Source organism: Butyricimonas sp. Marseille-P3923 (assembly GCF_900184685.1).
GTDB lineage: Bacteria > Bacteroidota > Bacteroidia > Bacteroidales > Marinifilaceae > Butyricimonas > Butyricimonas muris.
Genome location: NZ_FXXL01000007.1, coordinates 1,326,442 through 1,384,112, shown reverse-complemented (window position 1 = coordinate 1,384,112; position 57,671 = coordinate 1,326,442). Strand labels below are relative to the sequence as shown.

Annotated in this window: 36 protein-coding genes (2 of these 36 only partly in view); 26 read left to right on the top strand and 10 right to left on the bottom strand. The window is 43.3% G+C overall.

Going from position 1 to position 57,671, the window contains the following annotated elements; all coding sequences use genetic code 11:
- The 18 genes from argS to CS948_RS17165 form a co-directional block, all read left to right on the top strand.
- Positions 1-1,326, top strand: partial view of an arginine--tRNA ligase gene (argS, locus tag CS948_RS17250; protein ID WP_099293089.1) — the 3' portion only. It extends 462 nt beyond the left edge of the window; only the last 1,326 of its 1,788 coding nucleotides appear in the window; its start codon lies beyond the left edge, outside the window; its stop codon occupies positions 1,324-1,326.
- 49 nt (positions 1,327-1,375) lie between these two features.
- Positions 1,376-1,879 carry a flavin reductase family protein gene (locus CS948_RS17245; RefSeq protein ID WP_099293087.1) on the top strand — a complete coding sequence of 168 codons (504 nt, stop codon included), beginning with the start codon at positions 1,376-1,378 and terminating at the stop codon, positions 1,877-1,879.
- Positions 1,880-1,882: 3 nt separating this feature from the next.
- Positions 1,883-2,734, top strand: a complete 852-nt coding sequence (locus CS948_RS17240; protein ID WP_099293085.1) for a histidinol-phosphatase — start codon at positions 1,883-1,885, stop codon at positions 2,732-2,734.
- A 3-nt stretch (positions 2,735-2,737) separates the two neighbouring features.
- The gene (locus tag CS948_RS17235) at positions 2,738-3,745 is read left to right on the top strand and encodes a hypothetical protein (protein WP_099293083.1); all 1,008 of its coding nucleotides are present in this window, start codon (positions 2,738-2,740) and stop codon (positions 3,743-3,745) included.
- A 31-nt stretch (positions 3,746-3,776) separates the two neighbouring features.
- Positions 3,777-4,775: an FKBP-type peptidyl-prolyl cis-trans isomerase gene (locus CS948_RS17230; RefSeq protein ID WP_099293081.1), complete on the top strand. Its 999-nt coding sequence runs from the start codon at positions 3,777-3,779 to the stop codon at positions 4,773-4,775.
- 10 nt (positions 4,776-4,785) lie between these two features.
- Positions 4,786-5,559, top strand: a complete 774-nt coding sequence (locus CS948_RS17225; protein WP_099293079.1) for an inositol monophosphatase family protein — start codon at positions 4,786-4,788, stop codon at positions 5,557-5,559.
- Between the two features lie 130 nt (positions 5,560-5,689).
- A complete protein-coding gene (locus CS948_RS17220) occupies positions 5,690-6,259 on the top strand; it encodes an RNA polymerase sigma factor (protein ID WP_099293077.1) in 570 nt (189 codons plus the stop codon).
- 89 nt (positions 6,260-6,348) lie between these two features.
- On the top strand, positions 6,349-7,479 hold the full coding sequence (locus CS948_RS17215; protein ID WP_099293075.1) for a FecR family protein: 1,131 nt from the start codon (positions 6,349-6,351) through the stop codon (positions 7,477-7,479).
- A gap of 141 nt (positions 7,480-7,620) precedes the next feature.
- Positions 7,621-11,202: a SusC/RagA family TonB-linked outer membrane protein gene (locus tag CS948_RS17210; protein ID WP_255302060.1), complete on the top strand. Its 3,582-nt coding sequence runs from the start codon at positions 7,621-7,623 to the stop codon at positions 11,200-11,202.
- 12 nt (positions 11,203-11,214) lie between these two features.
- Positions 11,215-12,834, top strand: coding sequence for a RagB/SusD family nutrient uptake outer membrane protein (locus tag CS948_RS17205; RefSeq protein ID WP_099293073.1), 1,620 nt, complete (start codon positions 11,215-11,217; stop codon positions 12,832-12,834).
- A 15-nt stretch (positions 12,835-12,849) separates the two neighbouring features.
- Complete coding sequence (locus CS948_RS17200; protein WP_099293071.1) at positions 12,850-13,797, top strand: hypothetical protein; 948 nt, start codon at positions 12,850-12,852, stop codon at positions 13,795-13,797.
- A gap of 136 nt (positions 13,798-13,933) precedes the next feature.
- Positions 13,934-16,453: a zinc-dependent metalloprotease gene (locus tag CS948_RS17195; protein ID WP_099293069.1), complete on the top strand. Its 2,520-nt coding sequence runs from the start codon at positions 13,934-13,936 to the stop codon at positions 16,451-16,453.
- A gap of 25 nt (positions 16,454-16,478) precedes the next feature.
- The gene (locus CS948_RS17190) at positions 16,479-18,869 is read left to right on the top strand and encodes a zinc-dependent metalloprotease (protein ID WP_176555102.1); all 2,391 of its coding nucleotides are present in this window, start codon (positions 16,479-16,481) and stop codon (positions 18,867-18,869) included.
- A gap of 27 nt (positions 18,870-18,896) precedes the next feature.
- Positions 18,897-20,219: a TlpA disulfide reductase family protein gene (locus tag CS948_RS17185; protein WP_099293065.1), complete on the top strand. Its 1,323-nt coding sequence runs from the start codon at positions 18,897-18,899 to the stop codon at positions 20,217-20,219.
- 19 nt (positions 20,220-20,238) lie between these two features.
- Complete coding sequence (locus CS948_RS17180) at positions 20,239-21,408, top strand: thioredoxin family protein (protein WP_099294646.1); 1,170 nt, start codon at positions 20,239-20,241, stop codon at positions 21,406-21,408.
- A gap of 18 nt (positions 21,409-21,426) precedes the next feature.
- Entirely contained in the window at positions 21,427-23,751 is a 2,325-nt protein-coding gene (locus CS948_RS17175; RefSeq protein ID WP_099293063.1) for a DPP IV N-terminal domain-containing protein, read from the top strand.
- 12 nt (positions 23,752-23,763) lie between these two features.
- Positions 23,764-25,080, top strand: coding sequence for a thioredoxin-like domain-containing protein (locus CS948_RS17170; protein ID WP_099293061.1), 1,317 nt, complete (start codon positions 23,764-23,766; stop codon positions 25,078-25,080).
- A gap of 57 nt (positions 25,081-25,137) precedes the next feature.
- Positions 25,138-25,878 carry a Fic family protein gene (locus CS948_RS17165; RefSeq protein WP_099293059.1) on the top strand — a complete coding sequence of 247 codons (741 nt, stop codon included), beginning with the start codon at positions 25,138-25,140 and terminating at the stop codon, positions 25,876-25,878.
- A gap of 335 nt (positions 25,879-26,213) precedes the next feature.
- On the opposite strand, the gene CS948_RS17160 is transcribed toward CS948_RS17165, so the two are convergent.
- The 5 genes from CS948_RS17160 to CS948_RS17140 all read right to left on the bottom strand — a co-directional run bounded on the left by CS948_RS17160 (position 26,214) and on the right by CS948_RS17140 (position 33,125).
- Complete coding sequence (locus CS948_RS17160; RefSeq protein ID WP_099293057.1) at positions 26,214-27,524, bottom strand: DEAD/DEAH box helicase; 1,311 nt, start codon at positions 27,522-27,524, stop codon at positions 26,214-26,216.
- A 10-nt stretch (positions 27,525-27,534) separates the two neighbouring features.
- Positions 27,535-28,326 carry a patatin-like phospholipase family protein gene (locus tag CS948_RS17155; RefSeq protein ID WP_176555101.1) on the bottom strand — a complete coding sequence of 264 codons (792 nt, stop codon included), beginning with the start codon at positions 28,324-28,326 and terminating at the stop codon, positions 27,535-27,537.
- Positions 28,327-28,448: 122 nt separating this feature from the next.
- Positions 28,449-29,453 carry a type I glyceraldehyde-3-phosphate dehydrogenase gene (gene gap, locus CS948_RS17150; protein WP_099293053.1) on the bottom strand — a complete coding sequence of 335 codons (1,005 nt, stop codon included), beginning with the start codon at positions 29,451-29,453 and terminating at the stop codon, positions 28,449-28,451.
- Between the two features lie 395 nt (positions 29,454-29,848).
- Complete coding sequence (gene tilS / locus CS948_RS17145) at positions 29,849-31,258, bottom strand: tRNA lysidine(34) synthetase TilS (RefSeq protein WP_255302059.1); 1,410 nt, start codon at positions 31,256-31,258, stop codon at positions 29,849-29,851.
- A gap of 10 nt (positions 31,259-31,268) precedes the next feature.
- Positions 31,269-33,125 carry a hypothetical protein gene (locus CS948_RS17140; RefSeq protein WP_099293051.1) on the bottom strand — a complete coding sequence of 619 codons (1,857 nt, stop codon included), beginning with the start codon at positions 33,123-33,125 and terminating at the stop codon, positions 31,269-31,271.
- 279 nt (positions 33,126-33,404) lie between these two features.
- On the opposite strand from CS948_RS17140, the gene CS948_RS17135 reads away from it, so the two are divergent.
- From CS948_RS17135 to CS948_RS17100, 8 genes are all read left to right on the top strand, one after another.
- Positions 33,405-33,875, top strand: coding sequence for an RNA polymerase sigma factor (locus CS948_RS17135; protein ID WP_099293049.1), 471 nt, complete (start codon positions 33,405-33,407; stop codon positions 33,873-33,875).
- 93 nt (positions 33,876-33,968) lie between these two features.
- Positions 33,969-36,755, top strand: a complete 2,787-nt coding sequence (locus CS948_RS17130) for an ATP-binding protein (protein WP_099293047.1) — start codon at positions 33,969-33,971, stop codon at positions 36,753-36,755.
- 231 nt (positions 36,756-36,986) lie between these two features.
- A complete protein-coding gene (locus tag CS948_RS17125; protein ID WP_099293045.1) occupies positions 36,987-38,093 on the top strand; it encodes a FecR family protein in 1,107 nt (368 codons plus the stop codon).
- Positions 38,094-38,173: 80 nt separating this feature from the next.
- Positions 38,174-41,779 (top strand): SusC/RagA family TonB-linked outer membrane protein, encoded by a 3,606-nt coding sequence (locus CS948_RS17120; protein ID WP_099293043.1) that lies wholly within the window; start codon positions 38,174-38,176, stop codon positions 41,777-41,779.
- Positions 41,780-41,790: 11 nt separating this feature from the next.
- Positions 41,791-43,230 (top strand): RagB/SusD family nutrient uptake outer membrane protein, encoded by a 1,440-nt coding sequence (locus CS948_RS17115; protein WP_099293041.1) that lies wholly within the window; start codon positions 41,791-41,793, stop codon positions 43,228-43,230.
- Between the two features lie 10 nt (positions 43,231-43,240).
- On the top strand, positions 43,241-44,146 hold the full coding sequence (locus CS948_RS17110) for a hypothetical protein (RefSeq protein ID WP_099293039.1): 906 nt from the start codon (positions 43,241-43,243) through the stop codon (positions 44,144-44,146).
- A gap of 117 nt (positions 44,147-44,263) precedes the next feature.
- On the top strand, positions 44,264-45,856 hold the full coding sequence (locus CS948_RS17105; protein WP_141560979.1) for a hypothetical protein: 1,593 nt from the start codon (positions 44,264-44,266) through the stop codon (positions 45,854-45,856).
- Positions 45,857-45,872: 16 nt separating this feature from the next.
- Positions 45,873-48,428: a zinc-dependent metalloprotease gene (locus CS948_RS17100; protein ID WP_099293035.1), complete on the top strand. Its 2,556-nt coding sequence runs from the start codon at positions 45,873-45,875 to the stop codon at positions 48,426-48,428.
- Positions 48,429-48,488: 60 nt separating this feature from the next.
- On the opposite strand, the gene CS948_RS17095 is transcribed toward CS948_RS17100, so the two are convergent.
- From CS948_RS17095 to CS948_RS17075, 5 genes are all read right to left on the bottom strand, one after another.
- Positions 48,489-51,152, bottom strand: coding sequence for a zinc-dependent metalloprotease (locus tag CS948_RS17095; RefSeq protein ID WP_099293033.1), 2,664 nt, complete (start codon positions 51,150-51,152; stop codon positions 48,489-48,491).
- A gap of 40 nt (positions 51,153-51,192) precedes the next feature.
- Positions 51,193-52,077: a hypothetical protein gene (locus CS948_RS17090; RefSeq protein ID WP_099293031.1), complete on the bottom strand. Its 885-nt coding sequence runs from the start codon at positions 52,075-52,077 to the stop codon at positions 51,193-51,195.
- Between the two features lie 15 nt (positions 52,078-52,092).
- Positions 52,093-53,550 (bottom strand): RagB/SusD family nutrient uptake outer membrane protein, encoded by a 1,458-nt coding sequence (locus CS948_RS17085; protein WP_099293029.1) that lies wholly within the window; start codon positions 53,548-53,550, stop codon positions 52,093-52,095.
- An 11-nt stretch (positions 53,551-53,561) separates the two neighbouring features.
- A complete protein-coding gene (locus CS948_RS17080) occupies positions 53,562-57,179 on the bottom strand; it encodes a SusC/RagA family TonB-linked outer membrane protein (protein WP_141560978.1) in 3,618 nt (1,205 codons plus the stop codon).
- 113 nt (positions 57,180-57,292) lie between these two features.
- Positions 57,293-57,671: the end of a FecR family protein gene (locus tag CS948_RS17075; RefSeq protein ID WP_099293025.1), read on the bottom strand. It continues 689 nt past the right edge of the window; 379 of the gene's 1,068 nt are visible here — the last part of the coding sequence; its start codon lies beyond the right edge, outside the window; it ends in the stop codon at positions 57,293-57,295.

The following is a 57,671-nucleotide window of genomic DNA, read 5'->3' as shown; positions in this document are numbered from 1 at the left end:
GTGATTATGGTGAATCTGGTGAACGACCGCGGTATCCATATCTGCAAGAGTATGATTGCTTGGGAGAAGTTCGCCAATGGTGCTACCCCGGAAAGCACGGGAACGAAAGGCGACCATTTCGTGGGGGATTATTACGTGCGTTTTGATAAAGAATATAAAGCCCAGACGAAGGAATTGATGGAGAAGGGCATGACGGAGGAAGAGGCAAAGAAGCAAGCCCCGATATTGCTGGAAGCGCAGGAGATGTTGCGTAAATGGGAAGCCGGGGACGAGAAAACGGTTGCCTTGTGGCGGAAGATGAATGACTGGGTGCTGAAAGGATTCGAGGAAACTTACAAGATGATGGGTATCACGTTCGATAAGGTGTATTTTGAATCGGAGACCTACAAGAAAGGGCGTGATCTCGTGTTGAAAGGGCTTGCCGACGGCGTGCTTTACCGGAAGGACACGGGTAGCGTGTGGGCGGACTTGACGGGTGACGGGTTGGACCATAAACTGTTGTTGCGTGACGACGGGACTTCCGTGTACATGACTCAAGATATCGGTACGGCTTACGACCGCTTCAACGAGTTTAACATGGACCAAGAGATATACGTGGTGGGTAACGAGCAGAACTATCATTTTCAAGTGTTATCGTTGGTTTGCAAGAAACTCGGTTTCGACTGGGCGGATAAGATTAAGCATCTCTCTTACGGTATGGTGGAACTGCCGGAAGGTAAGATGAAATCACGCGAGGGAACGGTGGTGGATGCCGATGACCTGATTGCCGAAATGATTCACACGGCACGGACGACTTCCGAGGAACTGGGAAAATTGGACGGCTACTCGGAAGAGGAGGCGGAAGACGTGTACCGTAAAGTGGCTCTCGGGGCGTTGAAATATTTTATCTTGAAAGTAGACCCGAAAAAGACCATGATGTTTAACCCGAAGGAATCTATAGATTTTAACGGGAACACGGGACCTTTTATCCAATATACTTATACGCGTATCCGGTCGGTATTGCGCAAGGCGGAGGAAGCCGGAATACAAATCGTACCGGGTGATATACATACCGGGTTGACGGAGAAGGAACAGAACTTGATTCGGTTTATCGCCAAGTTGCCCGCTGTGGTGAAAGAGGCGGGAGATAATTACAGTCCGGCTTTGCTTGGAAATTACGCTTACGATTTGGCGAAAGAATTTAATCAGTTCTACCACGATTATTCTATACTGAAAGAAGAGAACGAGCAGGTGCGGAACTTGCGTTTGTTGTTGGCTCAGCAGTGTAGCGTGGCTATCCGTAGCGCGATGGGAATGTTGGGGATTGAGATGCCGGAGAGGATGTAGACGGATTTTAGATTTACGATTTATGATTTAAGATTTACGATTTAAGATAATGGAGAAAATTGAGCCTAAAGATATAAACGAGAATGTAATCCGGTTAATCGGGGACGAGTGGATGCTGGTAACGGCAGGTGACCGGGAGAAGTTCAATATGATGACGGCGAGTTGGGGAAGCATGGGCTTTCTTTGGAATAAACCGGTGGTGATGGTGTTCGTGCGACCGCAGCGGTACACGTTCGAGTTCACGGAGAAACGCGATACATTCACGTTGTCGTTTTTTGACGAGAGGTATCGTCGGGCATTGAACGTGTGCGGTTCTGTTTCCGGTCGGGACACGGATAAGGTGAAGGAAAGCGGGTTGACACCTTATTTCACGGAAGCGGGGAATCCTGCTTTCGAGGAAGCATCTCTCGTGCTGGAGTGCCGGAAGTTGTATGCCGATTTCTTGAAGGAAGAGGCTTTCACGGAACGGAAGATCGCGGATGCCCAATACGGGCAAAAGGATTTCCACAAGATGTACGTGGCTGAAATTATTAATGCTTGGGTGAGGAAATAACGAATGGATTTATGTACATATCATAGTCATTGCACCTTTTGTGACGGTAAGGCTCCGGCGGAAGAGTTCGTGAAAGCGGCTATCGAAGCCGGGTTTCATAGTTATGGGGTATCTTCACATTCCCCGCTTCCGTTCGATACCCGGTGGTCGTTGAGTAAAGGAGATGTTGAGGCGTATTTGCAGGAAATGGAACGCTTGAAGAAACAATATGCCGGGCACATCGAATTGTACGTGGGGTTGGAGATTGATTACCTGAATGACGGCTGGGGACCCGCGAATGATTATTTCCAGCGGATGCCATTGGATTACCGTATCGGTTCCGTGCATTTGGTGACGAATGGGGAAACCGGTGAGATGATGGATATGGACGGTAGTTTCGATGATTTCCGGGAGAATTTCCGGAACGTCTATCACGATGACCTGAAACATCTCGTGCGGGATTATTTTCGTTCTTCAGCCCGTATGGTTGAACTGGGAGGTTTTGATTTCGTGGCGCACTTGGATAAGATTTCCATGAACGGTTTGTTGGTGGAGCCGATGCTCACGGAACAGGCGTGGTATAATGAATTGTTGAGGGAGTATTTGCAACTGATAGCCGAGAAAGGCGTTATGGTGGAAGTGAACACGAAAGCGTACACGAAAAAAGGATTGATGTTCCCGAATGTAAAATATTTCAAGTGGTTGAAGGAGTTGAATATTCCCGTGATGGTAAATTCGGATGCCCATTTGCCGCAATTGGTGAATGATAACCGGGAATTGGCATTCCGCTTGTTGCGGGATGCGGGAGTAAAGAGTACCATGCGCCTGCATCGCGGGGTATGGGAGGAAGTACCTATGTCGGAAATTAAAAATTGAAAGATGAATAAATGTCTGGTCATTTTAGGTTGTTTTTTGACCTTTGTGTTGTGTGGTTGTTCCGGGGAAGTAGAGGACGATTTGATAGATGTGTTGGCTAACGAGAAGCAAGCCATTCATGATTACCTGAATCAGCACGCAACCGGGGAGGTGCTGGCAATCCCTTATTACAGTCGTAAAGGGATGTTGATAGATTCTATTTTTATTTTTAATCATAACAGTAGCGGTGACGTGGCTAAGGATTCCGGATGGGTGGTGATGGATTATGACATGTATGATTTGAATGATAAGATATGGGATACCACGAATCCGGAAAAATGGAGTGAAGAGTTTACGCCGGGATATGCTTACGGCGGACCTGTGCTGCATCGGGTGGATACGGCGAGATATAATTTTTTAGGGGAGGCATTTCGGCATATCGGAGTGGGTGATGCCGGGGGTGAGGTGATTATCCCGTCGGTCTTGGGTGCGGTAGACGGGAGAACTTTGCGTTACAAGTTGACTTCTTATAATGTTTTCGATGATATCGCGGAGCATGAAAAAGAGTTGATGGATGCTTATATGGCTCCGTTTTCATCCGCCGACACTTTGCATGTTCTCCCGGGAGAGGTAAAATCGGATACGATTACCTATATTATATTTCTGGAAAGAGAGGGGGATACCCGGAAGTTGCAAACCGGGGATTCGGTTCTGCTGAATATGGTTTATGGGATACTGGATGAAAAAGGATTAAGTACTCGGACATTTAGGGCAATAAGAGAGGATACAACAAAGATATTGTTTAATGAACGGTGGCAAAGAGATATTCCCTCCGGGTTGACTAAAGGGTTGCAGCGATTGCAGCAAGGCGATTCGGCTCATATTCTTATCCCTTACGGGATGGCATACGGGGCAGCCGGGAGAACGCAGAGCGCACAAGGTGGTGGGAAGTATTATTTGGAACCTCCTTATTGTACATTGTGGTGTTGGGTAAGGGTAAAGGAGATATTCCCGCAAAATCAAGAAGAGTAGTATTTTTATAACAGCTAAATAAAAACGGAAAATGAAAAGAAATTATTGGATGATGATGCTTTGCTTGTTAGCAGGCGGTATTGCAGGTTGCTCGGATGATGACAAGGGACCGACTTGGAGAGAGCTTTTTGATGAGGAACGTGCCCTTGTACGAGAGTTCATGAAAGATAAGAGCCCGAGGGACTCCGTCGTGTTCGATGTGGAATTTGATAAGCAAAAGTTTCAGGATGTGGCTTACGTGTTTAATTATAGCACGGATGAAAGTAAAAAGCAACCACAGGATGGGCAATTTATTCTAGTGAATTATACTGATAGGACTTTAACCGGGAGTATTTTGGATGATACTAGAGTGTCGGTTATCGGGGGTGAAAAGATACAGAATCCGAAATATCCCATGGGAGGTCCCGTTTACGAGCAGGTCATCTCGGATAAGGAAGTTTATTCCCGTTTTTTCAAATATTTTCGGGAAGGAACATCCGGTTCTATCATTTTGTCAAGGTTACTTCGGGGAAGTTCCACTTACTTGTATCGCGAGTATAAAGTAGAGAAAATTATTGAAGGTAGTTTGTTGGATTATGAATACGAATTGATGGACAAGTTCTTAGAGGCGAAAGGTTTTGATAAAAAGAATTTGATTCAAGCTCCCTCGAAAGCAGAAAATGATACGATTACTCAAATTTTGAAATTCGAAGAAACAGATGGAGAGGCGATTTTAGCCACCGATAGTATTACGGTAAATTGTAATGGATACATTTTGGATGAATTCAGCGATAATTTTAACGAGAATAAACTTCGTGCAGTCTTGAAAATGGATAAGGAGGAGAAAGAAACATGGAAAGTTTCTGATTTGATAGAAGGATTGAGAGTCGGTTTGACTAAAATGCGCGTGGGTGAGAAAGCGTATATTCTTATACCTTCCGGTAGAGCGTACGGGAAAGGTATTTGGAATTACTATCAATACGTCATGCCGCCTTATGCAACTCTCGTGTACGAGATTGAGATTTTTGATAAAAAACCTAATGTCAAGTAGCGATTAGTCTATGGATATTTGTTTAGAAAGTACCTTGGAGCTTGCCGTGGCTTGGGCGAGAGAAGTGGGGGAAGTGCAACGTTCTAATTTCAGGAGTGGTCATTTGGATATAGAGACGAAATCGACTGTACATGATGTGGTGACGAAAGTGGATAAGCTAAGTGAATCCATGTTGCTGGAGCGTATCGGGAAGCATTTCCCGGAGCATAGTGTATTGGGAGAGGAGAGCGGTGAGCATGACTTGCATAGTGATTATCTGTGGGTGGTCGACCCTTTGGACGGAACGAATAATTATAGCCAAGGACTGCTCGTGTACACCGTTTCTATCGGCTTGCAATACAAGGGTGAAACGGTATTAGGTGTCGTTTATACTCCTTATACGGATGAGTTGTACACGGCTGTTCGGGGTAAAGGTGCTTTTCTGAATGGTAAACAGATTCATGTAGCTACTAAGACGGATTTGAATCAGAGTGTGTTAGCTACCGGGTTCCCGTATGATAAAGGGATAAATCCCGTTAATAATATTGATAATTTGAGCCGTATATTGCCGCATTTGCGAGGTATCCGGCGTATGGGTTCTGCCGCTTACGACCTTTGTAACGTGGCTGCCGGATTCTTGGACGGTTACTGGGAGCTCGGTCTGAAACTTTGGGATGTATGTGCCGGGGTTCTGATCGTACAGGAAGCCGGAGGAGTGGTAGAGCATTTCCGATACGATCGGGGAATAGCGATTATGACAGCGAATCCCAAGCTATTGGAAAAGATAAAAGATTATATACGATGAATGGGCTGTATAGCCCATTTTTCGTATATAATTTTTATAATACAATTATCTCAAGCGATTTAATTTTTTCCCTGATAAGATAGAAAGTCTTTTTTTATTGTATAACTTTGCAACAAAGGAGTATTCTTTTATGGGAATAGATGTAACGCAAATCTTACATGGGGTGAATGATAAGAACGAGAAAGCATGGAAAAGTGTTTTCACGTATTATTATGCTGCGTTATGTTCTTATGCGGACCGAATTATTCGGGATGCTGTTGTGGCGGAGGATTTGGTGCAGGAGGTTTTGATGAATGTCTGGAAAAGTGAGCGTAAATTCCCTCAAATAAATGATCTTACCTATTATCTTTATCGGTCGACTTACAATCAGGCGATGATGCATTTGCGCCGGGAGAAATTCCAAGAACGTTACGTGCAACAGGTCTTGCAGGAAGAAAGCGATTTCACGGATGAAGAATTTGCGGAAACGGTTCGGGAAGAGCTGGTACGGCAGCTTTATTTTTATATAGATGAACTTCCCGAGGAAAGAAGAAAAATAATCTTATTGAGTATAAAAGGATATTCCGGCAATCAAATTGCCGAAGAATTGGGTATTTCCATTAACACTATAAAGACTCAAAAGAATCGCGGATTCAAGTATTTACGGGAGAAGATGAAAGATTCCGCTCATTTGTTCTGGTTGACCGTATTCCTTTCTTGATAAAGAAATCATTTTTTTGAAAAATAATTCTCGTTTTTGTCACACCAAATGAAATGTCGTGCATTTTATGAGTGTAATTAGGAAATGAGATGAAAAGAGATTTAAATAAGATTGTGGCATTAATGCGTAAAGCGTATTCCGATACATTGCAGGATGAGGAACAGAAAGAGTTCGGGCAATTGATGGAGGATAAGGCTTTGCACGATGTCTATTCTGATGTGGAGGATGATGTTTATCTGGAAAAGCATTTCGCCCGTTACGAGCGTTTTTCTCCTGAAAAGGCCTACGAGATTTTCAAGAAGCAGCAACAGAAAAACAAGATAAGGATTATCTTGCGGCGGGTGGCTGTAGCGGCTTGTTTTATTTTACCGTTGTTGGGTGCCGGGATGTGGATGATGTGGCAAGAAGAAAAACAAGAGCAGCCGGTGGTATTGGCAAAGCGGGAGAACGTGCAGTTGAAATTGTCGGACGGGCGTGTCGTGGACGTTTTGCAAGGAAACGAGATTCAGGAAAAAGGCGGTTCAACGATTCGGATGGAGGAAGGTTTGCTCTCGTACAAGCAAGATTCTGTTCATGGTGATGAATTAGTATATAATGAATTAAATGTACCGCTAGGGGGAGAGTGTAACGTGATTTTGGATGACGGGACGCGAGTGTGGGTGAATGCCGGGAGTAAAATAAAATATCCGGTTCGTTTCGCGAAAGAGAAGAGAGTGGTGTCCGTGAAAGGGGAAGTTTATTTCGATGTAACGAAAGACGGGCGTCCCTTTGTTGTGGAAACGGAATTGGGAAAAGTTAACGTGTTGGGAACTTCTTTCGGGGTGAGGGCATACAATGATGAAGCGGTGTTGACGACCTTGGTTTCCGGGAAAGTGATGTTCACGAGCAAGCAAGGCAAAAGCGTGACCCTATTGCCGAGAGAACAAGCGGTGGCTTCCCCGGGGGGAGCGTTGAGCAAGCGGGAAGTGAACGTGGAGGAGTATGTCGGGTGGAAAGACGGCTGGTATATCTTCAAGGAGGAACGCCTTGAAGATGTGATGTGTACCTTGTCGAGGTGGTATGGTATTACGATTTTCTACCAGAATCCCAAGGTGAAAGAGATTCGGTTCACGGGTAATCTGAAACGGTATGATTCTATCATAACTTTCTTGGAGGTACTTGCCGCTTCGGAGGAGGTCAAATATAAAATAGATGGTGATGTAGTGTTCCTGTATGAATAAAAGAAAACACGGACAACAAATTTCCTAGGTCTGGAGTCCGTGCTCGATGTATTAATTTAAATACTTTACAAAGTTATGCAAAAAAACAAACGTTTTAGGTTTGGGGAGCTTTTTATGTACCAAAAAAAGATGTGGTGTATTATGAGATTAGCATGTATTCTAATTTTGGCGTTTAATTTGAGTGTTGCCGCTGCTGCATTTTCGCAGAGTAAGGTGTCACTGGAGTTGAAAGATGCGACTATGGAAGAGTTTATTGCCGCGATGAAAGAGCAGACCGGCACACAGTTTTTGTATAACTCTTCTTTGTTGAAAGTAAGTGAGTTGATCACGGTAAACGTGAAAGACGAAGATTTTAGAGCGGTTCTGGATAAAGTGTTGTCGCCGTTGAGGTTGACTTACAACGTTGTTAATGACGTGGTTGTAATCAAACGTTTGCCTTATGTGGCTCCCGACAAAACGTGGAAGCTGAAAGGGAAGGTGACGGATCAAGCGGGAGAAGCCCTACCCGGTGTTACGGTTCGTTTGAAGGGAACTACTATCGGGATATCGACGGATATCGACGGGGCTTTTACCATGGAGATGAAGAAGGATGTCGATACGTTGGTGGTTTCTTTCATTGGTATGAAGACTCAAGTCGTGCCGGTGAAGCGTGAGAAGACGGAATATGTGATTAAGCTGGAAGAGGATGTACAGGAGATGGACGAGGTGGTTGTGGTTTCAACCGGTTATCAGGATATTGACCGTCGTCGTTTGACGAGTGCCGTGACCACCTTGAAGATGGATGATATTAAGGTGGCGGGTATTGCTTCGATAGACAAGATGCTGGAGGGACACGTGCCGGGTATGATTTTCATGCAGAACTCCGGTCAGGCGGGGGCTGCCGCCCGAGTCAGAATCCGCGGTACTTCCACGGTGTTGGGTAATCAGGAACCGTTGTGGGTGTTGGACGGGGTGGTATTGGCTGATCCGGTGAACGTGGATCCGTCACAGTTGAACGACTTGGACTTCGTGAACTTGTTGGGGAACGCCATTTCCGGTTTAAACCCCGATGATATCGAGCAGATCGACGTGTTGAAAGATGCTGCTGCCACGGCTATTTACGGTACACGTGCCGCTAACGGTGTAATTGTGATTACGACGAAAAAAGGTAAAGTGGGACCTCCCTCTGTTACGTATTCTATTTCAGGAACTTTGAACCGTCGTCCCTATTATTCCGACCGGGAAATCAACTTGATGAACTCTCAAGAGCGTATTGATGTATCGCGGGAGATGTTCCACCGGGGAATGGAGTTTAAGAATGTTTCCAACTGGGTTGGGTACGAGGCGGCATATCTTGATTATAAAGCGGGAATACTATCGTTTGACCAATTCCAAGAAAAGGCGAATTATTACGAGCGGGTGAATACGGATTGGTTTGATATTTTGTGTGAAAACAGTTTTTCCAATAAACACACGTTGAGCGTGACGGGTGGTTCTCCGAATATTCGTTACTATGCTTCTGTCGGTTACAATGATGAGCGCGGGGTAATCAAAAAGGAAAAGAATCAGACTTACACGGCTAATTTGAAATTGAACGGGAATTTTGAGAAAGTGGATTTCCAGTTCGGTATCATCGGGAACGTGAATGAACGTAGATATACTCCCACGAGTGTAACTCAATACGCGTACGAAATGAGTCGTGCCATACCGGCTTACAATCCGGACGGGTCACGGTGGTTTTATATGAGAGGAGCAACTCGTGATCTTTCTTATCCTTTCAACATTGAAAATGAAATGGAAACTACCTACCAGACGATGAACACGCATTCCGTGACGTTCACGGGTAATTTGAAATACCGGGTTTTGCCTTATTTGAACGTGGAGGGAACAGCTTCTTACACTTTTGGACGTAATACACAGGAAACGGTGTACGAGGAAGATTCTTGGTATGTGGCAAAATTGCGTAAAAAGGGGAGTGATGATACATCTTCCGAATGTCCGCTAGGGGGAGAATTGAAGGAGAGTAGTACGGATAGCCGGAATTGGTTGGTGCGTTTGCAATTGAACTACAATCAGATGTTTAAGGATATCCATCAATTGAATGTTGCGTTGGGAGGGGAGATGTCTTCCAAACGGTATAATAGTTATGCGGCGACACACCGGGGATACTATCCGGAACGGGGGAAGACTTTTGCTTCCATTGATGGAACTTTCCTGTATAAATACGGTCAATATCGGGATTGGATGGCCAAGAATAAACCGTCGATTTCGGAAACGCTGACGAATTTAACTTCGGCTTATTTGGCGATTACCTATACGTATGATAATCGTTATACCTTGAATTTCAATACCCGTATAGACGGTTCTAACCAGTTTGGTAGCCGGAGTAACGAGAAGTTGTTGCCTATTTGGTCTATTTCTGGACGTTGGGATGTGAAAGAGGATTTGTTGAAAAACAGTAATGCCGTCAATCGTTTGGCTTTGAAGTTCTCTTACGGTCACCAAGGGAATATGTTGGATAACCAGACTTCCAAAATGATTATCGAGAAGGGAGATTTGAACAGTTGGTATAACGAGTTTTCATCCACGATAAAGTATTATCCTAATCCGGATTTGAAGTGGGAGTTGACTTCTTCTTACAATATTGATTTGGAATTCAGTTTGTGGAAGGATAAAATCAGCGGTTCTATCGGTTATTACTACAAGCGCACGAAAGATGCTTTCTTGAGTAAGAGTGTATCGGAAATCAACGGGGTATCGAGTTATGTGGTGAACAAGGGAGAGATTTCAAATCAAGGAGTGGAAGTGAGTTTGAGCTTTACCCCGATTAATCAGAAGGTGGATGCTTCCGGTAAGCGGGGATTCGTGTGGCGTTTTGACCCGCAGATTGGTCAGGTGGTAAATAGTTTAATCAGTAAGGCCATCAATAATAAGGACCGGACAGTGCAGGATAAAATCAAATTCTCGGACTATTTGAGGGGCTCGGTCGAATTGAAAGGCAAGCCGTTGCAGACCTTTTACTCCTATCGTTTCAAAGGTTTGAGTTCGGTGGACGGTCGTCCGATTTTCTATGGTACGGAGGAAGAACAAGCTGATGCGTTGTACGAGAAATATTGCAATATGACGGACGAAGAGGTTTGGGATGCAGTATTGGTGGAATCGGGAACTCGTGTGCCCACGTTGCAGGGGGGTATCAACAACTATTTCGGTTATCGCCAGTTCGGTCTTTCCATGAATTTCGCGTATAGTTTTGGAAATAAGGTGCGTTTGTTGAAATTGTGTGAAGAGAATAATATCACTCCTTATCCGGAACGGAATATGCGCAAAGAGTTTGTGAATCGTTGGCAGCGTCCGGGGGACGAGAACAAGACCAATATTCCGGGGGTGAAGGTTTCCGAGGCTGTGGATCTGCCGTGGTGGGGACAAAGCAAATACACCAGTAGCGGTAAGATGACTAGGTTTGCCGATAATGACATTTACGCTATGTATGACTTGTCTGATTTACGCGTGGTGAGCGGTAACTATTTGAAATTGCAATCCGTGACATTCCGTTACAATGTGCATGATAAATTTTGCAAAAAATTGGGAATCAATTCGGCTTACTTGAGCTTGACGGGAACCAACTTGTTCACGATCACCAATAAGAAATTGAAAGGGCAGGACGTGACTCAATCGGGTGCCGCTCCGACCATAAACATGTCTTTGCGCCCGAATTATTCGTTTACGTTAAATGTAACATTTTAAATGCAGTAGGATATGAAGAGTAGAATATTATATATTTGTCTGATGAGCTGCTTGCCGGTATTGTTTACCGCTTGCGGGGATTTCCTTGAGGAGAAGTCGCAGAATCTTGCCTACGTGGAGAAAGTGGCGGATTTGAACGAGTTGTTGATTGGTGAAGGATATTTAAGTGGAGGAAATTCAATAGATACTTTGAATGCCGGTACCGTGAACAAGTGGGGTAGTATATGGAATATGAATGCGGTAACGGGTAAAATGCCTGTAAATAATTTCCCTTATATTCATTTGATGGATGATGATGCGACCGAATATTTGCTCTGTGAAAAAAGCATCGCTAACACGGAAAAGAATTATATTCGCAAGAAAGCCGTTAATTTGCATCATTGGCAGCCGGATCCTTTTTATGATTCGGAAAATGCGGAGATTAATGATGGGAATTGGCAGAATATGTGGAAACGTATTGCTGCGATGAATTCTGTTATCTATCAAGTCAATGAAATGCGCGGTAAGGAAGATGATAAAGTGTTGTGTAATAAGGTTGAAGGGGAAGCTCATTTTTTACGTGCGCAGTACTATTTCTATATGGCGAATTTATACGGCAAGCCTTACCGAAAGGCATCTGCTTCTACTGATCCGTGTATTCCTTTGAAGATATCGGAAGAAATTGAGGATAAATATTTTAGCCGGGCAACGTGTGAGGAGGTATATCGTCAAATCGTGAAAGATTTGGAACAAGCTACCGTGTTGCTTCGGGGAATAGAACAAACGACCAAGTACCGGACAAACCAGACAGCCGCTTTCGCTTTGTTGAGTCGCGTACATCTTTTTATGGAGAATTACGAGGCTGCCATTGCGGTTGCCGATAGCGTTATCGGGAATCCGGATTATTATCTGCGGGATTTGAAGGCTTACCAGCGCGGTAGTGCCGTGTACGTGACTTCCCCCGAGGTGATTTTCACGCATGGACTGAATATCATGGCAGTGATTCATGCTCCGGTTGTGGTGTCTGGTAGTGGTGTGAATCAACAACGAATAAGTTCTGGTTACACGACTTCGGAAGATTTGTTGGCTTGTTATGGTGAGAATGATAATGATATGCGTTTGAAAGCGTTTTTCATCGAGCGTCCGGCACCCGGAAACGGTTGGCGATGCGTGAAAACTCAATTTAATGCGGAAGAGGTTTCCGATATTATGGCTATTCGCGTGCCGGAGGTTTACTTGAACAAGGCGGAGGCATTGGCTTTGTTGGGGCGTGATGCAGAGGCTATCGAAGTGTTGAATGAATTGAGAGAGAAACGTTTGAAAGTGGCGGGAGCGGTAACGGAAAGCGGTGAAAGGTTGGTAAACTTTATCCGTGATGAGCGCAGACGGGAATTGTGTTTCGAGGGACACCGCTGGTTTGATTTGCGCCGTTATGCCGTGAATAGTGTGTATCCTTACGAGAAGGAGATTCGCCATATTTCTTACGATTTTCTGGAAGGAAGCGGTGTATACCGGGTGGGTACTTACGTGTTGAAGCCTTATTCTCAGGATGCTGCTGCTTATATGTTGCCTATCCCGAGATACGCTATCGAGTTCAACGAGGGAACGTTGACTAACGAGGTACGTCCTTCAAGAGAAATAGTTGTAGAATAATAAAATTGTACGGAGATGAGAAAATATATATGGCTTATAGGTTTGTTTGCCTTGTTGGCATGGGCTTGCGGGGACAATGATGATGATTTTAAACCTTTCGGGGGCGAGCGCAATTGGCTTGTGGTGGAGGATAGCGATGACCCGATCGACGCTCAGCGGTATAGGATATTCCGGAATACCGGAGTTCCCGTGTATTACAATGACACGATTGGTAGCGAAATGCGTTATACTTTGGCAACGGGAGAACCTTACACCTATTACGAGGTATTGCAGGTATTTTACAGTCCGGGTAGTGTGACTCCCGGTAAATTGCAGGCAAACTATACCTTGGTGCGTGATCGGGATAAGGTGAAACCTGTTCTGGATTTTTTGGAAACCGATGCTTTGCCCCGGGTTCCGGAGTCGGTGTACGTGCCGAGTATTCTTTTGGTGGATTCATTGAAAACGCCCTCGGGAGATACGATTGCTTACAAGGGATTGAATACAATCGTGTTGAGTAAGGTGAAGGATTTCGATAAAGTGGACCAAAAGTTGTACCGGGGAGTTTTCCTTGCAACTTTGGTGGCAAATACGCTGGCCATTTCCGATGGCGAGTGGCTGGAAGATTATTTTTACGCGATAACTTATCGGGTAAATCCGGGAAATAAGAGTAAAATGTATTCAACGGGGACGACTTCGATTGGAACTTATGTATATACTGCCTATTCGGGACTTACCGTTCCCGCTGCCGAGCAGACGTTGGGGGGACTGGGTTTTGTCGGGACTTATACGAAACCGACCGGAACTTCAGAAAGAATGTGGCAAATACCGAGTAAGAGCCAAGACGTAAGGCAATATTGTATAGAGATATTTGCCAGTACGGAAGCTGAATTTATTGCAAAACATGGTCAGTATCCGGTGGTGATGGAGAAATACGAGGTGATGAAGCGGAAATTGGAAACATACGGTTTTACGTTCGAATAATCTTTGAGTTTATAGTTATAGAGTGTTTTTAGTTTATAAGGTTTATAGAGTGCGTGTAAAAATGCACTTTATACTCCTTATGTCTTTCAAAAACATGAGATTTGATTGTATATGTGTTTGTAAATCAATGTAATGTATGAAAAGTATGAGTATTAGTATGAGATTTTTAGCGTTATTGCTCTGTCTTGTGATGGTGGGACAGGTATCGGAAGGCGCAGAGCGGAAAAAAGACAAGAATAAAAAGGGGCAGCCTGTTGCTGCTGTCGACAGCACGAAGGTGAAACCCAAAGGCATTCCGGCTATCAAAGATTTTATCAAAGCCAATGCCGTGAAGCATGCGGGAATGTTCAACGTGTACGAGCAAGCAGACCGTTACTTCATGGAGATTCCGGACGAATTACTGGGACGGGATGTATTCGTGTTTGTTTCCTTGATTAAAGGCTCCGCTAAAGCACAAAGAAGTAACATGGATATGATGGGATATGGTGGTGATGCGTTATACAGCAAAGTTATCCGTTTTGAAAAAGGACCGAAAGACAGAATGTATCTGCACGAGCCTCTGTTCACAACCGTGATGCCGGATACCGCGAATGCCTTGTACGGGGCTATTGAGGCTTCCAATTTGATGCCGATTGTAAACGGGTTGGATATAAAGGCTAAATCGGAAAACTCTTCTTTGATTGATATCACGGATCTGTACAAGTCCGATCACTATTATTTCTCGTTGAAAGGTGCTGCCGAGATGTTGAATTTGGGAGCTTATCAGGCAGACCAGTCATACACGACTACAATCAGCAGCTACCCGAATAACATCATATTCCGTTCCGTGCGGAGTTACGCCCCGGGGAAGGCGCCGAAAGTGCGTCCGGGAATGCAGGCTCCGAAAATGGATCCGACCACGTGGGAAATGGCGGCTTCGTGGTATTTGTTGCCGGAGGAGCCGATGCGGCCCCGTTATTTCGATAACCGGGTAGGATATTTTGCTTATCCCATGATGGATTATGCGAAAAATCCGTTAAAGGCGGAAGTCATCGGAATGGTAAGCCGTTGGAGATTGGAGCCGAAACCGGAAGACATGAAAAAGTATGAGGCGGGAGAGCTGGTGGAACCGGCGAAACCGATAGTGTTCTACGTGGATTACAATACGCCGAAGTATCTGCAACCTTACGTGATTGCCGCTGTAAATGAATGGCAACCCGTGTTCGAGAAAGTAGGTTTCAAAAATGCTATTGTGGGTAAAATGATGCCGCGCCCGGAGGAAGATTCTACCTTCTCGCCGGAGGACGCCCGTTATTCTATTATATCTTACAAGGCTTCCCCGATTCCGAATGCTTACGGTCCGCACGTTGCCGATCCTCGTTCCGGGGAGATTATCTGTTCACACGTAGGATTGTTCCACAATGTATTGAGTTTGGCTCAAACTTGGTATTTCGCTCAAACGGCAGGTGTGAACCCGTTGGCACGTAAGTTCCCGTATGACGAGGAATTGATGGGTACGCTGGTGCAATACATCGTGGTTCACGAGATTGGGCATACGTTAGGATTGCGCCACAATTTTGCCGGTAGCTGGGTGTATTCACTGGATGAGATCCGCGACCGGGAGTTCGTGAAGAAGCATGGTCATGGTTCCTCGGTGATGGACTATATGCGTTTCAATTATGCTGCGCAACCGGAAGATAATATCGATCCGGAGGATTTAATCCCGAGAATCGGTGAGTATGACGAATTCGCTATTGATTGGGGGTATCGCTATTTCCCGCGATTCAAAACGGTAAAGGAAGAGGAGAAATATTTGAAGGATTGGGTGACCGCACAACGGGAAGCCAACCCGAGATTGTTGTTCGGTACGGAAATCGACCGGGAAGACCCGCGCCTGCAAGCGGAGGATTTGAGTGATAACACGATTCAAGCCAATATTCTTGGAATCAAGAATTTGAAATACATCATGAAACATATCGAAGAGTGGACTGCCGCTGCCGACGACGAGGATTACTCCGTGCTGAAAAGCCAGTATAAGGCGGTGGTAAGGCAATACGGAATGTTTATGATGCATGCCGTGAAATACATGGGCGGGCGTTACCAAGATGCAGCCTTACGTTCCGAAAAATTGCACACCTACACTCCGGTGCCGAAGGAAACACAACAGGAGGCGATGAAGTTCTTGAAGGACTATTACTTCACGAATCAGGCTTGGTTGTTTGATAATCATGTCGGAACGGTGACTTCTGTCGGTGGGGATGTTTATAAAGAACGGTTGTTGCAATTTATGATCGGTTCTTTGCTTGCGCAAGGTCCTAATTTCTTGAAACACGAGGGGTTGATTGGTGATAAGGCTTATACCTTGAAAAATATGGCAGATGACTTGTATGATGCCGTTTGGAACGATTTATACACCTCTAAATCTACCTTGGGAACTTTCGAGCGGATGAAACAGACGACTTATTTGACCACGATGTTCCAATTCTTGGATAAAGCCCCGTTGGAAAAACATCCGGAGCATATTGCGATTTTCGTTGCCCAATTGGATAAGATTTCCGCTCAAGCGAAGAAAAAATTAGCATCGGCGGGAGATGATTTGACGAAGAACCATTTGTCCGGAATTGTTCGGATGATTGATATGTGGTTGAAGGGTGAAAAAGATGCTTTGTTGAAATAAGTTGATGAATTTAAGAAAGAGTACGATGAATAGATTTTATTACATACTTCTGTTGCTTTGTTTGCCGTGGATGGCATTTGCCCAAGAGAAGGCTACACCGGCTCCGGCGGCTAAAAGCAAGGCACCCGTGACATACGAGGCTTTCTTCAAGAACGGGATGAGAAAGATAGAGGGTACGTTTCCTGTTTACCAGTCAGACAAGAAATGTTATCTGGAAATTCCTGCCGAATTGTTAGGGAAAGACTTGATGTCGAGCGGTATTATCTCGAAAGGTCCTTGGAATGGGACGGCATCTGCGAAAACGGATCTGCTAGTTTTCACCTTGGGGCGTAATGACCGCTTGGAGGTTCGGAAACAACTTTGTAGGGAACGCGCCGAGGGGGCGATGGCGGGAGCCGTGGAGGCGTCCGCTTTGGAACCGGTGGATTATTTTTATCCTATCGCTGCTTACGGTAAGGACAAGAAAAGTTATATCATTGATATTACCGCAGACGTCAATGCCACGGGCAAATTGTTCGCTTTTCCTAACTTGCAATGGGTAAACCGTCCCACAGCCGAACGTTCGGGATTGGATAGCGTGTACGTGATTGATAACGGTATGAAGTTCATGAGTTTGCATACGCAGACGGACTATATGCCTCCCATGATGCCCGGGCAAATGGGATATGACAAGCACAATTCCGTGATAATCGAGTGGACGTTGCAGGCGTTGCCCGAGCGTCAGGTGTGCGACCGGGAGGCAGATGCCCGTGTAGGGTATCTCTCTCTTTCTTTTAACGATTTTGATAGGAACCCGTATAAAGCGGAAGCGGTGTACGTTGTGCGTCGTTGGAATCTGGAAATCAGACCAGAAGACACGGAAAGATACAAACGGGGTGAATTGGTGGAACCGAAGATGCCGATTGCCGTTTATTTTGACCGTTCTGTTGACCCGGCTTCGCGGGTTGCCGTGGTTCGGGCTATTGAAGAGTGGAACGGTTGCTTCGAACAAGCAGGGTTCAAGAATGTGTTGCAAGTGAGAGAGGGAGGGCCGGAGGCTTATTTCGCTTATCATCAGATTAGTTTTTCGCGGGCATTGTTCACGAGAAAAGTAAATACGGTAACCAATCCTCGCACGGGAGAGATATTGTGTGCCAATATCAGTATCGGAAATTCTGATATACGGGATTATCTGTTGCGTGCTTTCGTCGGGTTGGGAGCGTATGAACCCGCCGTGTTCACGGATTCCTTGCCCGTGGTGCAGGGGGAGGTTGCTCGTTACGTGACTTCTAAATACTTGGGTGAAATATTGGGCTTGGTACCTAATATGGCAGGAAGCATGGCATACACGACAGCACAATTGCGGGATGCCGCTTGGGTGAAAGAACATGGTATTTCGGCTTCCGTGACCGATGGGTGCGGGGTGAATTATGCCGTGCAACCGGGGGATAATATTCCGTTGCGGGATTTGTTCTCCAAGGCTTCCGATTATGACCGTTGGGCTATTGAGTGGGGGTATCGTCAATATCCCGGCTTGGATGTCCAAGCGGAAAAGAAAGCATTGAAGGCTTTGGCGGGAAAGGCGAAAGATAACACTGCGTTGTGTTTTATGCCTGAAGGTCGGAAAGGTTATAAGACCAACAAGTTCGATTTGGCGCAGGATAAACTGGTGGCTGCCGAAATGGGTATCAAGAATCTGAAATTGCTGTTGCCTGCCATGGAAAGTATTGCGGAGCGTTTGGACAGAGATGATTCTTGGCAAACGTACGGTGACTTGACTATGATGATTTATGCGGCATACATGAATCATGTGGCGCTGGCATTGGATTATATCGGTAGTGTTACCCCGGAAGCTATCATTGCCGGGTATAACGAGCAACCGTTGAATTTTGCTTCCAAGGCACAGCAGGAGGAGGCGATGCGTTTTATCGGGAAATACGTGTTCGCGGGAGCTCCTGCATGGATGAACAATCCTTTGATGGAACAAGTGTCCGGGTTTACAGGAAGAGAACTGATGACGAATGTCTTGGAGAGGGTATTCGGTAAATTGAATAATCCCGAAGTACTCGCGTATTTGTTGTTGACCGAAAGAAAATTAGGTAACAAGGGATACACTTACGGGGACATGATGAACATGATTGACCGGGATGTATTTTTGAATTTCAGCGCGAGCAGGAAAGTGACTTCCTACGCGGCTTTAATGCAGACGGAATACTTGAAGAGCTTTATGAAGTTGTACACGGGAGCTAAGGTTGAAAAGTATCCGGGTGACCTTTCTTATTATTTGATAGAGAGAATGAGTCAATTGTTGAAATCAATAGAGCGATTGGGACGCACGCACGGTGATGCCGCTACCCGCCAACATTACCGTGGTTTGGGTATCTATTTGAAACGGGCGTTGTTGCCGAAAGAACAACCGGGAATACCGATGAAATAAGTTGTATTCTTTCTTAAATTGAAAGTTATGAAGAATATTATACTGACTTTATTTTTGGCGTTGTTTTTTATCGCTTGCACTAAGGATGAAAAGACAACGATTCGGTTCGATATCCGGGATTATGACGGGACTTACCCCCGGATTAATATTGGTTTTAAGTATCAAGAAATAAGAATTGATTCTGCCACCGGGAAAGGATTCATCGAGTTGGAGCTGCAAGAGCCTGCTTACGCGAAAATTACCGTGCGAAAACACGATTCGAAGTTGTGTTTTCTTGAGCCGGGAAAGGAATTGACCTTGACGTATAGCCAGAAAAAAGGAGAGAAAGAAATCGTGTACGGGGGAACCTTGGGCGAGGAAAATCAATTCTTGAATCAAGTGAAGTTTTATGACGGGGTGCGCGTTGATTATAAAAATCCCAATATACAGGTAATTGCCCGGAGAGCGGATTCGGTATTGGCTGTCAACAAAGCGAAACTGGAAAAAACGTCCTATTCAGCCACGTTTAAAGCGTGGGAAGGAAAGCGTTTGCAAGTGGAAACGTGGTTCCCCGTGTTGCGTATGCGGGAACTGGATACTGTCGTGTATTTGCAGACTATACGTCAATGTTTCGTGGAGGATTCGACTTATTTGTCTTTATCGAATTACCGGGAGTTCTTGGAGCAATATCTCCGGACATTAGTGCGGTTGGGGCACGGCACGAAGTCAACCTTGGAAGGGGAGGATTTGGCGGATGCCCGCTTGAAAATGATTTTCGATAATTTCCAAGAACCGGCTATCGTGGGCTACTTGGTGGATGCCACCTTGTTTCACTTTGCCGAGCGGGGTATCGAGCGTTATGAAAATATTTATAATCAACACGTGAAAGATGCGGCTCGTCTGGCACTTTATGCCGAGGCATGCAAGAAGGCAGACCGGATTGCTCCCGGGCAACCTTGTCCCGATTTCAGTTTCGCGGACAACACGGGGAAGACGGTGACTTTGGCTGACTTGAAAGGGAAATTCGTCTATATCGATATGTGGGCAACGTGGTGCGGACCGTGTAAAGGAGAGATGCCCAGCTTGTTGGAATTGGAGAAGCGTTTCGAGGGGAAAGATATTCTGTTCGTGAGTCTTTCCATCGACAAGAATAAAGATATTGAATTGTGGAAACAGACCATCGAGAAGATGGGATTGGGCGGTATCCAGTTGCACTTGGGGGAGAATTGGGATTGGTTGAAGATATTTATGCCGGCTTCGATGTCTGTACCCCGTTTCGTCTTGTTAGACCGGGAGGGGAAATTCATTGATGCCAATATGACTCGTCCTTCCGATAAAGCGACGGCAGAGAGATTGGAAGCATTATTATAAACCGATAAAATCAATGTATATGAAAAAGATTTTATGGATGCTGTTATTAACGGTAAGTTGCACGGGATTCGTTCGTGCGCAAGAGAGTGAAGGGATTCAATTTTTTCACGGGACTTGGGAAGAAGCCTTGCAACAGGCGAAGAAAGAGGGAAAGATGATATTCATCGATTGCTATGCCGATTGGTGTGGACCATGTGCCAATATGGTGAAGACCATTTTCCCCTTGAAAGAGGTGGGCGATTATTTCAATCGTCACTTTATCAATTTGAAATGTAACATGGAGAAAGGGGAAGAGGGTATAGCGTTGAAAAAACGTTTTGATGTGGTTTCCTATCCGACGTATCTGTTTATCACGAGTGATGGTTTTGTTGCCCAGAGAGGATTAGGATTTATGCAAGCGGATGCTTTTATCGCTTTCGCGAAAAAAGCTGTTGCTACCGGAAAGAACGGTAATGAAGAGCGTTTTGCCAAAGGAGAGCGGGACGAGATGTTCTTGAAAGGATATATAAACGAAATGCTCTCTTTGCATAATGCCGATGGTGTAGAAAGAGTGTTGAATACACTTTACGAGGAACAAGGAAGTAAAGTGCTGCGGGATAAAGATTATTGGGATGCTTTTGTTTGTTGTGCAGCGGATATCAATGCTCCTCTGTCACTCGCTTTCGTGAAAGAATACAAGAAATTATATAAGGTACATGGAGAATATGCGGTGCTTCAAAAAATCCGTAACCAATATGCGAGTATAAGTTGTGCGTTGACGCTGTACGATACTCAAGGGCGGAAAGAGGTGGTAAACGAGGAGAGAAAACAAGCCTATTTCGACCTGATGAAAGAACGTAAATTACCGGATTACAAAGTATTGCAACAGGAGGTGGATTATATCATCCTGCTTCGTGCCGGTAAATATGAAGAGGCTTACGCGTTGGGCGAGAAGAGTCTGGCTAAGGCGGATGCCCGTGAATTGTGTAATTGGGCGACCTTGGGCGAACGCATGGTACGGAAAAATAAAGCGATACGCGAGAAAATGGCCGTTTGGGTAAAGCGGGCTTTGGCATTACAACATAACGAGGAGATAGAGGAAGAGGGAAAAAACGTATTGCATGACTTGGAAACATCGGAGAATCCGTTCTATGGTGGGAAAGGAAGTAAAGGAAGAAGTACATTGCCCATACGGGGATATCGTCGATAGAATCTAAAATCGTTGAAAATGAGGTTATACAATCTATTGGTATGCTCGTTTTGCTTTCTGTTGTCCGGCACGGTGCTCGGGCAACAGAAAGCAAATTATAAACTGGCGGACAAGTACTTGGTTTCCAAGATGGGAGGCGTCGTTTTCTCCCGGGAGGTGAAACCGAATTACCTGCCGGATAGCGAGCAATTCTGGTACTCGTACAAAACGAGTCGGGGAAATAATTATTACATCGTGAACCCGAAAAGCAAGAAACAACAGTTGTTGTTCGACAGCGAGGATATGGCTGCCCGGGTCAGTGAAATCACGAACAAGACATTTAACACGAGGGATTTAAATATCACGCCGAACTTTGCCGAGGATGGTAAGAGTTTTTCTTTCATGGTTCAAGGCGTCACTATCAAGTATGACCGGGCAACGGGACAATGTTTCGAGCTTCCTCGTCCCGAGGCGAAATCGACTGATAGAAAGGTGTACAACCGCTTGGCATTGATGTATTCATACGCCCCGGACAGCTCGTACGTGGTGTTTTCCCGGGGGCATAACATCTGGCTGCGGAAAGGCGATGAACCGGATTCCTTGGCTCGGCGTATCACGGACGACGGGATGGAGAATTTCTCTTACTCGGACAATGAAGTGGGGGAGGGCGTGGATATTTTCACCACGAAAGCCCGTTGGCTGAAAGGTACTCGCCGTTTGTTCGTGATACGGGAAGATAACCGGGGTATTGGCACTTTGCTTTTGGTTTCTTCCGCGGGGGGAGGACGCCCTCGTCTTGTGACACCTGTCAGCGGCAGCGGAAAATACACGATGCCGGGTGACAAGAAGGTGACACAATACGAGCTTTCCTTGATAGACGCGGAAACGGGAAAGGTCACGAAAGTAGCCCTAGAGAAGTGGAAAGACCAGAAAGTGAAATTATTATACATTTCCAAAGATAGCCGCTACCTGTACGTGCAGCGCACACGCCGGACGTGCGACGAGTTGGATATTTGCAAGGTGAACACGGAAACGGGAGAGGTAACCGTGGTGCTGAACGAGGTGTGCAAACCTTATTTCAGCGACCGCTGTCAATCGATTACCTTCCTGAATGGTGACCGGGAATTTATCTGGTGGTCGGAGCGTACCGGGTGGGGACACTATTACCTGTACTCTGCTGACGGACAGTACCGCGGGGCAATTACTTCCGGCAACTGGATGGCGGAGAAAATCGTCCGCCTCGACACGAATCGCCGGGAGCTTTATGTCACGGGACACGGGCGGGAGAAAGGCATGAATCCTTATTACGCTTGTCTTTATAAAGCCGCTTTAGACGGAAACGGTCGGGTGGAACTGTTGACACCGGAGGACGCTAACCATAACGTGGTCATGAGTCCGTCCGGGAATTACTTCGTGGACAATTATTCAAGGGTGGATTTGGCACCTCGTTCCGTGTTGCGGGATAAAAACGGTAAATTGATTTGCGATTTGGCGGAAGCGGATTTGAGCGCGCTCTATGCCATGGGATGGAAAATGCCGGAGCGATTCACGGTGAAAGCCGCCGATGGCGTGACGGACCTTTACGGGGTGATGTGGAAGCCTTTCGATTTTGATTCCACCCGTCAGTACCCGATTATCTCGTACGTTTATCCCGGTCCCCAACAGGAGGCAATGGATTTGAATTTCACGGCAACGGGTAATCACAACGCGGCATTGGCGCAAGTCGGTTTCATCGTCGTGAACATGGGACACCGGGGTGGAAGTCCCCTGCGGGACAAGTATTACCGTACTTACGGGTACGGGAATCTTCGGGATTACGCGTTGGCAGACGACAAGCACGGGTTGGAGCAACTGGCTGCCCGCCACTCGTTTATAGATATCAATCGGGTGGGCATATTCGGTCATTCCGGCGGGGGCTTTATGTCCGCCGCGGCGATTTGCACTTATCCCGAGTTTTACAAGGCGGCGGTAGCCTCTTCCGGTAACCACGATAACAACATGTACAATCAGGCATGGGGAGAAACTTTCCACGGGGTAACCCAGACCGTGAAAGGGAAAGATACCGTGTTTACTTGTAAAGTACCGACCAACATGGAATTGGTCAAAAATCTGAAAGGGCATCTCTTGGTGCTAACGGGGGACGAGGACGACAACGTGCATCCCGGTCATACCTTGCGTCTGGTAGATGCTTTATTGAAAGCCGGAAAGAATTTCGATATGTACGTCTTGCCCGGGCAGAAACACTTGTACCGGGGAGCGGCGGACCTCTTCTGGCGCCGTAAAATATGGTTCCATTTCGCGAAACACCTTTTGGGGGATTACTCTTCCGAGAATTTTACCGAGATGGACGGGTATAACCAGTAAAATAGCAACGAGATGATTAATAAAACTGTTTTTATGTTTGTGTTTACGATGCTTCTGGTGGGATGTCAATCCCGCCGGACCGTCGTATCCTTCACTTCTCCGGACATGGAATTGCCGGAAACATCATTAAGTATTGGAAATCAGGAATGGAAGGCGGTGCGTGATACCGCGAATACCATTCGGTTCGAGTTGGAGGATGTGCCCTCTGGATATGCGCTTCTGCGATTCGGGCGCACCGGTAAAATGATATTCGTGGAACGGGGACAAGATTTGACTGTCCGTTTTACCCGTCATGTGCAACCCGGAGTTTCCCGTTATTCATTCGAGGGCGAGTGTGCACGGGAAAATCAGTATATGGAAGAACAGACAAGACCTAATATGCGTGTTATGAATGACTTGTCTGAAGATGACGAGGTTATTCGTTTGTTGAACGACACGGTACGTCAGCGGGTGGAGGCTTTACGGGCTCTTGCCCTTTCTCCCGATTTTACCCGGTTGGAGAGCGAGCGCCAGCGTTATAATGTCCTGCGTTCCTTTTCTGTTTACAAGAAATGGGGGAATGCTCTTTATCCTTATTTGAAAGAGCAATTGAAGGAAAACCCGGAACTTCTCGTGACGGAGGATTATCAAGCCTTTTTATTGGATGGTTTGTACGCTATCGGTAGCGAGGGGCAGCCTGAATTTACCTTCTACGGTTATGCCAAGGGGCAGTTGGACTATATCGTGCAAAATATACAGGACACGGCAGTAGCCGATTTTGCGTTAAATTCCGTCTTGTCGAGATACATGGAGAGAAGAGGGGTGGAATCGATAGACGGGTTAATGGACATGTTCCGGCAGAAGGTACATTCTCCCCGGGTAAGGCAAGCCGTCGAGGAGTTATACGTGAAATGGAATCGGGTGGCGAAAGGACAATGCATACCCGAGTTTACTTTTCTGGATATTGATGACAAGGAAGTCGCGCTATCTGAATTCAAGGGCAAGTACGTGTACATCGATTGCTGGGCAACGTGGTGCGGTCCTTGCAAGCAACAATTACCGGCATTGAAACAGTTGGAACACAAGTATAAAGGAAAAGACATCGTTTTTGTCAGCATATCCAGCGATAGCGATAGGAATAAATGGGCAAACATGGTGAAAGAACAAAAGCTCGGTGGTGTACAGCTCATCAAGACAGTTCCCACGTATTCCGAGTTTTCCGACCTTTTCATGATAAACGCCATTCCTCGCTTTATTATCCTCGATAAAGAGGGTAAAGTGTTTGACGCGAACGCTACCCGACCTTCCGACCCCGCCACGGTGGAATTGTTGGACAGCTTGTTGTTGTAAATTTATTTTGTATATTTGTGGCTGAAACATAGCAAGAATAAGATTTGGCCGTAAGTTATGGAGCAGATATTTAATAAAGAGCAGCAAGAGAAAGTGCGATTTATATTGAACCATCCTTTGGCAAAGCTATCGGATTTGCGCTCAAGTGAAATAAAGGATTTAGCCGTGGTATGGTGTTACTATTCAGGTAAGATAGAAGGTAACACTTATACTTACGTGGAAACGGAAGCGTTGCTTAAAGACGGTATTACTTCCGAAAAGAAGTATGAGGATGCTAAGATGTTGAAAAACTTATATAACACGTTCATCTCTGAATTGGAATATATCTGTAAAGGAAAAAATCAAGAAGTGATAGATGAACGTACGTTATTCAGGGTACATCAATCCATATCTGCCGGTTTGGTTTCCGATGAAGAAGCAGGCTATTTAAGAACAAGAGCAGTCCGTATTAGTGGTACAGAGTATATACCGCCAAAGAATCTGCATGACATTCGGGCAAAGTTGAATGAAATACTTTATCAGCAGGAACAATATGTCAATCCACTGGAGCGAGCCGTTTACCTTCATTGCAACATTGCTAAATTGCAACCTTTCATTGATGGAAACAAACGGACCTCCCGAATGGTAGAAAGCATTGTATTGATGAATGCCGATATTATTCCTGTTTATTCTTCAAGGGATGCCGATATACTGAATTACAGGAAAGGATTAATCACTTTTTATGAAATGGGAGATTATTCTCCGTATGCAGATTACTTCCTGAATAAGCAAGTAGAACGAATTAAAGAAATAGAATAACAGTGAAGGAGCATTTCTGCTGAATTAGGCTCCTTCATTCGTTCTTCTCTCGTTGTTCAGACGTTGTTGAGATACTGCCGAACGGGTAAACAGCGGTAGTGTAAGAATTGTAGGACATTCCGCGGGGAGGTATCAATCCTAAATGGTTACGCTATTCTAGAGTTACTCTTGCTTAACCTTAAAAGTACAACACTTTCGCCTCACGAACGTATCATAAACGCACGTCGTCGTCTATGATACGTTCATGCTTCGAAGATGATACGTTCATGGTATAGGGAAGCGTGGGCGAAGGTTCCCTGTAGAGGGTGCTCGGGGATAGCCCGATGGCGTCTTCTTTATCTTGCGATGTCGATTTTGGTCTTCATGTTTTTGATTTTCTCGTTTCGGACGCGGGAGAGTAGTTGACGGATATTCCCTCGCCGTACGGCGACAAAGGCGTGATAATCTTTGACTTCGATTTTACCGATGTCCTCTTTTTTAAGTTGTCCTTTCTGGCAGAGGAAGCCCACGATATCCATTTTGTTCACTTTGTCTTTTTTGCCTTTCCCGATGTACAGGGTTGTCCAGCGGGGCGTCGCGGGGGAAGAGTTTTTCCCTGTCAGGGAGAATGTTTCCGGTGCTTCCGTCAGGTATTCCGGTAGTTCGTCTTCGTCGTCAAACAGGAGGAAGGCGGTACCGGAGGCGTTCATGCGTGCCGTTCTGCCGTTGCGATGTATGAAAGCGTCCTCTTTTTTGGGCAGGTGGTAGTGGATAATGTATTTTATTTCCGGGATATCCAAGCCGCGGGACGCCAAATCGGTGGATATGAATATGTTCGTGCTTCCGTTGCGGAATTTGCATAGAGCCCGTTCCCGTTCGTCCTGTTCCATTCCCCCGTGAAAGAATTGATTGTCCACTTCCCGCTCCCACAAGTAATCGCTGACTTCCTCTGCCCGTTCCCGGAAGTTACAAAATATAAGAACGGGTGCTTCGTCCAGTTCGCAGAGTAATTGGTATAGCGTGTCGAGTTTGCTCTCTCCTCGCGAATAGACCGATTTGACGGTCAAATCGGGAGCCGCGTTATGTTGGAAATCCAACGTGCAAGGAGAAACGACTCCCGTGAAAGCCGGAATGTCAACCACGTTTGTGGCGGAAGTGAGAACCCGTTTATGGAGGTTCGGGAGGTATGAAAATATACGTTCCATTTCACCGAGGAAACCGAATTCCAACGATTTGTCAAATTCATCCAGTATGATGGTGGAAACGGTGCTGATATTTATCGTTCTGTGTTCGATGTGGTCGAGAATACGCCCCGGGGTTCCGATAAGTAAAGTGGGAGCGTGGGCAAGACTTCTGGTTTCCACGTTGATGTCATGACCGCCATAGCAACAAACCACTCTTAGACCGCTTTTTAAGGAGCGGAAAACGTTTTCTATCTGCATGGCGAGTTCTCGTGCCGGGGTGAGAATCAAGGCTTGTATATCGTTTTTTTCACTGTCTAATGACTCTATCAAGGGGAGTAGAAACGCGAGCGTTTTACCCGAGCCGGTAGGAGAGAGCAGGATGATATTATCTGATTTCTTGTAGGCTCTCAAGGATGCTTCCTGCATCTCGTTCAAAGAGGTGATTCCGATATTTTCGAGCGCTAATCGTAAATCGTAAATCATAAATCGTAAATTAGTTTATTTTCAATTTCTTCTTGACTCTTGGACGGTCGAAGACTATTTTGGCTTGTTTGTAGCCTTCTTCCATGATGTCCTCGACGTTGTTGAGGTCGAACATGCTGAAACGGCTGATATGCCGGGGAACGATGACGATATCACAGAGTTGGGTGTCGATACTCATGTTAGACAGGATACCCATGTGAAACGAACGTTCGGCAAGATGCACGATGCTTTTGATATGGTTGCTGGGTTCCAACGGGTCGATATGCACCCCGATGACGATGTCACAAAGGTCACGAATAGGGCGTACGGGAAAATTCATAAAAACACCCCCGTCGGAATACAGGTGGTTGTCAATATTGACGGGTACGAACACGATAGGTATGGAACAGGATGCCAATACACGGGGTACAAGCTCGCCGCTGTTGAAGTGCGTGGGTATTCCCAAGTTCATGTTCGTGGCCGTGACGACCAGCGGTATTTGCAGGTCTTCAAATGTTTTTGCTTGAATAAATTCGGATAATCGTTTTCCCATTCCGTTCATGTTCATTATCCCGGTTTTAGACACGAGAGGACGGGCAAAGTCGAGAAGTTTTTTCCCCTTGAAAAAATCCACGCCTTCCTCTGCCGTGTGCCCGGAAGCGAATATGACACCCGCTATTGCTCCCGCGCTGGTTCCGGATATGATGTCCGGTTTGATTCCTAACTCCTGCATTGCCTTGAACACTCCCAGGTGGGCGAATCCTCGGGCTCCTCCTCCACTTAATGCCAAACCGATATGGAATGGACGTTTTTCTTGATTCATTGAGTTTGTAAAGTTTATAAGGTTTATAAAGTTCATAAGGTGATGGGATTCCATAAACTTTATAAACCTTATGAACCTTATAAACTTTATGGACTAAAAAAAGGGGCGATAGCCCCTTTTTATTATTTTACAGTAGCCATGTGAGCGATTAACTCGAGTACTTTGTTCGAGTAACCCCATTCGTTATCATACCAAGATACGAGTTTCACGAAATTGGAGTTCAATGCGATACCTGCTTTCGCGTCGAAAATAGAAGTGCGGGCATCTCCCAAGAAATCTGATGATACTACTTCTTCTTCGGTGTAGCCGAGGATTCCTTTCAATTCGTTTTCAGAAGCATCTTTCATCGCTGCTTTGATTTCGTCATAGGTAGCTGCTTTTTCCAGACGGCAGGTCAGGTCAACCACGGATACGTCCAACGTCGGAACGCGGAATGACATACCGGTTAATTTGCCGTTCAATTCCGGGATTACTTTTCCCACGGCTTTCGCTGCTCCGGTAGAAGACGGGATGATGTTTCCTGCTGCCGCGCGTCCGCCTCTCCAGTCTTTCATGGAAGGACCGTCAACTGTTTTTTGGGTAGCGGTCGTGGCGTGTACGGTAGTCATCAAACCTTCAACGATGCCGAATTTGTCATGAAGTACTTTAGCCAACGGTGCCAAACAGTTCGTGGTACAAGAAGCGTTGGAAACGATAGTTTGTCCCGCGTATGACTTGTTGTTTACTCCCATGACGAACATCGGGGTGTCGTCTTTTGACGGGGCGGACATAACCACGCGTTTAGCACCTGCTTTCAAGTGAGCTTCCGCTTTTTCTTTCGTTAAGAAAAGTCCGGTAGACTCTACCACGTATTCTGCGCCTACTTCATTCCATTTCAAATCTTCCGGGTTTCTTTCAGCCGTAACGCGGATAGCGTGTCCGTTCACTACGAGTTTGCCGTCTTTAGCCTCAACGGTTCCGTTGAAACGACCGTGCATGGTGTCATATTTCAACATATAAACCATGTAATCGACGTCGATCAGGTCATTAATACCCACGATTTCAATATCGTTTCTCGTCATTGCAGCACGGAAAACCAGACGACCGATGCGTCCGAATCCGTTGATACCAACTTTAATCTTTGACATTTTTCTTTTATTATTTGATTAATAATGATGTTAACTCTCTCGTTTAATGTCGTAAACTCACACAAAAGTATGGATAAAAAAATGAAAAACAAAAAACTTTTAGATTAGTTATACGCGAACGTTTTTTTTGTGAAAAAAGTTTGCGCAAACGTTTTAGATTTGTATCTTTGTCCCTGCAATGAAAGGAAATGTTTTTTGCTTTTATAAGTGTAGTAAATTTATTGTTAGTGTGTTAAAAAAAAAGAGGCTTATGCCTCTTTTTTAGTTTATAAGGTTTGTAAAGTTCATAAGGTTCATAAGGTTTTGTGTCTACGGCAGCGTGGGCTGCCGTTAAACTCTGTCCGAAGGACACCTGTTACTTTATAAACTTTATGGACCTTATAAACTTTATGAACTCATTTGGTATCCCTTTTTACAGTCAGTACCCTTTTCGTCGCGGGAGAGACTTTGTACCGGTCGTCGATGCGGTGGCCTACTACCCAGATAATGTCTTTGCCGGATTGGAGGATGAGGCATTCTTTTTTCTGTTTGGCACTGAATTTCAGGTCAGTGAAGAGGTCACTCAGTTTTTTCTTGCTGCGTTTCATGCCGAGAGGACAGAACCAATCGCCTGTCGACCAGTGGCGTAAGACTAGGGGATACGTGATTTTGTCGAGGTCGAAGCATCCGATTTCGGAATCTTGCGGGACTTGGAATGAATCGTCAATCTCTTGTTCCCCGAGCGTGAAAGTGTAATCGTCGAGGTGATATTCCCCGCTGTCTGCCAGAAGCGTGCGTTCTTCTTCTTTTTCCAGAATGTTGAAAAGCCGCCAGTACACTCTGCCTTTCGTGAGCAGGTATTCTCCCGCTTCGAATTGCTTGCCGGGGATGGCTTCGTTGCTATGGAGTATATCTTCTATTTGGGTGGCGTTGAACCCGTAAGGTCTTAGAAATTCGAACAGGAACGTGTAGGGGGCGGGCGATGCCATTGTCTTTTGGATGTCAATAAGTATTTCGCCGTTTTCTTCACTGACGATGTTTGCTTTCAGGCAGTCGATGCCGTACTTGTAGATTTGTTCCACCTCTTTCAGCGTGTTGCAATTTTCCTGCACGGTGTTGAGGAAGGAAGGATTGATTTCTTTGCAGACGGGAATAATCAGGTGGCGGATTTTATTCCGCACGTAATCGAGGGAATTGTTCGTCGAGTCGGTACGGTAACCGAGCTGGTTTTGCTCTATGTACGCGATAATCTCTTCCCGCGAGCGGGACAGGAGAGGACGCAGTATTTTATCCTTGACGGGACGAATACCCGTTAATCCTTTTATTCCGGTTCCGCGGCATATATTAATGAAGAGTGTTTCTGCCAAATCGTCGGCATGGTGTCCCACGACGATGTAATCCATTTTTTTCTTCAGCCGCATTTCCTCGAACCACGCGTAGCGTAATTCCCGTGCCGCCATTTCTATGCTGATGCCTTTTTTCTGGGCGTATTCCCGCGTTTCAAAACGTTTCACGCTCATGGGAATCCCGTAAGTTTCACAAAAGCGTTTCACGAATTGCTCGTCCATATTGGATTCCTTGCCCCGGAGATTGAAATTGCAGTGTAAGGCGTGTATTCTTAAATTCAAGTACTTGAACGCGTGAAGCAGTGTGATGGAATCGGCACCACCGCTGACGGTGATGATGAATCCCGCTTTTTCATCAATATCATGTTCCTTCAGGAATTTTTTTATCGTGTCCAACATAACCTTTCCATTTAATGATTCCCCTAAAATTAGCCATTTTTCCCGACATTCAAATAACGAGGGCGAATTTTTTTCTTGCATGGCAAGTTTTTTACCAGAAACGTTGTTTGCCGTCCTGTATGGTGAAAACGCGTTCTTCTTTGCCAGTTGTGTGGTTTTGAAGCCAATAGACCGCGTTGGAAGGAACCGCGTCAAACTCGATTTCATATCCCTCGGCTATTTTGCTGCCAAGCGATTGCCAACCGTCCCGGTCAAAGTAAAAAAGTTCGTATTCGTTGCCGGGATAGATGCCGTTCGCGTCGTTCCGGGGCAAGTAATGCATTTCCGAGATACTGACGGGTTCGCCGAAATCAATCATGAATTGTCGGGAAAGACGCCCGTAGCTGAGGGCGTTACCGTCAAAGATGTTTTCTGTCCTTGAACTTTCGCCGATCGGATCGATGCCTTTTCCCCGGATGACATTCCCCTTGTTATCCTTGAAGGTCCACTCGGAGAGTTCTGCCATTTTCGTGTGGTCGAACAGCCAGTAACGGTATTTTTGTGTCGTGTCCACGGGAACGATTACCGGGTACATGTTAGGGTTCCGGTCTACGCGATACACGAGTCGGGAAGTTTTGAACGAGGCATCGTTGGAACATCTGAAATTAGCCCCGACGAGCGCGTTCCCATGATATACCTTATTACTGTGTAACGGGTATTTTCGGGTGAGTTTTATGGTCTGCAAATTTGCTTTGTCCGGTTGTAAAGAGGTGGTTGTGCCATTCGCACGGAGAATGAAAGGATAAGAAAAGTTCTTCTGGAGATCGTTTTCAAAATGGACGGGGAAATAAATGATGTTTCGCCCGAGATCACGGAAGACCGCCTTATTTCGTTTTACTTTACCCCAATCAACGATGCGCAGTTGGCGATCGTTGAAAATGGCGAGATAGGCGTGGTGTATCGAATGGCGGCGACCGGGAATATCCGCTTTCACGGTCACGTCGGATGTCGCTTGATATTTACGGGTAACATCCCGGTTAAACGGGTCGCGGAAAAAAGGTGGAATGTATTCATCCCCTTCGGGTTCCGGAATTTCATTCACGGCGTAAGTGCGACGGAATACTTTCGGGGCGTTTTTGGTTTCCAGTTGCCCGTGCAATATATCCAGTTTCTTGGGATCGATGCCTACCGTCCACTCGTGAAAACCGTTCATGTCCGCCCAGCAAGGCACGTGGTCAATGGCAGCGGGAATACCCGCCATGCGGAATGCCAGTAATTCCAGTCGGCTGGTAAATACACATTCCGAGATGGTGAATGGAATGTTTGCCACGGAACCCGTGTTGGTTTTGTAGGACAAGGTATGGTCGCTGACTTGTTTGCTGATGTTGTAGACGGAGAATTTGCGGTCGTCGAAGTATTGTATAGCTTCCCGTATGTATTTTTCCTGTTCCGGGGTAAGTGAATCCCGCCAGTAATCCAACGTTTCGTTGCCGATACGATAGGGAAGAAGGTATTCCAGAAAGTCCTCGAAAGATATTCCTTCCAGCCACGGGCGGGTAGTCCATTGTTCAAATGCTTTGTCTATATTATATATAAGGTAATCCGCTTGCACGTGCTTGATGTCCGCTTCTATTTGTAGTTGCTGCCGTGAGCGTGAGTAACGGGCGGGTTGCATGAGAATCACTTTTTTTAACAGGTAATCTTGTATCGTCGTGTCGACTATTTGCTTGAAATCCTGAAGAAATTGCCCGCTATAAGAGAAATGTTCCGGCATGTTTTCTATAAGAAATAGGGCTGCTTGCAGTTTTAGACTGTCTTCGGGATTTTGGGAATAGTGTTTCAGCACTTTTTCCAGTTCCGCCCGGTTGGCTTCACTGGCTTGCAAAGCATACTCCAAACGCGGGGATGTATCCCGGCAAGAACAAAATATGATACAAGAAAGAGTTGTAATCAAGCAGATATATTTCATTATCAAAACGGTTTTCTTAATTATGAGGCAAAAGTAGGTATAATTTGAGGAATATCATTAAAGGTTCGTTTATTAATAGTCTGTTTCGAGAGAATCCAAGATTATCCGTATCGTTGTAATTATTCCCGTATTACCATGATAATAAGCAAGAAATAAAAAAACACTAATTTTGGTATTTGTGTGTGATTATTACTATTTTTGAGCGTCAATAAACGAAGGTTTATTTCCATTCCGCTGCTAGATGGCGGAAGGCTTGAAATTCACGTGGGATCGGTACATATGACAGAGGATAGAGATAAGATAATTGCACGGTTATATTGCAAATTGAAACCTGAATTGCGTGTTTACGCTGCCCGATATTGTCCGGAAGAGGCGGAGGATATCGTTCATCAGGCATTCGTGAACGGGTATGACCGTATTGTGGCCGAACGGAATGAGGCGGAACAGCGTTCGTATCTTTATTCCACGGTGAAGAACCTGTGCCTTAATTTCCTGCGTAACGTTCGTCCCGTTTACACGGAAACACCGCCGGAGTTGATGACTGAGTTCGCGGTTATCGATACGCATGACTATATGTACGAGTTGATCGCCCGTTTACCCAAGAAAGAACGGCGGATTCTTGAATTGGCCTTACAGGGATATTCCACGAAAGAGATTGCAGAACAGATTGATATGGAGTACAACACGGTACGGCATTATAAAAAGGAAGCCTACGCTAAAATTCGTCAGGCATTGAAAAATGAAATTTGATTTTATTTTTGTCCGAAAAGAGATTGCTGCTTGATATTTTGCTATTTTTGTGACGTTAGGTGTTTGTTTACTAAGAATTAAAAATGATATAAAGTGGATAGCAAGGATCGGTTTAGTGATGCTCGTGTCCCCGAGTTGATGAAGAAAGCCCGGATGGGTTGGTGGGAGGCGGATTTTAAAAGACAGTGCTACGTGTGTTCCGAGTTCATTCGTGATTTGTTTGGCTTGGGAGAAGACGGCGTTATCAGTTTCGAGGATTTTCGGGGTTTCATTCGGGAGGATTACCGTTTGCGCACGGTAAATGAATTTGTTTTCGGTAAAACTCAGAACGTGTATGATCAAGTGTACCCGGTGGAAATTCACGGTGAAATTATCTGGCTTCGGGTTAAACTGTGTTCCAAGGAGGTGGATGAAGAGGGGGTCATGAGAACTTTTGGCTTCATGGAATGTCTGGATGTACCGGAAAGTATGGACACGAGTACCACTGCTTTGCAACGGGTGAATAACCTGTTTGTGCAGCAAAACAGCATATCCCGTTCTTTATTATCCTTGTTGCGTTCGGACGACCTGAGCGGTGTCGTGAACAAGATTCTGGGAGATATCATGCAATATTACCCGGAGGGATGTACCTATATCATAGAGTACGATTGGGAGAAGAAAACACAGACTTGCAGTTACGAGGCGGGAAGTTACAAGTCTTTCAAGAAAAAAGATTACATGGAGGATTTCCCCATGTGTGAAATACCTTGGTGGACGGAGCAACTGGCACAAAAAGCATCCCCTATTATTTTGGCAAACTTGGACGAATTGCCGGAAGAAGCTACAGCCGAGAAAACGCGTCTTATGGAACAAGGGGTGAAATCTTGCATGGTTGTCCCGATGATATCCAGAAACGGGGTGTCCGGGTACGCGGGTGTGGATATATTGGATAAACCCCACGTGTGGAGAAACGAGGATTACCAGTGGTTTGCCTCTTTGGTAAATATCGTGGGTATTTGCATGGAGTTCCGGAAGTCCGAGATTAAAGCTCAGGTGGAGAAAGAATATTTGGATAATCTATATCGCCATATGCCGGTGGGATACGTGCGGATGCGAATGGTGTACGATGAACAAGGGCGGGTGAAAGATTATCGCTTTATAGACTCTAATAATATGGCTCGTTACTTGTACAATCTCAAGGACGAGCGATGGATCGGCAGACTGGCAAGTGAAGTGGACGAAGAAGATATACAAGAGCATATAGCTGACTTGGAAAGCGTGGTGAAAGGAGAAGGTCCGAGAGAGATTAATTACTACCGGTCGGGAGTCGATAAATATTTCCATTCCGTGATGTATTCTCCTTGCAAGGATGAAGTGGTGCTGATGTTCTCCGACATGACAGATACTTTCAAGGCTCACGAGGCGTTGGACCGGAGTGAACGGTTATTACGGAACATATACAAGAATATTCCCGTGGCTATCGAATTGTACAATAGAAACGGGATTCTCGAGGACGTGAATGACAAAGACTTGGAAATATTCGGTTTGGACTCGAAAGAAGCTGTTCTAGGCATTAACCTGTTTAAAAATCCGATGATTCCCGAGGAGGTAAAAGATAAATTGAGGAGAAGGGAAAGTGCCGATTTTTCGATAGATTACGACTTTTCCAAAATTGGTGAAATGTATCAAACTTCCAAGACAGGTATCCTCAATTTATTGACGCGAGTAACCACGCTTTATGATGCCGCGGGTAACTTGACAAATTATCTTTTGATTAGCGTGGATCGGACGGAAGCGACAAAAGCGTATAACCAGATTAAAGAATTTAAAGATTTCTTCACGTTGGTCGGTGATTATGCCAAAGTGGGATACGCTCATTTCAACGTGTTGACAAGAGAGGGGTATGCGTTGGATAGCTGGTACCGGAACGTGGGAGAGGAACGAGGAACCCCGTTACAGCAGATTATTCGGGTACACGGTCATTTCCACCCGGAAGATCGTGCCGTGGTACTTGATTTCTGGGATAAGGTGATACGGGGCGAAATGTCGTACATCCGTAAAGATGTCAGGGTATTAAGGGAAGACGGCAGTTACACGTGGACTTGCGTGAACGTGCTTGTGCGGGATTATCGTCCACAAGACGGTATGATCGAGATGATATGCATCAATTACGATATCACGGATTTGAAGGAAACCGAGATGAAATTGATTAAGGCAAGGGATCGGGCGGAAGAGTCCGATCGGTTGAAATCTGCTTTCCTCGCGAACATGAGTCACGAGATTCGTACCCCGTTGAATGCTATCGTCGGGTTCTCCAATTTGTTGGCTTACGCGCAGGATGAGTCGGAAAAGCAACAGTATATCAGTATCGTGGAGGAGAACAACGAACTGCTCCTGCAACTGATTTCCGATATATTGGATTTGTCCAAGATAGAAGCGGGTACTTTCGAGATGGTGTGCGGTGATATCGAGATAAATCCCTTGTGCGAGGACGTGGTGGCTTCCCTGCAAGTCAAGGTTCCGGCGGGTGTTGTACTCCGTTTTGAGCCTTGTCCGGAGAATTGTCATATATATAGTGATAAGAATCGTATTCACCAGATTATATCCAATTTCGTGAATAATGCTTTTAAGTTCACCTCTTCGGGCGAGATCGTGGTCAGTTGCCGGAGAATAGGCAAAGAGATAGAGTTTGCCGTTCGGGATACGGGAATTGGTATTGAACCGGAAAAACAGAAAAACATATTCGATCGTTTCGTGAAGTTGAACACCTTTGTTCACGGCACTGGATTGGGACTTTCTATTTGCAAGAGTATTGTCGAGCAATTGGGCGGTCGCATCGGGGTGGAATCGGAACCGGGCAAAGGTTCCCGTTTCTGGTTTACTCATGCGGTAAGTCAATAAAAATGCGTACTTTTTAGAAAATCTAGTATCTCCGCGGAAAGCCGGGAGCAAGTAGCTATGTCTGCTATGATACTGACTTGCCCGTGTTTACCTGTTATATGCCAAGGGGAACGCTTCCCGTTTAATCTTTTCGTTTTCTCGTGTTATTAGTTAATGTGTGTTAAAAGTGGCGTTTTTGTTCATACATTTTTCTTTCTGATGTGTATCATGTTTAGAAAGACGAAATAGATAATGGAAGAACTGAAGAAATTAATAACAAAAGATATTTTTGATTGCCTGTCTGGGGAAGATGCCCGGCGGTTGGAGGAGATACGGGCAAGATTGAATATCAGCGACGAGGACTACCAGCAGATGAAAGCAAGAGCAACAAGCCGGGAATTACACGAGCGAATCATGAACGTGAGGAAACGTCCTTGGCGGTTCATGGTAGTGGCACGTTACGCGGCGATTTTGATATTGCCGTTGGCGATAGCCGTGTATTTCCTGTTAGATAAAGAGAAACAATCTCCCGCGGTAGTTGTGGCACAAGTTGAAAAAACTTTACCGGCACCGGAGCGCAAGCAACCCCGGTTGATTCTGGATGACGGGAAAGTGGTGAATCTGGGGCGTGAAGTCAAGGAGGAACAAATCACGCTTCATGCCGTGAACCGGGGAAACGAATTGGCATACGAGAAGAATCAAGTAGTGGAAGAAGTGGAAACGCTCGTTTACAATACAGTGGAAGTACCTAAAGGCGGTGAATACAATGTTTCTTTGGCTGACGGTACAAGAGTGTGGTTTAACGAGGAAACACGGTTAAGGTTCCCGGTAACCTTCGCCGGGGCAACCCGTGATATTTATCTGGAGAGGGGCGAGATTTACTTGGAGGTGGAGAAGGACGACCGGCATCCTTTTATCGTTCACACGGGAAACGGTGATATCCGGGTGTTGGGTACACATTTTAACGTGAAGGCTTCATCCGGTCGGGTGATTGAAACAACGCTGGTGGAAGGACGGGTGGAAGTGAGCCGTGACGGGACGAGCGTTATATTGAAACCTTTCCAGCAAGCGGTAGCCGGGGACGTGATAAACGTGGTGGATGTCACGGATATGGATGCCATTATCTCGTGGAAAGACAATATGTTTTATTTCCGGGACGTGGAGTTGGAGCAGATATTGGATAAGTTGGCGAATTGGTACGGTTTCAACGTGTTTTACGAGAATCCGGACGCCAAACGGGAGAAATATTTCGTGAGTATAGACAAATATGCCCAAGTCGATAAGATTTTGGATGTGATTGAAGAAGTGGGTAACGTGAAATTTAAAATAAACGAGAAAACAGTGATTGTGTATAAATAAAGGAAAAGCGAGTGCTACCAACACCCGCTTTGTCCTAATGCCCGAAGAGGCATTAATGTTAAATTCTAATTTACAAATGTATGAAAAAAATGTCTGATTTCTGGGGAAGTCATGTCAAAAAAATTCCCCTCCAAGGTTTGTTATGTCTTTTAGTCTTGTGTTTTAGCTTTCCGCTTTTTGCACAGCAAACGGGAAAAGCGATAGACATTAACGTGAAAGATGCAACCGTGAAAGAAATCTTGGAAATTATCAAGAAGCATGATTATCGTTTGGTGTATTCCACGGCAGTGATTGATGCCTGCAAGAAGAAGGTGACGATGAACTTGAAAAAAGCCACCGTTTCACAAGTGCTTGACGAGGTTTTCAAGGATACAGAGCTGTCTTATAAGGTGGAAGGAAATCTAGTCACGATCAAAGAGGTGCAGAAAGATAAGTCAATCGTGGCGAAAGGTGTCGTGAAGGACGAGCAGGGACAACCTGTTCCCGGAGTTTCCGTGATTATCAAGGGAACCGTGACGGGTACCGCTACTGATGCAAATGGTAATTTTCAGATTAAAGTTTCCGAGAATAGCGTGTTGCTTTTCTCTTTCGTCGGGATGGAGGCAAAATCTGTGCTAGTCGAGTCAGATGCCCCGATAACGGTGGTGATGAAGGAGGTTGTGAATGAAATGGATGAGGTGGTTATTACCGGTTATCAAGTGTTGAAGAAAAGAGAATCGACTTCATCTATTGTCACGTTGAAAGCAGAAGATTTTATAGAGCCTGTAGGTTCTTCACTTGATCAAATGTTACAGGGTAAAGTTCCGGGAATGTCTGTAATGCAAATGACATCAACAGTAGGTGCTGCTCCTAAAATTCGTATTCGTGGTTCGTCTACCGTGATAGGTAATCGTGAACCGGTTTGGGTATTGGATGGAGTTGTCTTGACAGATCCTGTTCCGCTGGATGCAACGGATTTGAATAGTATGGATCAAGTGAATTTAATTGGTAATGCTATTTCTGGGTTAAATCCTGAAGATATTGAGCGTATTGATGTCTTGAAAGATGCTTCTGCAACGGCACTTTACGGGACAAAGGCATCTAACGGTGTGATTGTGATTACGACTAAACGGGGAAAACTGGGTGCTCCGGCTATACGTTACAGTACATCTATGAATTTTGTAGAACGTCCGAGTTATGATGGGTTGTTTATGATGAATTCAAAAGATAGGATTGAAGTGTCGGAAGAAATACATAAACGAGGCTTACAATTTGTCGGATTTTCACCTACTGATGTAGGATATGAGGGTGCTTTGTATCGTTTATGGAATGATCAAATTGATATGAATCAATTCAATAAAGAGGTGAAATCGATGAAAGAATTGAATACGGATTGGTTTGATCTTTTATTCCGTAATTCTTTTAGTCAATCTCATACATTGTCTGTTTCTGGAGGAAGCGAACGAGCTAGCTATTATTTTTCTGCAGGTTATTCCAATCAACGGGGAGCTCAATTGCAAGAACAAGGAGAACGTTTTAGCTTCATGTCAAATATCGATTTTAAAATATCTGACCGTTTTAATGTGTCTGTAGGTTTAAGTGCCAATACTAATACTACGGATCGCCCCACACAGGATTTATTTAATTATGCTTACACAACATCTCGTGCATTGCCAGCATATCACGAAGATGGAAGTCTTTATTTTTACGGAAATTATGGCGTTTTTGTTTTTGGAGATGGGCAAATTGTTTTGGATTATAATGTGTTTAATGAATTGCAGCATTCTGGAAATACACAATCTGTTCGTGGTATTACAACAAATGTTAGTTTAGATTATAAATTTTTAACTTGGTTATCGGCAAATGCTGTATTGTCTTATAATACAAGTTCTGCAAAATCCGAGGTTTATTATGATGAACAGACTTACCAAGTATCGACATATCGAATGTTGCCATACGGGTATGATAAAAGTCTTATGCGAGATGATTGGTTGTTGGATTTGAGAAATATTCATTGTAAAATACCCTATGGTGGTATTTTGCAGTCGAGTAATGATGTGAATGATTCATTTACAGGACGTTTTTCCGTGAGTATGAATAAGTTGTTTAGGGATGTCCATAGTATATCCTTTACAGCAGGAATTGATATGACAAGTGTAAAATATGAAGGTTATAAACGAGAAGAATGGGGATATTTACCAGAACGAGGAAAGCAATTTGTCACTTTGGAAAATTTAGATGATTGGAAAGCTGCTTCTTTGGCAATGCAAAAAATGAAGCCAGTAATTACTGATAAAACAACGAATAATTTTTCTTATTACGGAACTGCATCCTATAGTTATCGGGGAAAATATGTTGTGAGTGCCAATGTACGGGGAGAAGGTTCGAATAAATTAGGAGAAAATGCTCGTTTTTTGCCGATATGGTCTTTTTCCGGTCGTTGGAATGTGACGGATGAACCTTTTATGGATCCATTGTTGAATGTTATTTCGAGTTTTAATATTCGTTCTTCTTATGGTATTCAAGCTAATGTAACGGATGATCATAATCCGAATTTGATAGCTAGTTTGGGAACGTTGAATTCCAATTCAGAAGAATATGCCTCTACTGTGTTACAGTTGCCTAACCGGGATTTGAAATGGGAGAAAACTTATTCTTTTAATCTAGGTCTTGATTTTAGTTTGTTTAAAGGTGCGCTTTCCGGAGCTTTTGATGTTTATAAAAGAACAAGTAAAGATCAGTTGATGTCGGTCGAGATCACTTCAACTAACGGGGGAAAGATTGTGACTATTAACGGTGGTGATCTAACCAATAAAGGATGGGATCTTTCTTTAGTGGCGACTCCTATCAAAACGAAAAATTTTGAATGGCGTTTGACTTTTAACACGGCTAAAGTATATAATGAAGTTGCTAATGCCGTGGAACGTTCTAGTACCTATGGAGATTATTTAAGTGGTTCAATTGTAAAAAATGGTTACGCTTTGAATTCTTTTTATTCTTATATGTTTGATGGATTGGATGGAAATGGATTACCGAAATTTAAAGGAGTGAAAGATTATGATGAAAATGGAAATGTAGTAATTCAAACCCGTGAACAAGCTTTAGCTTCAGCACTTAAATACAGCGGAAAACGAGAACCGGATGTGTCTGGAGGTTTGTCAATGTCTTTCCGTTATAAAAATTTATCTCTTAACACGATGTTTAATATATCGTTGGGTAATAAAATTCGTTTGAATGATTTGTATGCAGGTGATAATTTTAAATTACCTTATCCCGCACAGAACATGGGATCTGATTTCGTGAATCGTTGGAAAAATCCGGGGGATGAAGAACGTACTAATATTCCTGTTTTATCAGATGAGTTAATCACGATTTATAGCCAAAATCCAGATAATAAGGGGGATTTTATGGTAAATCATTATTCGGAAGTCGGTGCTAATTATTGGCAAATGTATAATAATAGTGACTTACGAGTGGTATCGGGTAATTTTCTACGTTGCCGTTCCATATCCATGTCTTATTCATTACCAACCGATATTGTGCGGAAGTTATATTTGAAATCTTTGTCGGTGAGCTTGGGGGTGACGAATCCGTTTGTTATTAAGCCTAAAGGATTACAGGGGCGAGATCCTGAGCAGGTTACATTGGGATCTGGAACTATTCCTCCACAACACAATTATTCTTTAATGCTAAATGTGACTTTCTAAATTGATAAAATATGAAAATAGGTATATATATATTGCCTCTCGTATGTTCGTTCGTGGCATGTAGTGATTTTCTGGATTACAAGGATAATGATAAAATTATCCCTTCAGAATTGGTCGAGTATAATGAATTAATATATGGAGAATTGATCGATAAAAGTTCTAGTTCTACTTGTTACAACCTTTTAATCATGAGCGATGACGTGGGGAGTTGGGTAAAAGGAAACTCATCAGATGAGCGGATTCGATATAAGAATTGGTATAGTTGGGCGAAAGAAACCCAAATCACGCCAGATGGGGATGAGATGATAGATCCTGCATGGGAATTTTTATATCACAAAATACTAATGTGTAACGTGATTGAAAATGATGTTAGTGTAATAGAAGATGATCTAGAGGGCGTGAAATATCGTTTATTGGGAGAAGTACAAGCTATTCGAGCGATGTCTTACTGGTATTTAGTGAATATGTACGGTGAACCATATCGAAGTGCGGAACAGGCGAAAACAGCCATGGGAGTCCCAGTAAATAAAGAAATTAGTATTTTGGATAAGATATATGAACGGGAATCTTTGTCGACTATATACGAGTTAATTGAAGAAAATTTGAAATCCGCACTAGTTAATTTAGGGAAAGGTGAGCAGAAGAATACGATATTCCGTCCGAATAAAGATGTTGTCCGTCTCTTTTTGTCTAGGATTTACTTGGAACAAAAGCGTTATGGAGACGTGATAACGGTTTGCAATGATTTATTGGAGGAAACAAACAAATCTATATTACCTCTTGAGAAAATGACCGGGAATAATTACAGTAATGAACATCCTGTGATATCAAGAGATGGTGGAAATTTATTGTTTTCTTGGTGGAATCGTGATGCTGTTTCTGGTTTTAATAGTAATTCTTATAGCATTGGAAAATATTGTGTCTCTCCTGATTTGAAAAATATGATTAAACAAAATCCTGATGATGTTCGAGGAAATTCTTATGTTTATTGGGATTATGATGGGGCTGTATTATATAAGTTTAGTGAATCAAATTCGAAATGTTACAGAATGTGTTATCGCATAGAAGAAGCGTATTTTAATAGAGCAGAGGCATATATTTATACTGATCAGCGTGATTTGGCTATGCAGGATTTGACTCAAGTTTACAAACAGCGAGTGAAAGGGGAGGAGCCAAAATTAGAAGCAAGTGTAGATGAAGCAGCTATTGAAATTTTGAGGAATGAGAAACGAAAAGAGTTTTGTTTTGAAGACATACGTTGGTTTGATATTAGACGTTGGGGATTACCTGTAGAACATCAATACCAAGATATTAATGATGAAAATGAATATCAAACTTTTGTATTGGAAGCCGAAAGTCCAAATTATATTTTGCCTCTGCCGTTGGATATTCAACGGCGTAACGAGAAGATAGAGCAAGTGGTGAGAGTTGAAACTATTGTAAAAAAATAAGTTTGCTGTTATGAAAAAATATTTGTTATTATCTATATTATTGGGTGGTGCCCTCTTATCCGCTTGTTTTGATGAAGACAAAATTCATGCGGATTTAGGAACTTATAAAAGAGCTTATGATACCACGTCGACAGATCCTGTGTGGAAGTATGTATCGCAATACTATTATAAATATGGGAAATTATTTATAACAGATCCGGATAGTTCTGATTATTTATTTAATTTCCAATATAAATTTGGTTTAAAAGTTGAACAGATAACACAAAACACGGAACATTTATTGAAATGTATTCAGTTTGTCAACGAAATGCTATTGGACGGATTCTCGGATGATTTTAAAAAAACATATTTCCCGTATAGTATTATTTTGGCTAAATCTATTGTGTATACGGGAGGATTGACTCCAATGGATAAAGATATTTATTGTACGAAATATCATGTATCTTTAAAAGTAAATGAGGATGTTTTGAAGATGACGGAAGTAGAAAAAGAAGAACTTTCTGCTAAATGGAATTTAGGTTTTTTATTGGATTTTTGTGCTGCATATGGAAGTGGGTTTGTAATTCCGGAGGATTTTTATGCCGTGAGTAAAGAATTTCGTGGGCGTTATCAAGGTGCTCAATTGCCCAAGGAAGAATGGTATGAACGAGGATTTCTTACAGGTATTGTAGTTGATCACTATCAGCCTTGGTGGAGTACTGATCCCAATGATGGATATGATTATACTGATTTTCCTACTTATGATGATACTGATTTTAAATATTTTTTCACGGGAATGCTTACTATACCTAGCGAAGAATTGCAAGAAATTGCAACAAAGTATCCAAGGGTAAAAGCCCGGTTGGATATTATTGATGCAAAATTGCAAAAAATTGGTATTGATTATAAGAATATGGGGTATAAAGCTAAGAATTAATTATATGGTTCAGGTGGAATCTAAATTCCACCTGAAATTTGCTCTCTTCAAAATGATACATTTATATTGTTTATGGTGTATTACTTTTATTTGATTTAGAATCTTAATAACAGTTTTATGGTTAAGTTTGTATTATTAATTGTTTTTCTATTTTTCTTTTATGCTTGCCATAGAGAAAATATGAACGATCTAGAGAGAGAAAACGAATTAGAGAATTTCGATAATAGAATGTTTGATAACATTGATATTGAAGTTTATGATTCGCTTATAAAACGCAATGATTTTCAATATCTCGCAGCTTTGTATAAGGAGAATCGGGATGCTATTTACTCTTGTGAGGATGAAGAATTATCAGAACAATGTTTAAAAGCCGATACAATTCGCTCTTTGGTTAGTTATTATTCCAAGAAACTTTCTTGTTCAGATCTTTCATTGTATATTGTTAAGTACGTGGATACAGAACTTGTGATGCAATCGAGATGTTTACTAAATGAAAAGATCGAAGATTGTTGGAAAAGAGCGTGGGATTTCTATGATAAGACTTTTGTGAATAAAATTTATGAGTTGATGAAAAATCCTGATGATATAAGGAATGATATTGCTTCATTTCTATCAGGGACTTATGGTGTTTTTGGTGTTCAAAGGGTTTTTGTTGTATTTCAAGATAAGAAAGCAAGACCAAGTGGTGAATGGTTGAAATTGCAAAAACATGGATTAATAAATCTTTTACTTGCTGAAAATATTAATATATCACCCATATTTGATGGAAGTGATGTTTCTGCTGCCGAGCGTGATGTGCATAATATAAATAGATGCTTAAATGATGGATTTTATTGGTATTATACTAGTAATAGGTGGAAAGAAATTGGAGAATTGAAGAAAAATCCTAATGCTTGTCCTTCTTGTGGTGAAAATCCATGTATTTGTTATCATATATGTCCACAATGTGGGAAAACAAATATAAGTTGTATTTGTTGTAAAAAGTGTGGACGATATCCATGTATATGCTATAAAGAATTAACGCCAGCATGGGGTATATTTGAATATCAAGATTATATTATGTATTGTTGGAATGAACAAAAAATAGAATCGTATCTTGAAAATTTAAGTCATGACGTAAATTATTGTATTCTTTATAATTGGAATAGGTCTGGGGGACCTTTAGGAAAAGATATAGATAGACCATACACAGAACCTTATGATGTTTCTGATTTCACGGGTGTTTATGTGTTACATACAAATATGAAATGTACTTTTGATCTTGTTGATATTTATAGCTTTGCAAAAAATGTAAATAATGTATTAAGAAGAGAACAGGCAAAAGGATATCCTGAAAGTTTTATAGGACCTCTTTTTGCATATTTTGTGTTAGAACGTGATGTTTATGCTTTGGTATCAATGGGAAGACTTGGAGTACTGGGAGAAGCGTTAAGTGATACTGAATATCCTTATAGATTAGACAATCTTGAATTTAATATTTATGATATTGTAGTAGATAAAACTATTACTTACAAAGGAAAAGAATATCATTATGCATTTGAGAATGATTATGAAAAAAAAATATATCAAGTTATGAAGTTGTTTCAAATGATGAATTGTGATATAGAGATATTTAAGTTGAAAAGGGGAGGTTATCCTATAATGGGGGATCAATTTGTAAAAGGTTGGTATAGTGATAGAATCTCGAATGAAGAAGATATAATAAAGTAATTTTTAAATAGATGTTATGAATAAAGTATTGTATATTGTTATTTTACTGTGTTTTAGTGTTGCTAGTGTGAATGCTGCCGGTGGAGAGTGGGGAAAGAAGAAGAAAAAGAAGGCGGCAAAGGAGCAGGTGGAGTCGAAAGACTCCACTTCGAAAGCCACGTCAACGAGTGAGTATGAAAAATTCATGAAGGATGCCGAGGTGAAAGAGGGGATGTTTAACGTGATCAAGAAGAAGGATAAGATTTATCTGGAGATTCCGAAGGCTATCATGAACCGGGATTTCTTGATCAGTTCTCGTGTTTCCTCGACGAGTCGCACGTGGCAGATTGATCCGGGAACCATTAATAGGGATCCGCTATTGATTACTTTTTCGTGTGATGAGAATAAGGTGTATATTCATTTCCCGCATTTGAGGTACGAGTGCAAGGAGGATTCGGAGATGTACGAGGCATACAAAAGACATAGTAACCCGCCGATTTGGAAGGCCTTTAAAATAGAGGTATTATCCAAGGATTCCAGTAGCTGCGTGATTGATGCAACTTCGTTGTTCTTGTCTTCTATCGCAGAATTTTCCCCGTTTCCGGATCTTCCGGCAGAAGTGCGTGCGTTTGTGCCATTCGGGGGTACGTTCCAGAGTGATCGTTCCAGAATCGAGGAGTTTAAGGCATTCGAGGATAATGTTATCGTGAAAAGTATGATGACTTACACGACAGACAAGGAAGGTCCCTTGACCACAATCGAGGCTCGTAATATTGTTATTTTGCCGGAGAAGCCGATGACTCCCCGTTATTCGGATGAGCGTGTCGGATTTTTTGAGGAAACCCGTTTTTTGTTTGACGAGAATCAGGATCAGTTGCAACGTTACGGGATTATCAATCGTTGGGATTTGCAACCTAAGGATATGGAAAAATATTTGGCGGGAGAGTTGGTTGAGCCGGTAAAACCGATCGTGTGGTACGTGGATCCGGCTATCCCGGAGAAGTGGAGAAAATACGTGAAGTTGGGTATCGCGGATTGGAATATCGCTTTCGAGGCTATCGGGTTCAAGAACGCGATCGTGGTGAAAGATTACCCGACGGATGATCCTAATTTTGATCCGGATGATATTCATTATAATTGCTATCGTTTCGTGGCTTCCGCGAGAGAAAATTCCATGGGACCCTCTTGGATAGATCCCCGTTCGGGAGAGATTTTGTGTGGAGATGTGATTTCGTGGTATGGGGTGGTGACTTTGTTGAACAAGTGGCGGATGATTCAGACCGCGGCGGTAGATCCTTCCGTGCGTTGTCCGGTGATGACCGACGAGAACATGGGGGAAGCAATGCGTTACGTGGCGGCACACGAGATCGGGCACACGCTTGGGTTGATGCATAATTTCGGGGCATCGGCTGCCTATCCGGTGGAGAAGCTAAGAGATCCCGAATTTACTCAAAAATACGGTACGACTCCCTCCATCATGGACTACGCCCGCTTCAATTACGTGGCACAGCCCGGTGACATGGAGAAAGGGGTGAAATTAACGCCGCCGTTGGTTGGGGAGTATGATAAATTTGCTATTAAGTACGGGTATCAGGTATTGCCGAACGTGAAGAACCCGGATGACGAGAAAGCGACTTTGCGGGCATGGATTAAAGAGCAAATCGGGAACAAAATGTGTTTCTACGGGCAACAGGTTTTCCAGTTTAATTTTGACCCGCGTTCTCAAGCCGAGGATTTGAGTGATGATGTGATCAAGGCGAATACCTACGGGTTGAAGAATCTGAAGTATGTTACGGCTAATTTCGTGGATTGGATGGCCGTGAATGACGAGGGATACGCGGCTGTTGAGGGTACCTACAAGGAAATTATAGAGCAATTTTTCCGCTTTATGAACCATGCTATGGTAAACGTGGGAGGGATGTACGTTAATCCTAAAGGGTTTGATGATAATAACGTGCAATTGTATCAATACGTGCCTAAAAATAAACAGTTGGAGGCTTTGACGTTCGTGTTGAAGAATTTGAACGATTTGCCTAACTGGATCGTGAATGATAAAGTTACGGCTATAGTGGGCCCTACGGCAAAGCCCTACGTGCAACAAACGCAATTCTTCAGTGAAATGTTGACTCGCGAGTTCCTTGGACGCCTTCAGTTGAACGAGATCGACGAGAAGAACGTGTTCACGATAGATGATTATTTGAATATTATCTATGACTACATGTTCTCTCGCAAGGGGGGAAGTTTACGGTTGTGTGACATGGCTTTTCAAAATTCTTTCGTGGATAATTTGAAAGAGTTTATGGATAAAGGAGAGTTTAAAAGCGCGGGTAGTGGCAAGGCTTTGACTGATTACGCTATGGAAACGACTTGTAGTTGCCACGCGTATTGTGAATCCCATAGTTTTAATCCGGTGGATCCTTTGAGTGAAATTGTTTTGAGCCCGAGAATTGACAGAACAAACAAGCGTCCGGTGGTGATGAAGTATTTACGCAAAGCTTACCAGACGGCTAAAGCGAGATCGAATACGGGAAATGATAAGACCCGTGAACATTATCGTTTATTGGTCTTGAAATTGAATTATCTGTTTGATTGATCCGTGTGAATATGTGTGATAGAAAGGGCAAACGCGTGAAAATGCGTTTGCCCTTTGAGATTAATTTTTCAACATATTCTCGACACGAAGTAATAAGAGTTCATAATGTGCTTTATCATCCCTGTGAGCGAAAGCAAGTTTACTTTTCACTAAAGTTTGAGCCTTTTTTAGGATCTTGGTTTGATAAGCCGGAATTTCACTAATCACGTTTATTTTTACTTCATCTTGAAACATGGGAGCCATTTCCCCGAATTTTTTAAGACAAATGGCGGCAACACTTCCCTTGCCGTATTGTTCCTCGATGTCCATCAACCGTGCACGGGTGAAAGGGAAATTGAGTTCGGGAGCTAACCCATACGCTTCTATCTCTTCTATGGATGGTAAAGAAGACACGTTCGCCGTTTTGTCTGTGAAAAAGGAATTTCCTTTTTTACTTTTCTCCACCTCTTTAAGAGCGGCATCAATAATAGCACGCTGAAGTATTTTGTCTTCCAATGTCAATTTGCGCCCTTGAATCGTCGAGGCAAATACTCCTACATACAAATCATCGTAATATTCTCTGATTGTGTATGCGTCTTTTTCTTTGGCAATATGGGAAGCCAGTGTAACATTTTGCGGAATGGTTGTCAACAGACTTTTAGATATAGCAAAAGCTATTTTCGACGAGCTATTCGTGTGCAAGTCGAAGTTTTCAGTCAATTTCGGGGCATTAATCCATGTACAATTCCGAAGTTCGCGCAAAATCCAATTCAAGGAATTTTTTTGCATGGAACGAGGCAAAGGCTGTGCCGGTTTCATCGTACCGGTGCCTTCTTTTACCTGTGATAAATGAATCCCGCCAATCTGGTACATCACGTTACCCAAATAACGGAAATACTGGTTAAGAATTTCTTCGTACATTCCGCTTCGGTGACGGGTATCCCCCTTCTCGTCAATCCATTCGTTCATGTGAGAAAGGATATATTTCAGATTTTTTATTCCGTAAGTCCCGGCTTTAACCGGATCGTCGCCCAAATCTTCCTCGAGGCTGCTAGGATCGTAACGTCCGTCGATTTGCTGACGTCCATAACGAAAACGGGGATCATTTGCTTTCTCGTCAATCCACCGTCCGGCAATCTCTACTTCTTCCCACATATTCGTGGCCTCCGGAATAGGCGTGTACAACCACTTGATCACGTATTCGTCATAAACGCCCAAAGCCGGTGGGGTTAATTTTACCCCTTTATCCCCCGGCTGCGCCACGTAATTGTATCGGGCGTAGTCCATGATGGAAGGAGTCGTTCCGTATTTTTGAGTGAATGAAGCGGAACGTAAAGAATCTACCGGATAGGCACTTGAGGCAGCCATGTTATGCATTAATCCTAATGTATGTCCTATCTCGTGAGCGATCACGTATTCAATGGATTCGTCCATGATCTCCTTCGGCATCTTCTTTGCCCTTACCCGCGGGTCGATTTGTGCCGTTTGGATAAAACGCCACTGGTTGTTCAATTTCACGATATCATTATACACGATCACGGAAGCGTTTAAAATCTCTCCGGTGGTAGGGTCTACCCAGCTCGGACCCATCGCATTGGGTGTAGGGCAAGGAGAATAACGGATACACGAGTATTTTAGATTATCCGGGTCAAAGGTTGTATCATTAACAGGGAAATCATGCACTTGCATTACATTTTTGAACCCGATCTTCTCGAATGCGGGGTTCCACCTTAAAACAGCTTTACGAATGGCCGGTTTCCATTCTTCGGGGAATGTATTATCCACGTACCAGACAATTGGCTTCACCGGTTCAACCAGTTCTCCTCTTTTCCACGCTTCCATATCGGAAGGCTCCAGACGCCAACGGTTAGCTAGCGCGTATCCCCGTAAACCATCTTCCTTCTGAGCCAGATCAATTTTAAAGAATCCTAATAAATTATGCCCGTATGTAGGGAATACCCCGACGCGGGAATCTTGGATTCTGGGCTTCATTTTTCCTTCCGGTAACAAGATCATGGAAATGGTAGAACAGCTTGCTATGTCACCGAGCGAGAAACTCATCATCATGAAATTGATGGAAAGATCGAGATTTTGATATAATTCAATTGAAGCGTTGTCATCAAATACTTTCATCTTGCCGAAGTAAGGTTTTCCGGTCTTGCCTTTCGAAATGCTAATACCTTCAGCCCTTGAAAATGGAGATACGTCATCATTCTTGAATAAATCGGTCGCGTTAAATATGACCGCCGTACTATCGGCATTATACGCTTCCATGGGAAAACGCTTGTATTCCATGTCCATGTAATTTTTTTCCAGAGCCTGAAGCATATTCTTGTCATTCGATGTACAAACGGCAAGCATGTTCGGGAAACTGAATACGACGGTTGAATCCTGTAAATCCACACGTAAGTGTAAAGGGTTATTCGTTTTGTATCCGACGTTCGCGAATTGCGGGTTACCGACCTTGGAAAGAGTACTACCCAAAAGAACTTCTTTCCCCATGTTCTTTACAGGATATTCCATGTAAATTTTTTCTCCCTCCCGGTGAAAAGTAAGAAATTCTCCTTTTATTGTTTGTAAACCGGATTTCTTCATGAATTTGTCATACTTACTCTGCGGTTTCTCCTCTTTTTTCTCCACTTGTTCCGTGGATTTCGATTTTTTCTTTTTCCGTTCTGCCCCGTTCGCGAAAAGGCAAGAAGTTCCTAGGGCTACTATTAGTAGCACAACATACAGTTTTCTCATTATTAAAGATTTATTTAAAATATAATTGTGTGTTTTACTTTTATTTTTCCGTGTATCTTAATTTCTTGTAATCGATACCCATCTCTTTCAGTGCTTTGGTCAAGAGATCGTATTTAATTTGCATGACTTCATATTTTTTTAATAGGACTTGGAGTTCGTCATCGGGCGTGTCGATCAAGAAACTTATCCAGTAGCCGATATCTTCTCCTTTGTACGGAAACACGGGAATAATATCATAGAATAAAAACATGCGGGGAAATCCTAATTCATAACGAGCTTCCTCTTCATATAAATATTCCAGTTTTTCATCCTGTATAAGTTGACCGTACAGAAGTAAGGACTCTCCGTATTGATAAAATTCATCGGGGATATTGATTCCCTTATCATACATCCCGATATATCTCCATAATGTTTCGTGTGACTTTGAACTGGCTACGGCTTTTTCATTAAAACTCATTTGTCCCAAATCTTGAATGGAAAAAATGCAGAAGTAACGCCCTATACAAGATAAAACTTCTGTTTCAAGAAGAGCCGGATCGGCGATGGCATCATCGGCAAGAATAATACTATACGGGAAATGTTTACGAATAAATTCTTCGGGATACGCGTCTAGTACTAATTTCTGCATCATTTCAATCCCTTTCCATAAATGCTCTTGCTCCTGCTTCGGGTAATTGAATTCAAGGGATTCATTTTTTGAACTGAAATTGTACAAGTAATCAGATGAATCCGGATCTGTTATAAAAAAACGGTTGTATTTGTAGTAATATCGTGACACGAAATTCAATACCTTGTCAGTAGAATTTGTATCATACATCTGTACCCTTTTGTAAGGAATTTCTTCGGCAACAATAGGAGCTTCTTCGTAACAATTATAGAAACTGATACCAAGTATGATGATTAATAAGAATTGATAATATTTCATCGTATTCTGTTTTAATTATTTGCTAACTAAGGTTTCAACCCGTTCAAAGTTCTCAATTTCAAAATTCTTGTCTTGAACGTCCAGTGGAAGACTTAAAATGTAATTCGGATTTCCGGCTGTAAGGACATAGGTGTCCGCGGCCAAGGGGGCATTTAGGTCTTGGAATTTATGAGTTATCTCTATTTTCCAACGGCGAATATCGAACCACCTGCAATCCTCGAAACAAAATTCCATTCTCTTTTCCTCCCGCATAATTTTTCTAGCTTCTTCCGCATCATTCGTGTTTTTTTCATAGTCACCTTTTATACGTGAACGGCGAATACTATTTATATCCCTCATCGCTTGTTCGATATTCTCCGTTCCACCTAATTCAATGCAGGCTTCAGCCCGGTTTAGATAAGCTTCTTCTATTCGATAACACCAATCATTGCAACTCCTCGTGAAAATATAATATTTCTTGGGATAATAGGGTTTGTATTTATCAAAAAATGCTGTAGCCCGAATATCTTCAGCATTATCTTTTTTTACGTATAAATTGCGTAAATCTTGGCTGACTTCCCAATGACCTGCTTCAGAAGTTGATGTTGAAAGAGGACTATTATCACGTCTTCCCCATGAAAATAAAATACTTTTGTTGGAATTATTGTACAAAGTTATTCCATTGGCGATATATTTTGACATGTTTTCCAAGGTTTCAATCGTTGCACCGCTTTCTGTTATTAGGGTTGAAGACATCTTCTTGGCATCCTCCCACCTTTTCTGCTGCAAATAAATTCTGGACAGAAAAAGGTAAGCTGCGTTCACGTTAGGTCGGAATATGGAATTTTCTTGATCGCCTGCTTTCAATAAATCGATTGCTTGTAGCAGATCTTTTTCAATTAAGTCGTATACCTCCTGCAATTTTGCCCTTGTATATACTTTTTTCTCGATACTGATTGCCGTGTTAATAGGAACTCCCAACGCTTTCTTGGCTTGTTCTTTATTTTCGTAGGGCTCACCGTATATATTTACTAGGTAATAATATGCCAATGCTCGCATGAATGTCAGTTCTCCTAATAGACGTGTTTTTACCCGGTCGTGATCTTCCTCGAATTGGCTGACATCATTTTCCAGAATGTTGCATCTCAGGATTTTATTATAGAAAAACGCCCAGTTATTATCATTTCTTTCTCGTTGTTCCATATCTAACTGGTTGTTTTTTGCCCATGTGAAATAACCGAAAAATTCGCTTCGGCTATCCCTTCTACTGGATGATCCTTCTATGGGTAAGACAACACTCATGATGTCATCCGTCATAAAATCCAACGCCTTCATCTCGCTTCCGCTTGTTTTCTTTATTATTTCTCCATATACCAGTTCGTCAAAGTGTTTTAACTCGCGGGGTATTATTTTATCTTGATCCTTGTATTCAAGGAAATCACTACATCCCATCCAAAGGAAACACAGCGATAATATGTAATATAGTTTATTCATGTTACTTTTATTTAGAAGGTTACATTCAAACTAAAACTGAAATTCTTTTGCGGTGGTATCGAGCCACTACCTAAGGTTACTTGTTCGGGATCCCGTCCTTTTAATCCTTTAGCTTTGATGACAAATGGATTGGAGACAGAGAAACTTAATGATGCTCCTCTCAAAAATAAATGTTTTAAAGTGGAGGCAGGGACATAATAAGATAACGAGAGTGAGCGACAACGTACAAAATTTCCGGATACGACACGTAAGTCACTGTTATTGTAAAAATCATACACGTTATCTCCAATCGTTGCAGCTCCCCCATTGTGGTAATATAATCCGGGGGGAGTTAGTCTTTCGTCGGTCAACCTCGGAATATCAGTATGTTTTTCATCTCCCGGCTTTCTCCAACGAGTTACAAATTCATCAGACATATTTTCACTGGGACCGGGAAGACGACTATTATCCACGTATAGGTCATTTAAACGGACTTTTGAACCGAATTGCATAGCAAAGGAGGCATTTAATGTAAAATTGTAAAGCATGATACTTGTACTCAAACCGCCTGAAAATAGCGGTTCCCGTCTACCACTATAAACCAAAGCACTATTTAAGGCTTCTTCTTGGGATGAAATGATGACATTGCCTTCTTCGTCTTTGGCATATATTCCCAAGAAAGTTGCTTCCCCTCTTTCGTTCAGTCCGCCGTAACGATAAGAATAAAAACTATTTAATGAACGTCCGTTTTTGACAAGAGAACCATCTAGGTATTGGCTAACAATATATTTATCCATTTCTCCCGAGTTGGTCACTTTGTTATAACTTCTACTTGTATTCAAACTTAAATTCCAGCTAAATTTTTCCAAGCGAATCGGAGTGGCGGATATGGAGAAATCCCAACCGGAATTGATTATATTTCCGTCATTGATGGTGACGCTGGTACCCCCGTTGGTTGATTCTATCGTAGTGGAGAGCAATTGGTCTTTTCCTTTCTTGTTATAGTATTCAAAAGTTGCATTTAATTTTTTATTGAAGAAAGAGAAATCTGTACCAATGTTGTAGGATCTTGTTTTTTCCCACCGGAGCCCTCTGTTGGGAAGAGAATTTATGGTACTTTCGTAGTATTGGGATACGGGGTCCATACTTCCGACATTAGCTACCATATTCGGGTTATGAGCTTCGGTTACATTCCCCTGCAGTCCATAAGAGGCATGAATATTTAGTCCTTCCATCCATGTGACATTTTGCATGAAATCCTCGTCGGCAATATTCCATCTACCGGAAACTGACCAAATAGGTAAAAAACGGGCAGATTTATCTTGTCCTAATTTATTGCTGGCATCTCCTCTTATATTTGCGTTAAAAATATACCGGTCGTCATAGCAATAAGAGAAGGATGCAAAATAGGACATTTCATTCTTTTTGCTATCTGAAATTGTGGGGCGGCTATTTTCCAATAGAGTTCCGTAAGCAAGCCATATGCGAGGATTGATTTCGACGCTTTTTTTGCCGCGTTCCGGCAAATAACCTAATAAGGTGGAGGTATGTCCTTCGCTATGTGCGCTGCGCATATCTAATCCTCCCATAAGGCTAAAATCGTGAACGTCATTGAAAGTCTTTTGGAATGATGCGGTAAAACGTGCGGAATAATTGGTATTCTTGTTATCAGAGTTATCCAATTTTCCCCCGAAAGGCAATTCACAACTCGTCGCAAAATTGGGTTCTTTTGCAGGGTCGATTACCGGATAACCGTAGACAAGTCTTCTCAAAGATGATATGGCGTAACTCTCTTCGGTTGCCACATCCTCGCTTGAATTTGAACTGACATTATAAGAACATAGAGCACTTAAACTTAACCATGAAGCTACTTTGTAGCTGAAATTGAATCTTGTATTCAAGCTCAATAATTTGTTTGTTCCGCTCGTGGAATTCAGTTCGTTGAAGATATTGTAAATCAAATTAGGAGTTTTGTAGGGAGTATTCTCGTATCCTGTATCAATTTCATAGAAATTATAGTATCCATCCTCGTCATAAGGAGCAATAGCTCTGGAAGTCGTGTAAGCATATTGAAAGAGGTCTACTGCGGGGCGATTGGTTTCTCCATGAGAGGCACTAAGACCAAAACCGGCATTCATTTTATCATTTATCTTGATGTCGAGATTTGTGTTAAAATTAAACCGTTCAGCGTTTTCTTTCAAAGATGATCCTCTTTCGTTAGAATATCCCACGGAGAAGTAGTAGTTGATTGCTTCATTTGCCCCGGAAACGGATAACGTGTGATTATGGCTAAATGCATTTCGGAATAGATATTTAAACCAATCCGTATTTTGTTCTTTCATTTTCTTTACTTCTTTCTGAAATTGGCTATAGCTAATTTTATTCCCGTACAATTGAACTAAAAGTCCCTCGTATCCCACGGAACCAGTTATTCCGTCATCAACAAACTGTAATCCCTTCTCGACCATCTCTTCGGAAACTTCGATTCTTTCTTTAGAATTCATCAAGTGCATTTGGTTTACTGTCGGACGATGCGTGAACCCCATAGACATACTATACTGGATGGCTGGTTTTCCAAACTTACCCCTCTTGGTGGTAATCATGATTACGCCATTGGCAGCTTTACTTCCGTACAAGGCGGTAGCGGAAGCATCTTTTAATACGTCGATTTGTTCAATATCTTCCGGGTTTATACCCGAGATGGCATTACCTATCAAATTTACTTGATCCATGCTATTCAGTTCTTCCGGTTTAAGGGGAACCGGGTCTTCCAGCACAATACCATCCAGTACCCAAAGAGGTTCGCGGCTTCCCACGATAGTGGAAGATCCACGTATGCGGATTTTCGGGGCGGCACCCACGGTTGAACTCATCTGTAAAACTGCCATGCCGGGAATTTTACCTTGTAACATTTTATCTAATGTTGTTGTAAGAGGCTCCATGATATCCTCCATTTTTACCGTATAGACGGATGATGTCAGCTTCCGTTTGTCGATGTTCTCGTAACCCGTGCGGACGATAACTTCGTCGAGTTCATTGAGGGTGGTTTTCATGATAACGGTTACGAAGTCGCTTTTGGGGGTGACTTGTTGGGTTTCCATGCCGACGAACGAGAAGATTAGGAGGGTGGCTTCCGGTTTCTCGGGGGAGACGATGGTGAATTCACCTTTGGCGTTGGTAGAGACACCGGTAGTTGTGCCTTTGATGAGGACGGTTACTCCCGGCAGGGGTTCCCCGTTCTCGTCTTTCACGATACCCCGGATTGGGTTTTGTTGGTCAGGGGTGGTTTTCGCGGGGCTGATGATGATGGTTTTCCCGTTGAACCTGTACGTGAATTCCTTTTGAAGAACGAGATTTAGTACTTCAATCAATCCCATTTTCAAGCGGGGAAGTTGTACCATTTTCTTTACCTCGAGTTCATTCTCGCTGTAAAAGACGTCGTACTTCAATTGTTTCGTGATGGCGTCGAAGACTTGTTCAATCATCATTTGCTGTTTCGAGAATTTGACGCTGTCCTGTTCCGGGGTTGTGGCGGCATTCGAGTTGGAGATGCCTGCCAGTAACCAGAAAATGGTACATGCACAGAGCAAAGCTCCTTTTTTTAACCTTTCTTGTAGGTTAAAGGTGTGATCATACGCTTTTTTTTTCATAAATTTGTTCGTTAAAGTGATAATTAATCCTGTACAGCTATTTGCCGTAGCTTTCACAGGTTTTGGTTTTTACAATAAAGGGGGGTGCTTTTTTGCCGATAGCACTCCTTTTTTTAGTCTGTTCTACTTACTGTAATTGTCTTGTCTTGAATATTAAAGTGAATATTAGTTGTTTCTTCCAGATAACGTAACAATTGCTCCAAGGGTTGATGTTTATCGATAGTTCCCCGGAAGGTCATGTCCTTGATCTCCTCGTCCCGGTAAATCATTTTGAAGTCATACCACCGTTCGAGTTTTTTCACGATGTCCTCGAACCGGTAGCCTTTAAAATAGAATTTGCCGTCAATCCATGAGGTGTATAGTTCCGTGTCCACGGTTCTCGTTTCCACGATGTTCGTTTCTTTATGGACGGTCAGTTGTTCAGACGGGTGCAGGATGTCGCTCCGGTCTTGTTGAGTGACCATGACTTTGCCTTCCACGAGTGTGGTGATC

Excerpts from the sequence above, each read along its gene's own strand:
- CS948_RS17245 (WP_099293087.1), top strand. The coding sequence starts at position 1,376 with ATGGAGAAAATTGAGCCTAAAGATATAAACGAGAATGTAATCCGGTTA.
- CS948_RS17240 (WP_099293085.1), top strand. The coding sequence starts at position 1,883 with ATGGATTTATGTACATATCATAGTCATTGCACCTTTTGTGACGGTAAG.
- CS948_RS17235 (WP_099293083.1), top strand. The coding sequence starts at position 2,738 with ATGAATAAATGTCTGGTCATTTTAGGTTGTTTTTTGACCTTTGTGTTG.
- CS948_RS17230 (WP_099293081.1), top strand. The coding sequence starts at position 3,777 with ATGAAAAGAAATTATTGGATGATGATGCTTTGCTTGTTAGCAGGCGGT.
- CS948_RS17225 (WP_099293079.1), top strand. The coding sequence starts at position 4,786 with ATGGATATTTGTTTAGAAAGTACCTTGGAGCTTGCCGTGGCTTGGGCG.
- CS948_RS17220 (WP_099293077.1), top strand. The coding sequence starts at position 5,690 with ATGGGAATAGATGTAACGCAAATCTTACATGGGGTGAATGATAAGAAC.
- CS948_RS17215 (WP_099293075.1), top strand. The coding sequence starts at position 6,349 with ATGAAAAGAGATTTAAATAAGATTGTGGCATTAATGCGTAAAGCGTAT.
- CS948_RS17210 (WP_255302060.1), top strand. The coding sequence starts at position 7,621 with ATGAGATTAGCATGTATTCTAATTTTGGCGTTTAATTTGAGTGTTGCC.
- CS948_RS17205 (WP_099293073.1), top strand. The coding sequence starts at position 11,215 with ATGAAGAGTAGAATATTATATATTTGTCTGATGAGCTGCTTGCCGGTA.
- CS948_RS17200 (WP_099293071.1), top strand. The coding sequence starts at position 12,850 with ATGAGAAAATATATATGGCTTATAGGTTTGTTTGCCTTGTTGGCATGG.
- CS948_RS17195 (WP_099293069.1), top strand. The coding sequence starts at position 13,934 with ATGAAAAGTATGAGTATTAGTATGAGATTTTTAGCGTTATTGCTCTGT.
- CS948_RS17190 (WP_176555102.1), top strand. The coding sequence starts at position 16,479 with ATGAATAGATTTTATTACATACTTCTGTTGCTTTGTTTGCCGTGGATG.
- CS948_RS17185 (WP_099293065.1), top strand. The coding sequence starts at position 18,897 with ATGAAGAATATTATACTGACTTTATTTTTGGCGTTGTTTTTTATCGCT.
- CS948_RS17180 (WP_099294646.1), top strand. The coding sequence starts at position 20,239 with ATGAAAAAGATTTTATGGATGCTGTTATTAACGGTAAGTTGCACGGGA.
- CS948_RS17175 (WP_099293063.1), top strand. The coding sequence starts at position 21,427 with ATGAGGTTATACAATCTATTGGTATGCTCGTTTTGCTTTCTGTTGTCC.
- CS948_RS17170 (WP_099293061.1), top strand. The coding sequence starts at position 23,764 with ATGATTAATAAAACTGTTTTTATGTTTGTGTTTACGATGCTTCTGGTG.
- CS948_RS17165 (WP_099293059.1), top strand. The coding sequence starts at position 25,138 with ATGGAGCAGATATTTAATAAAGAGCAGCAAGAGAAAGTGCGATTTATA.
- CS948_RS17160 (WP_099293057.1), bottom strand. The coding sequence starts at position 27,524 with ATGATTTACGATTTACGATTAGCGCTCGAAAATATCGGAATCACCTCT.
- CS948_RS17155 (WP_176555101.1), bottom strand. The coding sequence starts at position 28,326 with ATGAATCAAGAAAAACGTCCATTCCATATCGGTTTGGCATTAAGTGGA.
- gap (WP_099293053.1), bottom strand. The coding sequence starts at position 29,453 with ATGTCAAAGATTAAAGTTGGTATCAACGGATTCGGACGCATCGGTCGT.
- tilS (WP_255302059.1), bottom strand. The coding sequence starts at position 31,258 with ATGCAAGAAAAAAATTCGCCCTCGTTATTTGAATGTCGGGAAAAATGG.
- CS948_RS17140 (WP_099293051.1), bottom strand. The coding sequence starts at position 33,125 with ATGAAATATATCTGCTTGATTACAACTCTTTCTTGTATCATATTTTGT.
- CS948_RS17135 (WP_099293049.1), top strand. The coding sequence starts at position 33,405 with ATGACAGAGGATAGAGATAAGATAATTGCACGGTTATATTGCAAATTG.
- CS948_RS17125 (WP_099293045.1), top strand. The coding sequence starts at position 36,987 with ATGGAAGAACTGAAGAAATTAATAACAAAAGATATTTTTGATTGCCTG.
- CS948_RS17120 (WP_099293043.1), top strand. The coding sequence starts at position 38,174 with ATGAAAAAAATGTCTGATTTCTGGGGAAGTCATGTCAAAAAAATTCCC.
- CS948_RS17115 (WP_099293041.1), top strand. The coding sequence starts at position 41,791 with ATGAAAATAGGTATATATATATTGCCTCTCGTATGTTCGTTCGTGGCA.
- CS948_RS17110 (WP_099293039.1), top strand. The coding sequence starts at position 43,241 with ATGAAAAAATATTTGTTATTATCTATATTATTGGGTGGTGCCCTCTTA.
- CS948_RS17105 (WP_141560979.1), top strand. The coding sequence starts at position 44,264 with ATGGTTAAGTTTGTATTATTAATTGTTTTTCTATTTTTCTTTTATGCT.
- CS948_RS17100 (WP_099293035.1), top strand. The coding sequence starts at position 45,873 with ATGAATAAAGTATTGTATATTGTTATTTTACTGTGTTTTAGTGTTGCT.
- CS948_RS17095 (WP_099293033.1), bottom strand. The coding sequence starts at position 51,152 with ATGAGAAAACTGTATGTTGTGCTACTAATAGTAGCCCTAGGAACTTCT.
- CS948_RS17090 (WP_099293031.1), bottom strand. The coding sequence starts at position 52,077 with ATGAAATATTATCAATTCTTATTAATCATCATACTTGGTATCAGTTTC.
- CS948_RS17085 (WP_099293029.1), bottom strand. The coding sequence starts at position 53,550 with ATGAATAAACTATATTACATATTATCGCTGTGTTTCCTTTGGATGGGA.
- CS948_RS17080 (WP_141560978.1), bottom strand. The coding sequence starts at position 57,179 with ATGAAAAAAAAAGCGTATGATCACACCTTTAACCTACAAGAAAGGTTA.